This window comes from Paeniglutamicibacter sp. NPDC012692 (assembly GCF_042901625.1).
Taxonomy (GTDB): domain Bacteria; phylum Actinomycetota; class Actinomycetes; order Actinomycetales; family Micrococcaceae; genus Paeniglutamicibacter.
This window is the reverse complement of the sequence record NZ_JBIBDE010000002.1, coordinates 453,889-511,559: the sequence shown is the minus strand read 5'-3', so window position 1 is coordinate 511,559 and position 57,671 is coordinate 453,889. Positions and strand designations below refer to the sequence as shown.

Below are 57,671 nucleotides of genomic sequence, written 5' to 3'. Positions count from 1 at the left end.
GACCAGCAGACCAGTATGGTCTGCGTCACCAAAGGAGAGTGTTGGCATGCAGACGAAAACCAGTCCCGATCAACTTGGGCAGCCTCAAGGGTCTCGGTTGCGAAGAATTGTCAACGTCGCTGGTCCCGGGCTGATTGTAGCCGCGGCCGGGGTTGGCGCAGGCGACCTGATTGCATCGCTAAACTCCGGCGCCAGCTATGGCTTGGCACTTGCTTGGGCCGTGGTTGTCGGCTGTTTCATTAAGTTCATAGTCACCGAGTGCATCGGCCGCTGGTCGCTGGCGACCGGGATTAGCCCCTTGCGGGGCTTCCATAAGCTGAACAAGGCATTCACCACTTACTTTGGGATCTACTCGGTCATTCTGGGATTCTTCTACGGTGCTGCCATTGCGGGAGCGCTGGGTCTGACGATCAACGCCATGTTCCCGAGCGTCGACGTGAAGCTGGGCGCGGTTGTCGCTGTTCTCCTCGGCATGGCGATCTTGTGGATCGGCAAGTATGCATCCTTTGAGAAGATCATGGCGTTCTTCGTTGCCGTCATGTTTATCTCCATTGTCGGCGCTGCGGTACTGACACGCCCCGACATTGGCATCCTGGCGGGAGGGCTGACTCCCAGGGTTCCCGATGGAGGAACCTTCTATGTCCTGGGCATCATGGGTGGCGTAGGCATGTCCATTGGACTCCTGTCGTACGGATACTGGCTGCGGGACCGCGGCTGGACGGGCCCGGGATGGATTGGTTCCATGCGATTGGACCTGATTATCGGGTACGGCATGACCTTCATCTTCATGCTTGCGATGATGATCGTCGGAGCGGCTTTCCTGCAAAATGGCGGCACTGGGGTCAGCGGACTGTCAGATTTAAAGCAGCTTGCGGAGCCGTTTGGCGAACAGTTCGGTGAGCCGGCAAAGTGGCTGTTGCTTATCGGAATGTTCTCGGCCGTCTTCAGCTCATTGATCGGTGGATACAACGCACTGGCAAATGTCTTCAACGACATCGTCAACATTTTCCGAGGCACGACCCATGAGCGCGATGAAAACGCGGCTCGCTCGATTCCGTTCCGTGCCTACATCGTGTGGATGTGCATCCCTCCGCTGTCGATGCTGTTCCTGGACAAGCCCGTGACGCTCGTGCTCATTTATGCCGCGATGGGTGCGTTGCTTATGCCCGTGCTGATCGGTGGATTGCTTTGGTTGATGAACTCCAAGGGCTTGGACAAGAAACACCGCAACGGTATCGCCATGAACACATCATTGGTTCTCGGGCTCGTTATGTTCGTCGCCTTGGCGGCAAACGAGCTGTCTTCACTCTAGTTTTATTGAATTTGTATGTTATTTCTTCGAAAAGGTGTTACTAAGTGAACTTCACTACTCGCCCTGAACTAGCCGGTACCTTTGGCATGGTGTCGTCGACCCATTGGTTGGCGTCGCAAGTAGGCATGGGAATACTTGAGCGCGGCGGAAATGCGTTCGATGCTGCAACTGCTTCTGGATTTGCCCTTCAAGTAGTTGAACCGCATCAGAACGGCCCCGGCGGAGATCTCCCGCTGATCTTTGCCAAGGCAGGTGAGCTCAAGCCTGTCGTGCTTTGCGCTCAAGGGCCGGCTCCTGCCGGAGCCACCCTCGAGGCCTTTGCGGAGCTGGACATCGACATGGTGCCCGGGACGGGGCTTCTGGCAGCCGCGATACCGGGCGCCACACTGGGGTGGCTGACATTCCTGAAAGACCACGGAACATTCAGCCTCAAAGAGGTATTGGACGCCGCGATCGGATACGCGAAAAACGGATACCCGGCGACTTCCAAGGTCGTGGAGTACATTGGACGCATGGCGCCGCTTTTCACGACGCATTGGGGCCCATCGGCCGAGGTATACCTGCCGAACGGAGAGGTTCCTACCGTTGGGCAGCTTCTAACCAATCCCGCGCTGGCGCAGACCTACCAGCGGTTGGTAGATGTTGAATCCGAGGCGCTTGGCAGCGGTGCCACGCGAGATGCGGCTCTTGAAGCCGTGATCGATGAATGGACTTGCGGATTCGTAGCAGAGGCCATCGACGGGTTTGCAAAGACTTCGTGGAGGGACTCGACGGGAGAAGACCACCGAGGTTTCATCACCAAGGACGACATCGGGAAATGGCGACCACACTACGAGGCCCCGGTTACCGCCGAATTCGGCGGTGTCACGGTCTGCAAGGTCGGCTTCTGGAGCCAGGGTCCCGTTTTCCTGCAGCAGTTGTCATTGCTGGAGGGTCTGGATGTTGTTCCCGGCACGGCCGACGGGATTCACAAGATCCTGGAAGCAACGAAGCTTGCCTTTGCGGACAGGGACGCCTGGTACGGGGACGTTCCAGACGTTCCCGCTGCGGCGCTCCTTTCTGCGAACTATGCCGACGCGCGTCGAGCACTCATCGGCGAAAACGCATCCCACGAAATTCGCCCGGGCTCGCCCGATGGCCGGGAGCCGCGGATGCCTCGTCTCGAGACGAAAGCCGACTTCGATCCAACCGGCCTGAGCGGCGTGGGTGAACCGAACGCAGTGGCCGCCGCCTTGGATTCCGGTCCGAAGGCAAACGGCGAGGCACGTACGGATACCGTCCATGTTGACGTGGTCGACCGGTGGGGAAACATGGTTTCGGCCATGCCCAGCGGGGGATGGCTGCATTCGTCTCCGGTGATTCCGGAACTCGGGTTCCCACTGGGAACCAGGTTGCAAATGGCCTGGCTCGAAGAAGACCTCCCCAACGTATTGGCCCCAGGCAAGCGACCTCGAACGACGCTTTCCCCGACGCTGATTCTCAAGGACGGGGAACCGACCATGGCCTTCGGGTCTCCGGGCGGAGACCAACAAGACCAATGGCAACTTCACTTCTTGCTGAACTATCTCCTGGGCGGGATGAACCTCCAAGAAGCCATCGATGCTCCGGCGTTCCACAGCACTCATTTCCCCAGTTCGTTCTTCCCGCATGAACACCAGCTAGGCGTGGTGCTCATCGAAGAGCGGATTGGTGAGTCGGTCATTGAAGAGCTTGAGTCGCGTGGCCATATTGTCGGGAAAGCCGGCAGCTGGGAGATCGGACGCATGTGCGCAGTGTCGCGAGACCCCAAGACCGGCGTGCTCAAGGCAGCTGCCAATGCTCGGGGCATGCAGGGATATGCGGTCGGACGATGACTTCAATTGTTGGTGAGGAAACGAAAACAGCCCCTTCGAATCGACTCCGAAAGAGTCGCCCACGCTTATCTGAAGCAAAGCTACTCACCTGGCTGATGCTGGCCATGACGTTCTCGACCGGAATTATCGATGCCGTTGGCTACCTGGGACTAGACCGAGTGTTTACCGGCAACATGACCGGAAACGTCGTGATTCTGGGAATGGCATTGTCCGGGACCACGGACTTGCCCGTGGTTGGTCCTGCCATGGCGCTGGTTCTCTATTTCTTGGGCGCTGTTGTTGGCGGCCGGTTGCTGCGGGGGCACCGTGAAGGATGGACCTCAGCAACAACGACCATTTTCGGCTTGGTGTCGGCGATGCTGCTGGCGTGCGCCATCTTCACGATGGTGGTCCCACTGGGAGCAATCCCGCATTCGGCCGTTGCCTTGGCGGCCGTTCTCGGGTTCGTCATGGGCGCCCAAGCCGCTGCCGCCCGGCAGGTCAAAATCGCCGATGTCACAACGGTCGTGGTGACCTCAACGATCACCGGCCTGGCCGCAGACTCTTGGTTTGGCGCCAGACTAAAACAAGATTGGTTGAAGCGCCTGATGGCCGTTCTGCTGATCTTGCTGGGAGCCTTGTGCGGAGCCGTCCTGCTTCCGCATGGAATGTGGATTCCCATCTTGGCGGCTGCCTGCTTGTCGATCGTCGTGACCTTTATTGGCGAGAAGCGACGAAGAGCTGAACTGAAACTGGCCACCTGAACCTGTTTCTTGGATGCTTGACCTAGCTGATACGCGAGAAAGAACGCTGTAGGAATCAGTTCCGGGCGCCACCGGCGCTGGGGTCAGGAGCAGCAATTATTGCAGCGCCATGACGCCTTGTTCAGTGTTGAATTGCAGCCCTTCTTCGGCATCTCAATGAGATCCCGAAGAAGGGCTGCATTGTTTCCATGGCCGCGGTGGGCCAAGAACCTCGGCAGGTTGATCTTTTCCGAGTCAGCAGTGCTCGGCGTAGTCTCGGTGGCCGCCGCGCACGACCGTGAATTCACTCGCGAGATGAGCGATCAGTGGTGTTCGAGGACGGCAGTGCGCCGAAAGGGTCAGAGCAACTGCCCGCCACGCTTGCGGGCCTGGATCACCATGGTGGTTTGCATGTTGGTCATCGACTTGCTCCACGAAGCATCGGCCAGGAATTGGTAGAGCTGGGCCGGATTGGCCACGGTCACGTCCACCACCAGCTGGCAGTCCCCGGCGACGGCCGCGGCGTAACGAACCTCGGGGCGCTTGGCCAGTGCTGCGCCAAGGGCCTCGACGTTGTTCGGTGCGGTGTGAATCCACAGCAGCGCCTCGGTGCGCAGGCCAAGTGCCTCGGGCTCAACCAGGGTGCGGATGGCCAGATGCGAGTTTCTGATCAGCCAGTCGATGCGGCGGGATACCGTCGATTCGGAGAGCCTGACCTGCCGGGCGATTGCCTCTACGCTCGCCCGGCCATCGCGCTGCAGGGCCTGGGCAATCAACTCGTCGTTTTCCGTCAGGCGCAAGCTCTGTTCGCGCACGCCCTGCTGCCGGGTGTCATCCTTGGTCAGCTCGGTGCCCATCGCTAATTCCTCCGCGGCGGTGAGAACACCAACCCGCCAGCCCCGGATGGTGCGGAAGTACTTGAGCACCGGATAGGTGGCGCAGGACGTCAACCCGGGGGTGGATGGAAGCTGCAGGTTGAGGATCTCATTGAGCGCATTTCCCTCATAGACAACCTCCGCCACCACATCACCCACACCGGTGACCAGATAGCTGAAACTGGTGTCCGGGCGTTGGGCCATGGATTCGCAGGCGAGGCGTGCCGTGCCAGGGTTGCAGGTCAGGCGCATGATGACGGCCGACTCCCGGGTCCGGATGGCGGCCACCGTGATGATCCTGGCAGCCAGCAATTCGGCTCCCTGCCGCGCCACCGTGCGCTCATGCTCGTCCAGGACCTGCGCGATCTTGCGCCACGTGGCGCGGCCATCGACCTGCAGCGCGCCGATGATGCGCCGTTGCAACGTACTCAGCCCGTCTTGGGCCATGAAGCACCACCTATCCGTACCGCAGACGCTCTGGTTGATGATCAGCCGATCGCTGCGTACTTGGCGATTCTGGCTGGCACCAGCGTATCCAACCTGGAGCCGGCGAGTTCTTCCAGCGCCACTTCGAGCGCGCCGGCGATCCCTCTGATGAACTCGCGCGGTTGCCGCTCGCTGTTCGAGGGTTCGGGAACCAACACGTCAACAATGCCGCGCCTCCGCAGCGAGTAAGCGTCAACGGCCTGGGCGTGGGCCAATTCCGCGGCCCGGTCCGTGGTGCGATGCACAATGGCGCTGGCCCCTTCCGGTGGTAGGGGACTGAGCCACGCGCGTGAGGCGGCAATCGTTCGATCCGCCGGGATCAACGCCAGGGCGCCGCCGCCGGTGCCCTGGCCCAGGAGGATCGAGACGGTGGGGGTGCGCAGCCCGATCAGCCCGGCAATGGATCGGGCGATTTCCGCGGCCATGCCACCCTCCTCGGCCTGCCTGGAAAGTGCCGCGCCCTCCGTGTCGATGACGCTGACCAGCGGGATGCCCAGCGATTCGGCCAGTGCCATGCCGCGTTGGGCCTCGCGAAGAAACGCGGGCCCCAGCGGTTCGGTGTCTCCGGCGGCCCGGTCCTGACCCACAAAAACGCAGGCCGAGGTCCCGAACCGGGCCAGCGCCAGGTAGGTGCGTGCATCGCGTTGGCCGCCTCCGGTGCCCGAGAGCTGGAGGACATCCGCTGCCCCGTACTTGATGAGGTGCCGCACCGTGGGCCGGCGCGGGTGGCGGGTCGCCATGATGGAGGCCCACACCTCGTCGCGGCTCAGCACGCGGTCCTCCGGTTCGGCAGTCGGTGGCGCGGCGTCCGCGGACTCCGCCGGGGTGCGTGACTCGCTTCCGTGGCCCAGGATTTCCAGCGCGCGGGTGAGGACCCCGGCGAGCTCCTCGACGGGAACCACCGCGTCGATCAACCCCAGGCGGTGCAAGTTCTCCGCGACCTGCACTCCCGCAGGGAAAGGTTCGCCATAGATGGCCTCGTAGACTCGGGGACCCAAAAATCCCAGCAACGCCCCGGGTTCCGCCACGGTGATGTGCCCCAGCGACCCCCAGGAGGCCATGACACCTCCGGTGGTGGGGTGGCGCAGGTACACCAGGTAGGGCTGCCTGGTGGTGCGATGGGCCCGGATGGCTGCGGCGATCTTTACCATGCCCACAAAGGCAGGGGTTCCTTCCTGCATGCGGGTGCCGCCGGAGGCGGGGCTGGCGAGCACCGGGAGCCGTTCGGCCGTGGCCCGTTCAAAGGCCCGCACCAGGCGGTCGGCGGCAAAGCGCCCGATGGAACCACCCAGGAAGGAGAACTCGTTGACAATGATGGCCACCCGCCGCCCGTTGATGCTGCCCTCGCCGGTGATGACCGATTCGTCTACACCGCTGCGTTCGGCCGCGGCCAACAACTCTGCCTGGTACCCGGGTTCCTGGTCGCTGTAGTCGGCGGAGGTATCCCACGATCGGAAGGACCCGGGGTCAAGAACCGTATCCATCAATTCGCGGGCGCTGCGGCGAATCCGCTCTGTCTGGGCGAGGGCGGGCATTACTTGCCCACCAGCCAGGACCGGATGGAATCGCCATGCTGGTTCAGCAAGGGAGGTGCCTGGTGATCGGTGTTGGTGTGTTCGGTGCCGTTGGGGGCGAAGAAGCGCAGGGGCGCCCCGGGCAGGGTGATCGAACCCAGCAGCGGGTGCTTCACATCGATCAACAGACCCTGGGAGGCCACCTGGTCCCAGGCATAGACCTCGTCCAGGGTGCGCACGATGCCCGCGGGTACCCCGGCATCCTGCAGCTTGGCCAGCAGGTCCCGGGTGGAAAATTCGCCGAACTTCCCCTCGATGATCTCAACGAGTTCGGCACGGCGCCGCACGCGCTCGGAGTTCTCGCCGAAGCCCTCCAGCTTTTCCAAGCCGAAGGCCGCCGCGAACGCCTGCCACAGCTTGGCGCTTCCCACGGAGATCTGCACAAAACCGTCCTTGCTGCGGAACAGGCCGTAGGGCGCGATCGAGGGGTGGTGGTTTCCCTGCGCCGCGGGGACTTCCCCGGCGACGGTGCTGCGGGTGCCCTGGAAGGCGTGCACCCCGATGACCGCGGCCAGCAGCGAGGTGCGGACCACCTGCCCGGTGCCGGTCAGTTCGCGTTCGCGCAGGGCGGCCAGCACGCCGTAGGCGCCGTACATGCCGGAGAGCAGGTCGGCAATGGGGACGCCCACCCGCTGCGGATCCTCGGGGGAGGACCCCGTCAACGACATCAGCCCCGCCTCGCCCTGGAGGATCTGGTCGTAGCCGCTGCGCTGGGATTCGGGTCCGTCGTGGCCGAACCCGCTGATGGACAGCACCACCAGGCGCGGGTTGATGGAACTCATGGTCTCGGTGTCGAAGCCCAGCCGGTCCAGCACGCCCGGGCGGAAGTTCTCGATCAGCACGTCCGCATTGGCAATCAGCGCCCGCAGGGTTTCCGCGCCGTCCGGGCTCTTCAAATCCAGGCTGATTGATTCCTTGTTGCGGTTGCAGGAGAGGAAGTAGGTCGACTGGCTCTCGTCCTCCGGGCCCACGAAGGGCGGGCCCCAGGACCGGGTGTCGTCGCCGGCGACGGCGTTCTCCACCTTGATGACCCGTGCGCCGAGGTCCCCGAGCATCATGCCCGCGTGCGGTCCGGCCAGCGCGCGGCTGAGATCCACGACGGTGATCCCGCGCAGCGGCCCCTTGGCCGTGGCCGGTATCTCCATCGCCGGGGACGGGGCGGGGGTGGTTGCGGTGGTGCTCATCGGATCTCCTGCGGGCTCTGGGTGGCGGTGACCAGGGACGGTGCCTGTTCGGCGTACCGGGTGCGCTGCTCGAAGTCCCGGGCGAAGGCCAGCAGGGAGGCGTCCTGGTAGTGGTTGGCGGCCATTTGCAACCCGACCGGCAGGCCGCTGCCGGTGAACCCAGCTGGCATCGAGAGCACCGGCAGCGAGGTGGCCGAAAGCAGGCAGGCCGAGCGCATCCAGTCCAGGTACGTGGTGGCAGGCACCCCGGCGATCTGCTCCGGGTAGCGCCACGAGGCATCGAAGGGCAGCACCTGGGTGGCCGGGCTTAGGAACAGGTCGTAGCGGGCAAAGAAGGCCTGGGTGGCGACTTCCAGGCGGGTGCGTGCGGCGGTGGTGTCGATCAGGTCCTGGGCGCTTAGCGCCCAACCCTTCTCGACGTTCCAGATCACTTCCGGTTTGATCAGCTCGCGCTGGGTCCGGACCAGCTCGCCGAGTCCGGTGGCGAAGTCGTAGGCGCGGGTGTTGTCGAAGACCAGGTCGGCATCGCGCAGGTCGATCGAGGCCTCTTCCACATGGGCGCCGGCGTCCTCGAAGTGGGCGATCTGGGCATCCAGCACGGCGAGGATTTCCGGTTCCACGGGTACACCGAGCCCGAAGTCCCTGCTGTAGCCGATCCGGATGCCGCGCAGCGCGTTCTCCGGGAGGTTCTCGAAGTCCTGCCCGGCGAGCGTGTTGGGGGTGGCCACCCGGGGGCTGTCCCCGGCGGTGGCGCTCATGAACAGCGCGATGTCATCGACGCTGCGGGCCATCGGGCCGCCGCGGGCCAGCCAGGCCCACGAGTTGGTGGCGGCGGGCATGGGGATCACGCCGTAGGAGGGGCGGAACCCCGCCACGTTGCAGAAGGCTGCCGGGATGCGCAGCGAACCGCCCATGTCCGACCCGTCGCCGAGGGGCTGGATGTGCGAGGCGATGGCGGCAGCGACTCCCCCCGAGGAGCCGCCGGCGCTCAGCGCGGTGTCGTATGGGTTGGTGGTGGTGCCGAAGACCTCGTTGAAGGTGTGGGAGCCGGCCCCGAATTCGGGGACGTTGGTCTTGCCGGTGCGGATGACCCCGGCGGCGCTGAGCCGCCCGATCAGCAGGTCGTCGGTGTCCGGCACGTGGTTGCGCAGGGTCAGCGAGCCCTGCGTGCTGCGCAGCCCGGCGGTGTTGTAGGTGTCCTTGTGGGTCATCGGCAGCCCGTGCAGCGCCCCTGTGGCGGTGCCGCGCGCGGTGGCCTCGTCGGCCGCCGCGGCGAGGGATTCGGCACGTTCGAAGTCGGTGGTGACGACCGCATTGATGGAGTCGTTGACCCGCTGGATCTGGTCGATGTGGCTCTGCAGCGCTTCGCGGGCCGAGAGTTCGCGTCGCTGGATTGACTCGGTCATCTCCCGGGCCCCCATGTTCTGGATGCCGTCCATGATTCACGTCCTTTGGTGGTTGCTCGGTCAGGCGCCGAGGGGTGCTGGTGATCACAGTGTGTCGATTTCCACCACGCGCTGGGAAGTGTGGACGAAAGATTTGGCCCAAATGGGGGATATCGACAAATTCCTGACGAATTCCACCATTGGTTGCCAAGCGTGCGGGCGGGGTGGAGCGTAGGTGAAAAGAGACGCGGCTCACACCAGTGGGGCAGCGCCCCCGAACCCCGAGGAGTTCTCCCATGACACACATCAGCCCGTCCATGGCCAACCCCGCATCAACGGACATCTGGGCGGTGGCGAATTCACCGTTCCTCTGGATCTGCGCACTCGGCGTCTTTGCCGTGATCTTCGTGCAGACCTTCCTCTACATCAAGGCCGCCCGGCGGGCGGCCCCGCACATCGACATGCCGGTGCAGGAACTGAAGGAGTCCTTCCGGGCCGGCGCCGTGGCCTCGATCGGTCCCTCGCTGGCAGTGGTCCTGGTGGCCATCGCGTTGCTGGCGCTCTTCGGCACCCCCGCGGTGCTGGTGCGCATCGGGCTGATCGGCTCGGCCTCCACGGAAACCGCCTCTGCGTCTCTGGCCGCCACCTCCATGGGATCGATGCTCGGCGGGCCGGAATACACGCAACAGGTCTTCGCCGTCGCCTTCATGGCGATGTCGCTTTCCGGCGGCATGTGGATGCTCTCGACGCTGATCCTCACCCCGATCCTCAAGCGCGGCGGCAAGAAGCTCGCCAAGACCAATCCGGCGATCATGGCGCTCATCCCTTCGGCCGCCCTGCTCGGGGCCTTCTCGATGTTGGCCATCGCCGAGCTCCCGAAATCAAACGTCCACGCCATCACGCTGCTCATCTCCGCGGCCACCATGGCACTGTGCCTCTTTGTTGCCAAGAAGCTGGAGCTGAGGTGGCTCAAGGAATGGGCCCTGGGCTTTGCGATCATCGTTGCGATCGTCGCCGCCTACCTCACGCACACGGCCTAACTCGAAGCGCACCCCGAGAAAGAAAGCGAAAACGATGACTACTACAGTGACCTCCCACGCCGACGCCTCCATGGCCCGCTTCGAGTCCGAAACAACCCGCTACGGCTCGCTCACCATGCTCGCCGGGCTGATCTTCTCCCTCCTCGGCCCCATCTATCTGGTCTTCTTCTCGGGCCTGGAAATCACCGCATCCATGATCTGGATTTCGTTCGTGGCGGTGGCCGCGACGTTCGGAATCTTCTGGTTCGTCGAACCGCTGACCTACTTCCCGATCCTCGGTTCGGCCGCCATGTACCAGGCCTTCATGATCGGGAACATTTCCAACAAGCTGCTGCCCGCGGCCATCGTCGCCCAGTCCAGCATCAACGCCAAGCCCGGAACCCGGCGCGGTGACCTGGCGGCCGTCATGGCCATCGGTGGCGCAGCCACCGTGCACCTGACCAGCCTGCTGGTCTTTGTGGGGCTGCTGGGAACCTGGCTGGTCTCCCTCGTGCCCGCCGAGGTCATCGAGGTGGCTCGCCTCTACATCCTCCCCTCGCTGATGGGGGCCGTCCTGGTCCAGGCCATCGTGAGCATGCGCCGACTGCGCTCCACCGTCATTGCCGTGGCACTCGCGCTGCTGTTCCAGTTCATCATCATCCCCGCCGCTCCCAAGGTGGCATTGTTCTCCACGGCTCTCGTGGTGGTCCTCTCGATCGTCCTGTCCTGGGTCCTCCGGGATCGCAAGGAAGTCCACACCGCGGCCGAGGTCGACTGACCGCCACCAACACGCCTCAGCAGCGTCGCCGCAATGACGATGCAGACCAAGACCCCACACGACAGGAAGGCAGCACCCCATGACGACCCAATCACCCGCCCTCACCGGCTTGGACACCGACTGGCTGAACGAGACCTATCTGCATTTGCACCGTAATCCCGAACTCTCCATGCAGGAGCACGCCACCGCGGCATTCATCGAAGGGCAGCTAAACGCCCTGGGCATCGAGAACTTCCGGTGCGGCGGAACCGGTGTCGTGGGCATCATGCGCAACGGCGAAGGACCCACGATCGCCTTCCGGGCCGACACCGACGGGCTACCCATCAAGGAAGGCACCGGTGCCGACTACGCATCGCAGGCCACGGGGCGCCTGCCCGACGGCACCGAAGTGCCGGTGATGCACGGCTGCGGCCACGACACCCACGTGGCCGTGCTATTGGCCGCCGCACGCGTGCTGTGGGAAAACAGGCAGGGCTGGGCAGGAACGCTAGTGCTGCTCTTCCAGCCGGGGGAGGAGACCGGTGCGGGGGCCAGGGCCATGGTCGCCGACGGGCTCTGGGACCGTGCACCGCGGCCCGAGGTGGTGCTGGGCCAACACGTGTTCCCCTACGCCGCCGGAACCGTGCACATCTCCTCGGGCACCGCGATGGCTCTGGCCGACGCGCTGAAGGTGACCCTCCACGGGCGCCAGTCCCACGGCTCGCAGCCGCAGGACTCCGTGGACCCGATCGTCCTCGGCGCGCACATCATCACCCGGCTGCAGGGCATCGTGTCCCGCGAACTCGCACCGACCACGCCCGCGGTGGTCACCGCGGGAACGTTCCATGCCGGCCTGAAGGAAAACATCATTCCCGACCGCGCCGAGTTCACGCTGAACATCCGGACATTGACCCCAGAGGTGCGTGCCACGGTGCTTGACGCCGTCACCCGGATCGTCAACGCCGAAGCCCATGCCTCCCGCGCCCCGCAGCCGGATATCGAGCACATCTACGACTTCCCGCGTTGTTACAACGACCCGGAACACACGCGCTCGGTGGTTGCCGCGCTGCGAGCCGAGCTGGGTGAGGGGCAAGTCGTGCTGGCACCGCCGGTCATGGGTAGCGAGGATGTCGGCTGGCTGGGCGACTCGATCGGTGTCCCAACGGTGTACTGGTTCTTCGGCGGGTTCCCCGCAGAGGAGAAGAACCCGCCCGTGAACCATTCGCCGTACTTCCTGCCCGTCATGGAACCCACGCTCACCAGTGGCGTGAGAGCCGCGCTGGCGGCAATTTCAAAGTACCTCGCTTAGGACTTTTCGGGTGCGGGTCTCCTGTGAAGGGACCCGCACCCTTGGCCTATTGCCCCGGCGCAATCGCATGGCAGTCCAAGTCCCGTCGGGTACATCTCGTTCCCGGTTGCAGCGAGAGAACTCCGGGAGCAAGATGGCTAAAAATTGCGATTCACGTCGGAGTTGGGTACTGTTTGTGGTCGAGTTGCGCTTCTAATTCATGCCTTTGGCAAGCAGTCGAATCATGAATTCATCGCAATTTTTGGGATATGGTGTAATTGGCAACACAACGGTTTCTGGTACCGTCATTCTAGGTTCGAGTCCTGGTATCCCAGCTCTTTTTATGAGCGTATTAGTCATGATGATTTTGTTGAAGAATCTTCCTAAGAACAATTACGTCTATTCCTGCGCGGATGATACGGGCCGTGACTCACTATCAATCCAAAAGCCAGCGGCTTAGGTATTGAACCTTCCGGCAGCACCCGCTCCGAGATCCATCTTTCGAGTTGGGCGCCGAAACCGGAATTGATTTACCAGCCCCTATTGAATGGGGCAGCATGTAGTTTCGAACGGGAATCCCTGTCTGCTGGCCTGGGTACAGTGAACGGAAAATGCCAAGAACTGACCTTCTTTGCCGGAGCAAAGGAGGGTCGCTGGCTGGCGGCGAATGCCTATTGATACGGGTTCATCCTCCGGTACCCCAAAGGCTCGCAAAAAGGTCACCGGAGGCAATTTCGAGCCCTGGCACTATCGGCATGTAGGGACTTCGGTGGCCAAAACCATGAAGGACAAGAAGAATTCCAAGCTGGAGCAGTTCAGCAGGAGGACGTGGACGACGTCCTGCGCGCGGAGTGTTGTAGCCCTGCCTTCGAGTCCTTGCTGGATCCCAGAAGCGTCGAGGGACCCTGCGGAATGCCCGCCGGGTCCCTAACGCGCTGCTGTCATGCCGGCTATCGTAAGCCGACGCGAACAGCGAGTTGATCGCGTCCACTCCCCCAAGAAGGGACGCGATATCGAGTGGCCGGGGTCTCGAAAGTGACAGCATGATGGAGCGCGGCCGTACCAAGAGGAATGGTTTCGTCCTCTCCGCTCCGTATGTATAGAGAGCCATCGTCAGGTTTCGTGACGGCAAAACTCCACTCGAATTTCCTCCATCGGCAAATCCATCGAAATCATCCGAACCGGGGATGGGAGGAGCAGGCGTGGAATCTTTGGTGCTTGTCTCTAAAAGTGGAACGCAATTCTCCTCTCGAGAAGTCATTGCCTGTTGCGTCATACTTAGAGCTGTCTCTGCTCCTTGCCATGTGAGCGAGACTTTTCGCGAACGCGAAGGGCAAGCTAGGGGGATAGCATGAAAACGCTCAACGACTCGGATGAAGCGTCGGCAGGGCTTGACGATGCGAGTCTCATCGCCAAGGTTCGCATCGGGGATGCCCAGGCGCAAGAGATTCTCTATGCCCGGCACTACAGCGCGGCACTGGCGACCGCATACCGCCATTCGAACACTGTTTCCGAGGTTGAGGACTTGGTGGCCGAGGGCTTTGAGAAAGTCTTTGCGATCCTCGGTTCCGGAGGAGGCCCTGATGTCTTCTTTCGCGCCTATCTCTGCAGGGCAGTCTCAAACCTCGCTTTCGCATACAACGCCCATGAGAAACGACAGTCCCTGACTGACGAGTTCGAAGTTTTTGATCAAATGCACGAATATGCTGATCCCGTCATGAGCCAGTTTGAATCCGGCGTCGTTGCGGATGCATTCCGTTCCTTGCCCGAACGGTGGCAAGCGGTTCTCTGGTACCTCGAGGTCGATGAGATGAAGCCGGCGGACGTGGCTCCACTGCTTGGCTTGGCCCCCAACGGCGTTTCCGCGTTGGGTGTGCGTGCCCGTGAAGGTCTTCGGCAGGCCTACCTGCAGTGCCATATTCGCAATGGTTCCGAGAAGGCGTGCACGTTTGCCTCGTCGCACTTGGGTGCCTATATCCGCGGCAGGCTCTCGTCGCGTGGCGAAGCAAAAGTCGAGCATCACCTTTCAGGGTGTTCCGATTGCACGGCGGCGCTGCTTCAGCTTGATGAGGTCAACTCTTCCATGCGGGGCATCGTTGCACCGCTCTTCCTGGGTGGAATCACCGCGCTGGGGATTCCGGCAGCAGCCACGTCGGGCACGATCCCGGCGGTCGTCGCCGCATATTCCGGTGGGCTCGCGTCGGGACTGGGCGGCGCCAAGGCGGCGACAGTCCTGGGCAAGGCCAGTGGATCCGCTGCTGCAGTTCCCTCGGCCGTGTTGGCAGGGGGCACCGCGATCACACTCACTGTCGTGGCCACCATCGCAGTCGCCGCCGTCACCATCGCCGGCAATGCATCGCACGACATTGGCGTGTTGCCTGAGAATGCCGTCGAGAGCCCGTTCGGGTCCCCTGGCATTGCGGGCCAACCTGGGGCGCCGGACAGTGGCGGAACTGCCCTGACAGATGCGCGATCGGGCACGCCAGAGGTGGACGGAGGGACTGAATCAAGTCGGCCCGTGAAGTTACATGGTTCCTTGGAATCCCCGGTTTCTGGCGGGGTCAAGCCATGGACGGTGGATGTGAATCGCCTGCCGGGGGCAGTTCCGCAGATTTCTCAGGAACAAGATCCGATGCCGCCGCCGGATGAAGATCTTCGGATGCCTGAACCTAAACCCACAGCCACGGTTCCAGTGCCGACCGTGCCGTCGGGGGAGACGGAATCGCCGGAGGCAACCGCGCCGCCAGAGGAGACTGTTCCGCCCGTGGAGAGCGCACCGCCCGTGGAATCTGGTACGCCGGAGGAGTCGGAGCCGCCGCTCGAATCTGTTCCGCCGGTGGAGTCCGAGCCGCCGGTGGGGTCCGATCCGCCGGGGGAGACCACACCGCCGGAAAGCACCGGGCCATCGAGGCCACCCGGGTGGGAGTGGTGCTGGGTCATATTGGCGATTGGTGGTCCTGATGCCCAACACCTGTATGAAAAGTGTTTGGCGGAATTTGCACGTCCCTAGCCAACGAGAAGCAGCCAGCTTGCCTTGAGGCTGCAATACGCCGTGCCCGCCAGCTGCAAGCTTCCAAGCGGTGACCATGTGACGGTAGGTGGTTGAGCGGCAACGGCCGACGTGGCGCTTCACTGCAAACCTGTGGCGGGGCCAGCGAATAATCGGCGAGGCGGGGTGAGAACGTCGCTCGGGGTCTTCTCCCGACGGGATTCACAAATAAACATCAGATGATGTTTATTTGTGTTACTGTGGATTCATGATCAAGGCATTCGCAACCGTCCCGGCAGGATTCACCGTATTCTCCGACGCAACGGACATGACGTTCCCGGCGGGGGAGCGGCACCTCAAGACCCCCTCGAACAGCGCACAGTCCCCGTCGCACGTGCTGGTCTCGGGTGCGGATGCCAACGATTTCGTCTCCGCGGCGATGTGGATCGACCACGCACACCTGGGCGGCCACGAAGTCACCGCCCAGGTGCCCTACCTCCCCGGTGCGCGCCAGGACCGCGGCACCCCGTTCGGCGCGAAGGTCTACGCAAACCTGATCAACGCCATGGGCGCCGACCGCGTGGTCTGCTTCGACCCGCACTCGCCCGTGATGCCGGCGCTGGTGGAGAACCTCACCGTGATCCACTCGGAGGCCGTCATCGCGGCAAGCCTTCCGGCCCACGAGCGCGGATACGTCGGGGTAATCGCCCCCGACGCGGGCGCCGTCGAACGGGCCCGCCGTGCAGCCGACGCCCTGGGATTGCCGCTGTACCGGGCCACCAAGGTGCGGGACTTCGAGACCGGCAAGCTTTCCTCGTTCCAGTGCGAGGAGCTCCCGGAAACCGGCAGGCTTCTGGTCGTCGATGACATCTGCGACGGGGGCGGGACGTTCATGGGGCTGGCCCAGGCAACCGGCCTGCCGAAGCAGCGCCTCGACCTGTGGGTGAGCCACGGGGTGTTCTCGGGGCGCGCTGCCCAACTCACGCAGGCCTTTGGTCGGATCTTCACCACCGACTCGCACCCCGGCCACCGAAACCCGGACGTCGCAGCCACCGTCATTCCCCTGGCCGCATTCCTCGCCCCCACCAACTAACACCGCCACCGAAAGGGAACACGACCATGAACACGAACACGAACACCCTCACCCAGGCCGCGGTCACGGCACCGCTTTTCGAAACCGACGCATACAAGCTTGGCCGCCGCGGTCTGTACCCGGCCGGAACCACGCAGGTGCTGGTCAACTTCACCAACCGTGCCTCGCGCATCGACGGCGTGGACGAGGTGGTCCACTTCGGACTCCAGGCCTTCCTGCAGTCCTACTGCGTCGAGGCGTTTGTGCCGTTCTTCGCTGCGGACGAGGACACTGCCATGAACGATTACCTCGACACGCTCACCAGTGTGCTCGGTCCCGACCACGGCATCGACGCGGAACACATCCGCGCACTGCACCGCCGCGGCTACCTGCCACTGATGTTCCGTGCCCTGCCGGAAGGCACCCGCGTTCCGTTGCGCGTCCCGTCGATCACCGTGGAAAACACCGATCCGGAATTCTTCTGGCTGCCCAACTACATCGAGACGGTCCTCTCCGCTGCGATCTGGCAGCCCTCCACCTCGGCAACCATCGCCAACGAATTCCGCGGCATCCTCGATGACGCTTCGGCCAGGACCGGCGGGGACGCGGCATTCGTGAACTGGCAGCTGCACGACTTCTCCTTCCGCGGAATGGCAGGCGCAGCGGCGGCCGCCGCATCCGGTGCCGGCCACCTGCTCAGCTTCACCGGCTCCGATTCGCTGGCCACCATCGACTGGGTCCGCCGCTACTACCCCTCGGACTTCGGCACCGACAACGGCCAGGTGCTTGGCTCGATCCCGGCCACCGAACACTCGGTGATGTGCGCCGGCATCAGCGAATCCTCGGAACTGGAGACCTTCAAGCGCATCCTGGATGTGCACACCAGCGGCAACGTCTCGATCGTCGCCGACACCTTCGACTTCTGGAACGTCCTGCTGGAAATCCTCCCGGCGCTCAAGAGCCAGATCATGGCGCGCGACGGCAAGGTCGTCATCCGCCCCGATTCCGGGGACCCGGCCGACATCCTGTGCGGTACCCGGAGCAATCGGGCGATCATCCGCGAGGACAAGCCGGCCACCATCACCGAGGACCCCGCCTACTTCGGCGCCGTGCAGATCCTCTGGGAACTTGCAGGAGGCACCGTCAACAAGGCCGGCTACAAGGTCATCGACGGACACTTCGGGTTGATCTACGGCGACTCGATCACCATGGACCGCGCCCGGGACATCACCGAGCGCCTCGAGGCCCTGGGCTTCGCCGCCGAGAACGTCGTCTTCGGTGTCGGCTCGTACACGTACCAGTACGTCACCCGCGACACCTTCTCCTCGGCCATCAAGGCCACCTGGGCGCGGATCAACGGGGAAGAGCACAACCTGCTCAAGGACCCCGTCACCGACAGCGGCATGAAGAAGTCGGCGACCGGTCGCCTCGCGGTGACCAGGGACGAATCCGGCGAGCTGGTGCTCATCGAGAAGGCCGCGCCGCAGGAGGAGGCCGACTCGCTGCTCGAGCCGGTGTGGGCCGACGGTCGGTTCCTGCGCACGCAGTCCTTCAACGATGTCCGTGCGGTGCTCGGGAACCTGCGGTGATGCGCGATGAAGAATCGAACCCTCGAGGAGCGGCTGGAGGCCGCGGAGCGGGAGCTGGCCGACTTCGAGCACCAGCCGCCGCTGGGGTGGCGCGCCTACCAGCGCGGCCGCAACGAGCGGTTGGGCATCGTCCTGGCGCTGAGGCGGCAGCTTGAACATGGGTAATATCGATTCCATGCCTACCCAGCCCCTGGTCTCCATCGACGCCGTGCCCCTGATCCTGCACGAGGGGTCGTTGCACCTGGTGCTGGGCGTGCGCGAATACGATCCGTTCGCCGGTCGTGCTGCGCTTCCCGGGGTCCTGCTGAACGCCCACGAGCGGCTGGCCGAGGCGGTCCACCGGGCGTTGCTAAGCAAGACGGGTGTACCTGCCGGCGCGGTCCTGGCGGGACTTGAGGCCGGGGTGTTCGATGACTTCGAGCGCGACGAGCGCGGCCCGACCCTCTCGATCGCCCGTCTGGTCATCCTGGATGAGAAGACCCCGATGACGGATCCCCGGGTGAGGCTCGAACCCCTAGCAGACCTGCCGGAGCTTCCCTTCGACCACCGGGCGATCGTCGCCAAGGCCGCCACCGTCCTGCTCGATTCGCTGTGGATCAACCTGGAAACCACCAAGGCGCTGCTGGGCGAAAGCTTTGACACGGCGGAACTGATTGCCCGTATGAAGGAGCTTGCCTCGGCCGCGGAATTGCCGATGCCCGAGACCGCGAACATCGGGCGTGCCCTGGGCTCGAACAAATTGCTCGAGCGTGTGGCGCCGGCGGCCGCGAGTTCGGGCCGGGGTCGCCCTCCGGCACTCTGGCGTTGGATCTAGGCGATTCCTTCCGGCCCCTACCGCGGGCCGTGCACGAGTCCTAGGCTTTAACCATGTCGCAGGAAGACTCGCGTACTGCCGACGACGGTTTCTTGGAACCGCAATCCACCGGCAAGGCCACGGTGCCCGATCCCGGGCATCGGGCGTTCCTGCATGTGCTGGTCAACACCGCCGTAGCCAACGTCGTGACGAGTTTCCTCTGGTTCGCCCTGACCTTCTGGGTCTACCTTGAGACTCGCTCGGTGCTGGCCACGGGGCTCATCGGCGGCGCCTACATGCTGCTCGTCTCGGTCTTCGGCCTGTTCTTTGGCGTGATCGTGGACAGGTACCGCAAGCACGCGGTCATGCTCGGATCGACCTTGTTCGCGCTACTGTTCTTCGGGCTGGCCGGCACGATGTTCCTGCTGATCCCGGAAGCGGATTTGCTTGATATTTCCGGGGTCTGGTTCTGGGTCTTTGCCATGGTGATGCTGATCGGCGCGGTGGTGGAACAGCTGCGCAACATTGCGCTCTCGACCACCGTGACCTTGCTGGTACCGGCCGCGAAGCGGGCGAACGCCAATGGCTTGGTGGGTTCGGTGCAGGGCATCGCGTTCCTGGTCACCAGTGTCTTCAGCGGCTTGGCCATCGGCATGCTTGGCATGGGCGGAACCATCATCATCGCGCTGGTGGCGATCGTGGCGGTGCTGGCGCACTTGCTGACCATTTCGGTTCCCGAGCCCAAGATCGTTCGTGCCGAGAAACGAGAGAGCTTCGCCGAATTGAGGGCAGGCATTTCCGCGGTCAGGGCGACCCAAGGACTGTTCGCACTGATCCTGTTCACCACATTCAACAACCTGACCGGCGGGGTGTTCATGGCGCTGATGGACCCCTACGGCCTGACGCTGTTCCCGGTCGAGATTTGGGGCGTGGTGCTGGGCGTGACGGCCACCGGTTTCATCATCGGCGGCGCATTGGTGGCGAAGTTCGGCCTCGGCAAGAACCCGATCCGGACCATGCTGGTCCTGGTGGCCGTCACCGGCGTACTCGGCGCCACCTTCACGATCCGCGAGTGGTGGTGGCTCTACCTGGTGGGCATCTGGCTGTTCATGATCCTGATGCCGGCGGTCGAGGCCGCGGAGCAGACGGTGATCCAACGCGTCGTCCCGTTCGAGACACAGGGGAGGGTGTTCGGGTTCGCGATGACCTTCGAGGCTGCGGCCGCCCCGGTCACGGCGTTCATGATTGCGCCGCTGGCCGAGTTCTGGATCATCCCGTACATGGATTCGCGGGCGGGGCAGGAGGACTGGGGCTGGCTGCTGGGCGCCGGCGAAGCCCGCGGCATTGCGCTGGTGTTCCTGGTGTCCGGGATCGCCTCGCTGTTGCTGGCGCTTGGGGCGTTGTGCACGCGGTCCTATCGCCGGCTCTCGAATGCTTATACAAATGCCCCCGAGAGTGCCCCCGTCGCGGTCGACGAAGAGGATGGCCTGGAATCCACCGCTGCCGAAGACCCCGCCTGAGAGCTGGTGCGCCGCAATTTCTGACACGTCAGGCACTGCGCTTAGGGCAGCTCCCGCACTTGAAGGTCCCTGGGATGTGAACATCCAGCACGGCGTCTCAGGAAGCTCGTTCGTGCATGCACCCGAAGCCGACCCTGCCGCTCGAGTCATGGTTCAACGCGAGCAACGCAAGGACAATCTGGCGCTCGTGCAGTTTCGTGACATTGCGGAGCGTGCTGCAGCCAAGTTGGCGGCAGCCTGCGTCGTTGAGGGTCTCCTTGAGTGTCTGGGGCAGGCAAACGATGCCATGGACGAAACTTCAAAGATGCTGAATCACGGCGAGCAGAATCGCTCTTCCACCAGATCATCGCAGAGGGCTATGGATATAACCTGCTGGTGTGAGGGGTCGATATCGCTCGAATCCGAATGACTGAACCGTTGGATGCACGTGCTGCAAGCTTTGCTACGACTTCAAGCATCGCAGCCCGAAGGGCCTTGCTTGGTGCAATTGCAACAGCTGACGGAGCGCGGACGAATCATGAAATACGTGAGCAACGTGTTGATGGGTGATATCAGTGCTTTCTAGACTCTTCTTGAAGCGCGTGGTTGTTGCTTTAGGCAATCGTCCTGAATAGATGTGAGATGTTGTGGGTTTTTGCGCTCGTCCAACTCTGTCGACAGTAGTCGCCATGGCATTAAAGCTGGCCAATGAACTACCCTTGGCACATGCTACGGTGAATCCATGTTCGATGAATCCGTCATGCCTACGCTCCGAGAGTTTGTAATTGAGCGCGAATGGGGCCAATTCCATAGCGCCCCAAATTTGGCAAAGTCTATATCGATCGAATCGGGCGAACTTCTCGAGTGCTTTCAGTGGAATGACGATGCGGACATCGAACGTGTGAAATCGGAACTCGCAGATGTCCTTACTTATGCTTTGCTCCTTGCGGACCGAATCGGCGTCGACCCAAACGCGATAATCATAGAGAAGCTCCAAGAGACTCGAGCTAAATACCCGGTTGAGAAATCTCGGGGCCGGAGCACCAAATATGACCGACTTTAAGGTCGAACATCTCAGCTTTACGTCGTCTGCTGTCCGCGAGATGCGGACGCGCGGTAATCGGTTTACTAATTGGCCAGTCGTATACACGCTCAATAGTGCAGCGAAGATCTACGTCGGTGAGACTCTTAACATCTCGACCCGGATGAATCAGCACCAAGCTTCTGCCGAAAAAGTCGATCTCAAGACCTTGCGAGTCATTGTCAATGTCACATTCAACAAGTCTGCCTGCCTTGACCTTGAGTCTTACCTTATTCGGTTGTTTGCCGGCGAAGGCCGCTACCAAGTCCTGAATCGCAACGAAGGCGTCACCGACAGGGACTACTACGACCGCGAGGAATACCGGAAGACGTTCCAAGAAATCTTTGAGGAACTTCGGTCGGAGGGAATGTTTCAGCGGACCATACCTCAGATTGAAAATAGCGACCTTTTCAAATTCTCTCCGTTCAAGGCACTCAACCATGATCAAGCGGCAGCTGTGGAAGATATCCTTGAAGGTCTATTTGCCGATATCGAGAGCGGCTCCTCGGGAACCATTGTTGTTCAGGGGGATCCCGGAACCGGCAAGACCATCGTGGCGATCTACCTTATGAAGCTCTTGCGGGATATTCAGGAGTCGGTGCCTGGGGAAGACTTTGACAGTGATTCTCTGTTCTCAGATTTCTTCCTTGAAGGACATCGCGAACTTCTTCAAGAATTCCGGATTGGACTAGTCGTCCCGCAACAGTCGTTGCGCGAGTCGATTCGAAAAGTGTTCAAGAAGACGCCGTTGCTTGACCCCGGAATGGTGCTCAGTCCCTTCGACCTTGATGCGATCGAAGATAATTTTGATCTCCTCATCGTGGATGAATCCCACCGACTTAACCAGAGAGCCAATCAACCGTCTGGGCCGCAAAACAAGAAATTCCGTGAAATTAACGAGAAGCTATTCGGTTCAGATGAGCTTTCATATACGCAGCTTGACTGGATTCGCGCCAAGAGCACACACCAGATTCTGCTAGTTGATTCCGAACAAAGCGTCAGGCCAGCAGATCTGCCGGAACAAGTCTTGAGGTCCCTAATTGAGGCAGCGCGGCATGATGCACGCTACTACCGACTCTTTTCCCAAATGCGTGTGAGAGGAGGCGCAGACTACGTGGACTACGTTCGCTCGGTCCTTTCGCCGGTCCCGCAGAAACCGACTCGTTTCGGGGATTACGACCTAAGGTTTTTTGATGACGTCGGCGCTATGCATGAAGCGATTCTGGAGCGCGAATCGGAATCACAACTTGCACGTCTCGTTGCCGGCTACGCCTGGGATTGGAAGTCTCGAAATAATGCAACCGCATTCGATATTGAAATAGGTGACCGCAAATTTCGTTGGAATAAGACTCAGAAAGACTGGATCAATTCAGTAGGATCAATCGACGAAGTTGGTTCCATTCATACTGTCCAAGGATATGACCTCAACTATGCAGGCGTGATCTTTGGGCCTGACCTCCGATTCGATCCATTTGAACAGCGACTTTATGTCCATCGAGCAAGCTACTTCGACAAGAAAGGCAAGGAGAACAACGCCAAGCTTGGTATTAAATACTCGGACGATGACCTCCTGCGATACATCACAAATGTCTATTCAGTGCTTATGACCAGAGGGATCCTCGGCACGTATGTGTATGTGTGCGACGAAGCGCTTCGCGATTACCTTCGCGAGTACCTGTCAGTCGCAATCTAGTCCTTGTCGGTCCGTCAACATCGGCTATCCCTCAATTGTTGCGGGAGCCTCGAGCGGATGCCCATTTCTAGTAGCCTGGCAGGATGGATACTCCCGGAGTAAATAGCATGTTCGACTTGGATGAAGGAATCTTTGAGAGTCTGATTACCGATCATCTGGCTGGGCGGCTACAGTCGTTGTCCGGCTATGAACGGTCTGTAGAATCGATCGCGGTCGAGGATGCCCCGGGCGAGCTCGCTCGATTCCTCGGACACGCGATTGAGATGCGATTTGGTGCGCTCGATCCGGAACAGATGATCACACTTACCAACCAGCTACTTGATCTTGTTGGGCACACCGAAGATGTACTCCCGGGTCCCCAGAAGCTCATGCAGCTGCAACGCGATGACGGAATTCGCGCGCGATCGTTCAAGCGTCCGCAAACATCATTGAGTGCAGCAGCCTTGCTCACGAACAGCCGAGAAGACCCGCAGCTGGCCGCCGAGTTGAGAGCCGAACTTTCCTCAGCGGATCGTGTTGACCTGTTGTGCGCCTTCATCAAGTGGGAAGGCCTGAGGCTTCTTTCTGAATCCCTCGAAGCGCTCAAAGACCACGGCATCCCGATACGCGTCATCACCACGACTTACATGGGTGCCACCCAACGTCACGCCATCGACGAATTGGTTCGCCGTTTCGGTGCCGAAGTCCGCATCAATTACGAGACCAACGCGACGAGGCTTCATGCGAAAGCCTGGATGTTCCACCGAAATTCGGGGTTTGACACTGCATACGTTGGAAGCTCTAACCTCAGCAGGCCGGCACTGCTTGACGGGCTCGAATGGAATGTCCGGCTCTCGGGCGTGGCAACCCCAGGGCTCTTGCAGAAATTCGCGCTGACCTTCGACAGCTATTGGGAAGACGATGCCTTCGTTCCCTACGATCCTGACACGGATGCCGAGCGACTTGATGCGGCGTTGAAACGTGCTGGCGGAACAACGGCTGAGCGAATGCTTGGATCCACCGGACTTGAAGTGCTTCCGCTGCTGCACCAGAAGGAGATGCTTGAAGAACTCGAAGCGGCCCGTACGAACCGCAATGAGCATCAGAACCTGGTGGTTGCCGCAACTGGTACCGGCAAGACCGTCCTCGCTGCGCTGGACTACAAGCGCCTGTGCAAAGCTGCAGGGCGGCAACTGACGCTCTTGTTCGTGGCTCACCGTAAGGAAATCCTTGAGCAGTCCCTGAAAACGTATCGCAAGGTTCTGGGCAAGGGCTCCTTCGGCGAAATGTTCGTTGATGGGCAAAAGCCAGTGGCGTGGAAGCACGTGTTTGCCAGCGTCCAGTCAATGGCTGCACTCGGACTCGACAAGATCGACCCACGGGCTTTTGACGTCGTGGTGATCGATGAATTCCACCACGCGGAGGCATCCTCGTACCGCAGGCTCATTGAGCACCTGAAACCCATCGAACTACTGGGCCTCACCGCAACACCCGAACGTGGTGACGGCATCAATGTGGCAGACACCTACTTCGATGGCCGAATTGCGTCGGAACTGCGCCTGTGGGATGCCTTGGACGCCGACTTGTTGGTTCCCTTCCACTACTTTGGGGTGGCAGACGACGTCGACCTCAGCGCGATTGAGTGGAAGCGAGGTTCCTACGATCTGGAACAGCTGAGCAATGTCTACACAGGCAATGACATGCGTGCTCTGAAGATCATCAACGAACTGCGGGACAAGGTGCTCAGTACGTCAATGATGCGCGCGCTGGGTTTCTGTGTCTCGGTCCAACACGCGAACTACATGGCCAAGGTCTTCAATGAGGCGGGCATACCCTCGGCGGCGGTGTCGGGAAACTCGAGCACCGAGGAACGCGAGGGTGCACTTGCTAAGCTGCGTGCCCGCGAACTGAACTGCATCTTCGCCGTCGACCTCTTCAACGAGGGACTCGACGTGCCGGAGATCGACACGATTCTCCTGCTGCGTCCCACCCAGAGCTCGACCATCTTCCTCCAGCAACTCGGACGTGGCCTGCGTCGCGCCGATGACAAGGCAGTGCTCACCGTGCTGGACTTCATTGGACAACAACGTCGGGAATTCCGCTTCGACGTCAAGTACCGTGCCCTGCTGGATGTTCCGCGCAAAAAGCTTGAAGGCATCATTGACGATGGTGCACCCGGGCTGCCCTCGGGGTGCCAGCTCATGCTTGACCGGGTCGCGCGCACCATCGTGCTGGATAACATCCGATCCCAACTCAAGCTCAACAAGCCGGCGCTCGTTCGTGAAATCAGGTCCCATGGGTTGCTCGGGCTGGATGACTATCTCGAAGAATCCGGCCGGGACGTCAAGGACATCTACCGCAAAACGGGGGATTCCTGGACGGACCTGATCCGTCGAGCAGGGCTGATCTCAGCGCGTTCTCCATGGGAGGAAAGCCTGGTCGAGTTTGACGTCGCACAGCAGGATGAAGAGCGGGAATTGCTCAAACGGGTGACGCGCTTCCTCCACGTTGATGATGCCGAGCGCGCCGAGGCGTATTCCGAACTGCTTTCCATAGACGCTCCACGCTATGCGGAGCTGGGGAAACGGAATCAGATATTTGCCCGCATGCTGTTCTTCACGTTCTGGGATAACGGCGGTGGGTTTGCCACCTACGACGACGGGCTGGATCGTATCCGTGCCAACGGGCACCTGGTTCACGAGCTTCTGGCTGCATTCGCTCGTGGCGTGGCTCGAAGCCCGCATGCGCCGAAGGGCCTGCCGCTGGGACTCCAGCAGATTCCGCTCTACTCCCACGCCACGTATTGGCGATCCGAGGTGCTCGCGGCGCTTGAGTATGGTTCCTTGGAACAAGGCAAGGGGGTCAACCACCGCGAGGGTGTTGCCTGGTGCTCACAGACAAGTGCCGATGCCCTTTTCGTGACGCTGGACAAGGACGAGTCCGTCCACAATCCCAACACGCTTTACAAGGACTATGCGATCAGCCCGAAACTCTTCCATTGGGAGTCACAGAACGCCACGGCTCCAACCAGCCCGACCGGCCAGCGCTATCTCAACCGCAAGGAACACGATTCACACATCATGCTTTTCACCCGCGACGTCGCAAAAGATATCGACGGAATGGTCGTGCCGTTCACCTGCTTGGGCGCCGTCGACTACGTCAAACACCAAGGTTCCAAGCCGATCGCCATCACCTGGAAGTTGCAGCGAGAAATGCCTGTCAGTGTATTCACGTCGGCCAATGCGGTGGCGCGCTAACACCAAAGTGGATCACAATCGACAGGGTCACAATTTTCCCCATGGTCTACGAAACTTTCGACTGCCTACCGGTTAGACCGCGCTATCAGCCACGACCAAGAGTGTGGTCAGCGGGATTAGCGTGCGCCATCGTTCTGGAAGGTGCGCGTAGTGTTCCAGAACGAGCGAGACGACATCTTCACCGGTCAGCAGGCGGATGCCGGGCCGCTGGCGTTCAAGCGCAAGAGCATCACGGCTATATGAACCCAGAGTGACGAAAAGGGCTAGCTCTCCCGGTCCTTGGGTACCGCTGAGCTGTTGAACTTCCGGAGCTCCGATAGTGCCGGTCTTGTGTTTGCACTGGACTTTGATCAATGGGGGCTCGACGCCGAGCGGGTCGCGGTGTGCGATCACATCCACTCCGCCGTCTTGTGAGTATTGGGTAACCCTTGCTTGATATCCGAGCGCGCGGAGCAGGTCAGCGGTGAACTCTTCGAATTGGCGGTGGGAGATTTTTTCTTGGAGCGCTTCGAGGACGAAGTCGCGCGTGTGCCGTTCGATGCGCGAGGCGCGGGGTTCTTCAGTGGATTCTTCGTCGACATGGTTGTTCGCCGCGACCTGTTCAACGATTTCAGTCACTTCTTCGACGGACTCAGCCTGGGTGGATAGAGCTGCAAGGAATTCCTGGGCATGGTTGCGAACACGAAACGCGGTGAGTGCTGAACCGATTTCGTAGAGCGCGGGTTGCGTGAACACGGTTCGAGGCAAGCCGACCTTTTTCCAATCAACTCGGCGACGGTGCTGGTGTGTGGGCTCCGAAGCGACATGTTCGTAGTTTCCGGAAACCACGCCGATATTGATGGTGCTAGTTGGCTTGTATGGGGCGACGATGACGTCGCCTTGCTGGATCTCGTCACGAAAACGTAGAAGGATACCGGCCCATCCGGGGATTGCCTTGTAATTTTCTTCTGAGACTTTCTCGGTGAGTGCCCGCTTCAGCCCTTCCCGCCCGTCAGGAATCCGGTCGAGGTCTCCCATCATGTCCCATCCGATGCTGACAAACCCTTCCTCGACCAGCTCAGTGGTCAGCTTGTCATTGTGAATACCCCATACGCGCACAGTTCACGACCTTCAATCAATGGAATTGTTTCCTTCATCCTAGAGTGGGAAACCGCAAATCAGTTTTCGATTCAAGGTCTATGCGTGGTGAATCAGGTCGAGTGATTTCGATGGTCCGGCACGAGCCTGTTGCGGTGTCGTGGCAGTCGCTTGCGACGGCACTGTTTTGTGTTGGGCCATCGCTGAGGCAGTTCGTGGAACTCGAAATGCGGCATCAACGTACATTCCCCGGGGATCCATGTTCCTGACGGTTATCGGCGCTAAGCTTTCCTCAGGATAGTTTGAGTCGTGAACCTTGAGGAGTCGGCCATGCCATTGCGTTCGGATTGGTCCGAGAGGCCGTGCTCGATAGCGCGCGGAATCGACGCGGTCGGCGATCCATGGACGCTGCTGATCATTCGCGAACTCATCTCCGGCGTGAGGCGGTTCGACGAGATCCGCGAATCGGTCGGGGCGTCGGACAAGGTCCTGGCCAACCGGCTGCGCCAACTCGTCGAGGGCGGTTTGGCCACGCGCACTCCCTATGGAAACGCCTCGGCGCGACGGTACGAGTACGAGCCCACACAGGCCGGCATCGATGCGCTGCCGATCCTTCATGCCTTCGCATTGTGGGCCGAAAAGCACACTCCGACCGAGGGTCTCGGCCAGCGCTTGGTCATTGTTTGCCGCGACTGCGGACGGGAATCATCCCGGGGGGAAACCTGCAGCGAATGCGCTGCTCTCTTGAACGTGGACAACGTTTCGTGGATTAGGCCCATCTCGAAGGACCGGATCCCCAAGCCCCTCGGTATTCGCGCCGAAGGTTAGGCCGGTTCTGGCACTGACTTGCTGGTGTCTGTCTCTTCTTGTTTGGTTGCATCGAAGGCCTTGGGCGCACCTGGCAGGAAGAACAGGCTACCGGCGGCCAAGAAGCAAAGCACCGCGGCGGTGATCCATGCAATCAGGTAGCTGCCGGACACGTCGCGGCCAATGCCTGCGGTCAGTGCGCCGGCTCCGGCGCCCACCATGTGGAAGGCGAAGACCCAGCCGAAGACCACGGTCGCTCGCACGGGCCCGAAATACTGCCGACACAGCACGACGGTGGGCGGGACGGTTGCCACCCAATCCAGGCCGTAGAAGAGGATGAAGATCCACAACACGGGTTCGACCGTGGGGCCCATGAGCGAGTGGACGGTCAGCAGGGAGATTCCGCGCAGGCCGTAGTAGATGACCAGCAGCAGCCACGGGCGCACGCGGTCGGTGAGCCAGCCCGAGGCGATGGTGCCGATGATGTCGAATACGCCGATGAGCGCCAAGAGCCCGGAGGCGGTTGTTGCCGGCATGCCGTGGTCGTGGGAGGCGGGGATGAAGTGGGTTTGGATCAGCCCGTTGGTCGACCAGCCGCAGATCCAGAAGGTGAAGGCCAGGATCCAGAAGGCGCGGAACTTCATGGCGCGTCCGAGTGCCTTGAACGTTTCGGTGACGGCACCGCCAGCGGGCCGCTGCGATGCGGCAGGGGCGCTCTCGGACGCATCGGTTTCATCGGCGCCATAGGCGGTGGTTTTCGCCGCGGCGGGGGAATTGGCAAAGGGCCAGAACAACAACGGCACGATGGCCAGTGCAAAGCCTGCCACCAGCAAAGAGGCAGTGCGCCAGCCGTGGTGGTGGGTCAGGTTGACGATGGTTGGCAGGAAGATCAGCTGGCCGCAGGCATTGGCGGCAGAGAAGATTCCCATGACAAGCCCGCGCCTGCGCACGAACCAGCGGTTGGCGACCACCGCGCCAAATACCAGGGCCATTGCCCCGGTGCCGATGCCAACCAGCCCGCCCCACAAAATCCACAGATGCCAGACCTGGGTAATGAACACTGCCAGCCCGGCGCCCGCGGAAACCAGCGTCAACGCAATGGCTGCAACCGCCCGCATGGAGAACCGTTCAAGGAGCGTGGCCGCGAACGGCGCCGCCAACCCGTATACCACCAGGTTGATGGTCACGGCCATCGAGAGCTGGGCCCGCGTCCAGCCGAACTCGGATTCCAGCGGTTCAAAGAACGCCCCGGTGGTGGAGCGGAAGGCCGCTGCCGCCACGAGCGCCAGGACCGTCACCGCAACCACCAGCCATGCGCGGTGCAGCCGCGGCCGTGGTCGGCTCGCTACGGCAATCGCGGAGTCGGAGGGTGACGATGGCAATGACATGGTTCAGGCTTTCTCGCAAGGGCGGGTCGTTGCACCACCCTGCCACGCTTTCCTTAGGAAAGTAAAGTGTTACGAAGGGCGAACCGCCGCGGTTCGCCTCCAAAACGTGTACCGCCCAGGTATAGGATCTGGCGGTATGGCACTGCGACTTGTACAGGTGAATTTCAAGGCACGGGATGACTCTGCGCTCGGCCGTTTTTGGGCGGACGCGCTCGGCTGGGGCGTTTCCAGCGAGGGTCCCGGCGTGACCAATGTCGAACCCCCGGACTTCACCTGGCCGGACCCCGTCGCGGTCTGCATAGACGTAGTCAAGGTCCCTGACCCCGAGACGGTGACCTACCGGGCGCACCTCGACCTCGCAACCACCTCCGCCGCACACCAAGTCGAGCTGGTTGAGCGATTGAAGTCGCTCGGTGCGACACCCGCCGACATCGGCCAGGGCGACGTGCCGTGGACGGTTCTGGCCGACCCGGAGGGCAACCTGTTCTGTGTGCTGGAGCCCCGGGAGATCTATCGTGACACCGGGCCGATCGCCACGGTGGTGGTCAACTGCGCGGATCCGCGGGCCATGGCCGAGTTCTGGGGGCAGGCAACGGACTGGATAGTGCACGAGGTTGATGAGAATCATGCGCGGCTTCGTTCGGCAGCGGGCGTCGGGCCGTACCTGGAGTTCCTGCGCACCGAGGATCCCGACAGCTTTTGTGGCCGTGTCCATCTCGATGTGTTGCCGTACGCAGGTGATGACCAGGCAACGGAGGTAGACCGGTTGCGGACCTTGGGTGCCGCCGACGCGGATGTCGGGCAGGGAGACGTGCCTTGGGTGTGCCTCGCCGACCCGGAAGGCAACGAGTTCTGCGTCCTCGCACCGCGATGAGAACGCTGCGGAGGGCCTGCCCCGGCGCAGGTCTTCACTTGAGACGCCAAGGCAAATAACGTCGGAAGCGCCCTCAGAAGACCGACCCTCCCGGAGCCTGCCCATGTCTGCAAACAAGGAAACCGTCATGAAGTACATTGACGGATTCAACAAGAACGACCACGAACAGATCCTGTCATGCCTGACCGACGGCATCGAATGGACGGTTTTCGGGCACTTTCACCTGGTCGGCAAGGAAGCCTATGACAAGGCGATAGATGGCGAGGAGTTCGCGGGTCCGCCGGTCTTGAAGATCGTCCGGATGGTCGAGGAGGACGACGTCGTGATGGCCGAGCTTTCGGGCGAGGTACACAGAGACAACGGCGACGTCATGCGGATGGTGATGGGCGAGGTGTTCGTGATGCGGGACGCCCTGATTGCCGAGCGGCGTGCCTTCCTGATCGAGCTCAAGGAGAACGAGTACAAGTAGGCGTCGCACGTGTGTCAATGCGGCGGCGCCTCTGGCCGCGTGCCCGACCGGTGGCGTTCATCAGTAATGCGAGGATTGGAGCTGCTGTGTTCGAGGCTGAGCGCAAATACCAGGACCAGCACCTGCGGAGCCTTCGCATTCGGGGAGCGAAGTAAAGCGAGGCAAGCAATCCAATTCAATGGTTGAAGATACAAGTAATCGGTGTATTCTGGAACGAAAGAACTGCCGGTAACCGTGTCTGTGATCGGTGGCGTCGGCTCGTTCAATACTTCCCGCCGATCCGCAGGACAACACCACGGCTTCCGGATCCCGCAACCCAAGGAGTCGATCCCCGAATGAACACCACTCTGCGCGACGTGCGCTCGACCGGATGGACCACCAGCGACGTTCCCGACGCGGTCGTGCTCTTCCTGCACGGCTTTGGTTCGAACGAGCAGGACCTCAGCGGTCTGGCTCCCGCGCTTGGCCTCGACCTTCCATGGGCATCCCTTCGGGCACCGCTTGAACTGGGCAATGGCGGGGCCGCCTGGTTCGAAATCACCACGCCCGGCAACCCGGCCGCTGCGCCGGTCGAGGAGGCAACCGAGGCCATCTGGGCATGGATCGAGGAAAACGTCGACCCTGCCACCCGGATCGTGCCCGTGGGCTTTTCCCAGGGCGGCCTGATGGCGAGCCAGCTGCTGCGCACGCGGCCCGAACGCGTCGTAGCCCCGGTCGTCCTCGGCGGATTCGTCCTGGGCGCAACCCAGCCGGGAGACGAGACGCTGCGCGAAAACCTTCCGCCGGTGTTCTGGGGCCGCGGTGCCGAGGACCGGGTGATTGCCCCGGTGGCGATCACCCGCACCACCGAGTTCCTCTCGGTCCATTCCTCGCTCATCGAGAAGGTCTACCCGGGGCTGGCGCACGGCATCAACGCCGCCGAGCTCGACGACGTGCGCGACTTCATCACCGCCGAGATCGGTGCCGAGGTGGTGGCGGGCGCATGAGTGCCGCCAACCCGTTCGAGATTGGCATCTTCACCTTCGGCGAGCTCACCCGCGATGCCGACGGCAAGCCGATGGACGCCGCAACGCGCATGCGCGACATCCTTGAATGGGCCCGCGTGGCGGACGAGGCCGGGCTGGATGTCTTCGGCGTGGGCGAGCACCACAGCGAGGACTTCGCGGTGTCGTCCCCACCGGTCGTTCTTGCGGCCGCTGCAGCACAGACCAGGAACATCCGCCTGACCAGCACCGTCACGGTGCTCTCCAGCGCAGATCCGGTCCGCGTCTTCGAGGACTTCGCGACGCTGGACCTGATCAGCCAGGGACGGGCGGAAATCACCGCCGGACGCGGCGCCTACCTGGAGTCCTTCCCGCTCTTCGGACAGGACCTCCAACGCTACGACGAGTACTTCGAGGACAAGCTCGAGCTGCTGTTGAAGATCCGCGACGAAAACCCCGTTTCCTGGGCCGGCACGACCCGTGTGCCGCTCCACGAGGCCGGGATCTGGCCACGCCCGGTTCAGGATGCGCTCCCGATCTGGGCTGCGGTCGGCGGGACGCCTGCCTCCGCGGTGCGTGCGGGAAAACTGGGACTGCCGCTGTACCTGGCGATCCTCGGGGACCCGCCGCGCTTCGCGCCGCTGGCCGAACTGTATCGCCGATCCGTGGCCGGCGCCGGCCGGGAACCCGGGCGGATCGGTGTGACCTCGCACTTCTACGTCGAAGAGACCTCCCAGGGAGCACGCGACACGTTCTTCCCGCACTACAGCTCCTACATCGGCCAGAACATGCCGCGCACGGGCCGCCTGGACCGGGCAGGCTTCGAGGCCTGGGCATCTCCGGGCGGCGCATTGTTTGCCGGCAGCCCGGCGGAGATCGTGGAGAAGATCCTCTGGGAACACGAAATCCTGGGTCACACCCGCTTCCTCGCCCAGGTCGGTCTGGGAGGCTTGTCGCAGGCACAGACCCTGCGCTCCATCGAGCTGCTCGCCACCGAGGTGCTGCCGGCCGTCCGGGCGGCGTTGAAGCAGTATAAGACCGGCTGACCGGAAACCGACTACGACAGAGTGCCGGGATCGGGCCGAAGCCCGATCCCGGCACTTGTGGTTGGATGCTACTTTTCGACCTTCACGACCGGGTCCGGGTCGCCGATGTGTCCCTCGGCGCTGGAATCGAGCACGCGCTGGACGAACGCTCCATACTCGCGCATGTAGTGGGTCAGGAAATCGGCGGTCGACTCGTCGTTGACGGTGCCGTCTTCCTGGAAGGCTGACGGCTTGAAGTTGATGTAGGCCTCGGGGGAGTTCAGCTGCGGGGCGTCCAGGAAGCTGAGCACGCCGCGCATGGAGGACTGCATGACGGCGGTGCCGATGGCGCCGACGGAGGCTCCGATGAGACCGGTGGGTTTGCGGGCGAAGGAGTTCGTTCCCCACGGCCGGGAACCCCAGTCGATGGCGTTCTTCAGCGCGCCAGGAATCGAGCGGTTGTATTCGGGGGAGATGAACAGCAGGCCGTCGGACTCCGCAATCGCCTGCTTGAGGGCCAGGCCCTCGGGCGGGTAGTCGGCGTCGTAGTCGTAGCTGTACAGCGGGAGGTCCTTGATGGGGATCTCGGTGAAGGACAGGCACTCGGGAGCCAGCTTGATCAGCGCCTTGGACAGGATGCGGTTGATGGAGTGGGTGGCCAGCGACCCGACAAAGTAACCGATGTTGTAGGTAGACATGGGCCCAGTTCAGCACTCCGGAACACCGCCGTCCAGAGCTTTTGGCTGGAAATTTAGTGAACGTCCCGGGATGCCGCAACGGGGCAGCCGCCCGCCGCCACGTGAGGGGCGGCGGCGACGGTAATGAACCAATTAGGTTGCGAGCGCAGGGCCGGCCGCGCGTTCGTGGACCTTGCAGCCGGCGCGCCCGTGTTGGGTTGTATTGACAGCTATGAAGAGCAGCCTCGGAAAGGTCTGCAATTCGACGACGGACTTCAACCGACCGCTATTCAGGTTCTGGTTCTTGGCGGCCAGCAATCTTGCGCATTGCGCAACCTTGTTGCGCCTCGAGGAACGGTCAGTCAACTTGCAACGGACCACAACCGAAACCTTTACGAGACAGTGACGAGTTCAAGTTGAATCGGCGACTCCATGTACCGAGCGGGCACACCCGCAAGCTCAATGCTCCACTTGCGGACACTCAATCGAAGTGCAGATGATTTCCGTTTTTCAACGCCGTCGACTTCTGGCGGGCCTTTCCACAGGGGCACCAAAGCGGCACTTCGGATTTAGGCTCAAATAGCCGCACAGTACTGGGCAGAACCCTGGATTGGCAGTATTGAATCAGGGGTCCCACAAGCCGATGATGGGAAGTACCAGCGAAGAGAACGGAGGTAAGCGACATGCGTGGAAGCAACCTTGTATGGACGATCGTGGGCATTCTTTTGGCCATTGCCTTGGTTATCTGGATTGCCTCAGCAATCTAGACCGTCTTCTCTGCCTGAACTTGCCATTATTTCTGAGGCAGCGCAGGTGATTGTTGGAATTGGCTTGTCTGAAGGCGTCTGCGCCAAACATTCATGCGCATCGGGCATCAAGATATTCTCGGCTTCTCAAACGGCGAGTATTTCTCACCGAATATCCGCCAAACTCTAGTACCGGACTTCCCGCGATGCCCGGGTGGAACGCCTTGGAATGCCGGCATATTGAGTGGGCGCTTGCGAGTGATTTAGTCCCTCATCCTTGTCTTGAGCGGTACCCGAACATAGCATTGCGGCAGGGAACAACCCCTCGCAATCGGCTTCTGGCCGGTGGAGCTACAAGGCCACAGAAGGACGCAACAATGGCAACAGGAACGGTCAAATGGTTCAATTCCGAGAAGGGCTTCGGCTTCATCGCCCCTGACGATGGATCGCCGGACGTTTTCGCCCATTACTCGGCAATCGCGACCAGCGGGTACCGCGCATTGGAAGAGAACCAGAAGGTTGAATTCGATACGGTCTCGGGTCCCAAGGGGCCACAGGCAGAGAATATCCGCCCGCTGTAACCACACGGGCCGGCACCCTTGGAGACGCGCTGCATTCCGATCAATGAGGTATGGCAGCCCGGTCCATGACTCCGAAGTGAACCAGTCGGGCCATGCTTCTTGATCGGGCTACCCAAATTGGGGCCGAGACAGCGAAAGGCTTCGGTGGTGAGAAACCACCGAAGCCTTCGCTGCGTTCCGGCGGTCGTGCAGCAACGACGCTACGCGTGCACTGGACGGTTATCGCCTTAGCGCCGGTAGTCCGGGAAATCCGGGTACCGGTAGCCGGGCGCCCAGTAAGGCACATACCCGTAGTACTCCAGGATGCTGCCGTACGTGTCGCGGTTCCGGACCAAGTCGGGGTCGTAAAGCGGTGCGCCGGCGATGTGCTTGTGGGTCTGGTCGATGAACACTTCTCCACTGGTGATGGAGGTGATGGCGTCGACCGGGATGTAGGTCTTGTCCCGGCCGATGCCGAGGAATCCTCCGGACGCGACTTCGAGGAACCGGACCTTGTGCTCGGTGGCATCGACAAGCAAGTCGCTGACCCTTCCGATATCGGCGCCGGCCTTGTCCTTGACCTTCCGATCGCGGATATCCTCGTCTGCGCCGGAAACCGTTTCGTCGCTATCGCTGAGCCGGATCAGCATGCCGGTGTCAGGCGTTGCCATGGCTGTTCTCCTTCTGCCTGGGCGGATGTGAATGATTAGGCGCCCGGCTCCGAGATGTGCTCGACCAGGTCGCCGATGCTGCTCTCGGGAAGGCTTCGTGCCGCGTCGGCCTGGGTGAGCATGCCGACGAGGTCGTGGCCGTCGAGCACCGGGAGCCTGCGGATCTTGTGCTCCTTCATGGTCGCCAGCGCTTCGCTGACGTCGTCGTCGGCGCCGACGGTGACGGGCTTGCCCCGGGCCAGGTCGCCCGCCGTCATCGTCGTGGGGTCGCCGCCCTCCGCGATGCAGGCGACCACGATGTCCCGATCGGTCAGCATCCCCTTGAGGCGGTTGTCTTCCCCGCAGATGGGCATGGATCCGATGTCGAAATCGCGCAGCTTGCGGGCGGCGGCGGCCAGTGTTTCCTTCTCTCCGATGCACTGGACATTGCCGGTCATGATTTCACGTGCAGTGGTCACACTGATCTACCTCCTGGCTAGGGTTTTCATCCGTGCCGGCCGGTCCGCACCCTGAAGCAGGAACCGCAACCGGACAGTTGAACTGCAGGGGCGGGACATGAACCGTGCTACTCCCTACGCTAGGCACATGTCGAGGAGATGTCGAGGACTCGCAGCCGTTCGCTGCATGTTATTCCCGAAAGTTTTCTGCACCGTTGCATGCGTCGGGATGGCCCGCGGGCAAGGGATTGCTGACATTGTTTGTCCAGGCGGACACCGATCCAAACGCTTCGTCGCCGGAGGCCGTCACCTGCAGACGAGGCCGCTTCGCATCACCCGGTTGGGCCCTGCCCTGCCTCGTCCCCGCCGCCGAGACTGGCGTCGGGGTCTTCGATGGCCTTGATCCCGACCAACCACCGGATGATGACCACGCGCATGGCCGCGTCCTTGAACTCGAACCAGGCCTCGCGTTCCTCGGGAAAATGGCCGAGTGCGTCCTTGAAGTGCCGGAAGGGGTGGCTGCGGATCAGCGTCTGCTCGAGTTCGGTGCGGGCCCGGCCGTCGGGCAGCGAGACCGCGAAGTCCTCCATGTGCCGGTACGACTCGTAGGCTTCAATGCGGTCGATGTAGGCGTAGTTGCCCGCCTCGATGTCCTCCGCGGACAGGTCTTCCTCGAAGCCGGGAATCACGACCTCGCCGGTGTCCAGGTTCAGGTAGAACTCGGCACCCATGGAGTGGTCGTCCTGCATGGCCCAGCCGATCCGCTCCAGATCGAGGTCTTCAAGTTTCAGCATGGTGATTCCTCGCCGCGGGTCGGTGCAGTGTCACTACCAGCCTTGCGTGTGGGTATCGATCGCGCAAGGCCGGTAGTGACGCGGGTCCTCGTCCTAGTGTGCGGCGGCGGGAACCCGAAGCGGCGTTTCCGGTTCCGCGCCCCGCAGGACGGCAACGACGTTGCGGGCCGGCAGAGCGATGTACTCGCGCAGCGACGCGTCGCTGCGGTAGGCGGTGTGCGGGGTGACGATGGCCGAGGGGTGGGTCACCAACGGGTGGTCTGCCGGTGCAGGTTCCCGGGCCAGCACGTCCAGCATGGCGCCGGCCAGCTTCCCGGAATCCAGTGCCGCAAGCAGCGCGGCTTCGTCGACAAGCCCGCCGCGGGACACGTTCACCAGGTAGGAGCCGGCCGGCATGGCCTCCAGCGCCTTGGTGTTGATCAGGTTTTCGGTGTCCGGGGTCAACGGGGTGTGCAGGCTCAACACATTGGCGGACGCAAGCACCTCGTCCAGCCCGGCCTGGCGCACGCTTGCGGGCCAGAACTCCGCCGGGGTGAACGGGTCGTACGCAATGATCTCCTTGAACGCCGGGGCTGCAAGCTCGGCCAGGTACTGGGCGATCCGCCCGAAGCCGACCAGTCCCAAGACCAGGTTGCCGGGGCGCGGCGGCACCGGGAGCCCGGTGCCGCTCCAGTCCGCGGCCTTGGTGAGTGCCTGGGAACGGGGAATCTGCCGGATCAGGGCGAGCATCCCGGCGAACGCGTGGGTTGCCACGTCCTGGGTGGCCGCCGAGGGAACCGTGCACACGGTGATGCCGGCGTCGGCCGCGGCGCGGACGTCGACCATGTCGAAGCCCGCGGACATGGTGGCGATGACCCTGAGCTCCGGCAGTTCGGCGATCATTCCGGCATCCAGGGAGGCGTAGCCCAGGATGATGCCGGAGCAGCCGCGGGCCGCGGCGAGGATCTCTTCGCGGTCGCGGGAGTCCAGGTACGTGGCTTCGAACCCGGCCGCGGAGAGCAGGTCCAGGGCAATGGTGTGGTCAAGGTCGGCGGCGTCGGTGATCAGTACGCGGGGTGTGGCTGACACGGAAAACTCCTGTTCGGGGGAAGAAGATGGCGGCGCATATGCCGGTGGGGCTGCGGGAAGGCGGAACTGCCTCGCCACAACCCCATCGGTTGTTGCCGTTTGGATGAGCGCTCTTAGTTGAGCGGTGCTTGGTTGAACAGCGCCATCGGCACGTGGATGAGCTGCACGCCGCCGGCGGCCAGCGCGGCGCGGATGGCCGGGGCGAGCTCGTCGGCGTCGGTCAGCTTGGTGCCGTTGCCGCCGAACGCGGTGGCGAGCGCCGCCCAGTCGGGCTGCACCAGGTCCACGCCCACCGGGGTGATGGCGCGGTCCAGCTCGTTCTGCTTGATCTCGCCGTAGCCGCCGTTGTCCGCGCAGACCACCACGAGGTCGAGGCGCTGCTCCACGGCCGTGGCGAGTTCCTGGATGGCGAACATCAGGGCGCCGTCGCCGATCACGCAGACCACCGGGCGCTCCGGCGCGCCGATGCGGGCGCCGATGGAGGCCGGGAGGCCGTAGCCGAGCGTCGCGTAGGCGGGGGTGTAGAGCAGCGAGTGCGGGGTGTCCTGCGGGACGAAGCTTGCCGTGCCCAGGTAGGTGGCCTGCGAGGAGTCCCCGCCGATGATGGCGTTGGCCGGAACGGCGATGGCGACCTGCTCGGCCAGCGCGGCAAAGGCCGGGGAGAGCGCCCGTGCGTCGTCGCGCATCCGGTCGCGCAACGCCGTCAGCTCCGGCGCGGCGGGTGCAGGGTGGTCGGCGAGGGCTGCGATCAGCTGCGGGATCACGGCGGCGCTGTCGCCGACCAGGCCGATTCCGGCGGCCAGGTTCTTGTTCAGCTGGGTCTCGAGGATGTCCACGCGGACCACGGTGCCGGTGGGCTTGAGCCCGTTGAACCAGAGCTCGGCCTCGCCGACCTTGGAGCCGATCACCAGCAGGACGTCGGCCTGCTCGCAGAACTTCTGGGCGACGTCCAGGCGGATGTCCGAGCCCAGCGAGAGCGGGTGCGATTCGGGGATCGCGCCCTTGCCGTTCAGCGTGGTCACCACCGGTGCCTGCAGCGCCTCGGCCAGGGCCAGGACGTCGGATCCGGCGCGCAGCGAACCGCCGCCGGCCAGGATGACCGGGTGGTTGGCGGCGCGCAACGCGGCCGCGGCCCGGGCGATGGCCTCCGGGTTGGCCGCCTGCGGGGTGCGCGGGGCGACGGCTTCCAGCAGCTGGGCAGGTGCGTCCGAGGGTCCCTCGAGGATGTTCAGCGGGATCTCGATGTGGATGGGGCGCGGACGGGAGTAGCGGAACAGCTCGAACGCGTCGTGGACGGCCTGGACCGCCTCGGCGCCAGAATTCACGCGGCGGGACCATTCGACGATCGCGCCCACGGCGCCGGTGGCGTCCTTGGTCTCGTGCAGCGAGCCGATGTCGGCGAACTCCTCGCCCACCGGCACGCCGGGGGAGAGGATGATCAGCGGTCGGGATTCGCAGTAGGCGGTGCCGGCGGCGGAGAGCGCGTTGAGCAGGCCGGGGCCGGAGGTGGTGATGACCACGCCGGGCAGGCCGGTCTGCTGGGCCCAGCCGTCGGCGCCGTAGCCGGCACCCTGTTCGTGGCGGGAGGTGACCGGGCGGATGCCCAGCGGGGCCAGGTGGCGGTAGAACTCCAGGTTGTGGGTTCCGGGGATGCCGAAGATGGTGTCGATGCCGTAGTTGCGCAGCACCGTCATCACGTCGAGGCCCGCGTTGTTGGCCACGACGCCCTCGGGCAGCTCGATGGTGGCGGCGGTTTCCTGGTTAGACATGGGCCGGCTCCTGGGGTGCGTTGGTGGTGCGGTCGGTGTTTCGATCGGTGTTTCGGTCGGCGGTGAAGTGGCAGATGCCGTCCACCCAGGTTTCCAGGACGCGGATCCCGGCGATCTCGCCGGCCTCCACGGACAGCGGGTCGACGGCCAGCACGGCGAAGTCGGCGCGCTTGCCGGCCACCAGCGAGCCGAGGTCGTCCTCGCGGCCCAGTGCGTGGGCGGCGTTGATGGTGTGGGCGGCCAGGGCCTGCGCCGGGGTGATGAGCAGGTCGTCGCTGCCCAGCTTGTGGCCCTGGCGGGTCACGCGAGTCGCGGCGGCCTGGATGGCCTCCAGCGGCAGCGGCTCGGCCACGGGTGCGTCGGAGCTGATGGTCACCCTCACGCCCGCGGCGATGAACTCGCCCAGCGGATTGAAGCGCTCGCCGGGGGTGCCGATCGCCTCGGTGACGCCCTCGCCCCAGTTGTAGTAGTGCTGCGGCTGGTTGACCGGGTGGATGCCGGCCGTGGCCATGCGGTCGATCTGTTCCAAGGTCGGCAGGCCGCAGTGCTCGATCCGGTGGCGTGCGTCGGCATCCGGGCGCTCGGCCTGCGCGGCCTCGATGGCGGAGATGACCATTTCCAGCGCGGTGGGGGACTGCGCGTGGGTGGCGGTCTGCAGGCCCAGGCGGTGTGCCTTGGCGATCAGCTCGGTGTACGCGGCGGGCTCGTGGTAGAGCTGGCCGGTGCGGCACGGGTCGCCCACGTAGCCGTCGGGGAAGTAGGCGGTCCAGCCGCCGAGGGTGCCGTCGGCGTAGAACTTGAAGCCGGCGAAGCTCAGCTGCGCGTTGCCGAAGGCGCCGTGCATGCCCATGTCGGCGGCCTCGTCCAGCAGGTGGGAGAGCAGGTACATGTTGACGCGGATCTTGAGCTGGTTGGCCTCGGCCATGCGCAGGTACATGTCGAACTCGCGGCGGGAGACCTGGGCGTCGCCCACGGTGGTGACGCCGCCGGCCAGGAAGCCCTCCTGGGCGATCTGCAGCTGGCGCAGGTGTTCCTCGGGGGCGTCGGCGAGGTGGAAGTTGGGGCCGTGGTGCCCGATCTTCACGCCCTCCAGGCCGGTGAGGATGTTGCAGGCCGCATCGGAAAGTTCGCCGGTGAGCTCGCCGTCGGCGGCGCGGAAGAACTCGCCGCCCGCCGGGTTGGGGGTGTCCTTCGTGACGCCGTGCAGCTCGAAGGTGTAGTTGTTCACCACGCCGCCGTGGCCCGACGCGTTCATCAGGTAGACCTCGCGGTCGGAAGCGACCTCGTCGAGTTCCTGGGCGGTGGGGTGGCGCTGTTCGATCAGGTTGGTCTGCTCGTAGCCGTAGCCGCGCACCGGCAGGCCGTTGGGGGTCTGCTCGGCACGTTCCTTCAGCAGTGCCACGATCTCCGGGATGCTCTTGGCCTTGTCCGGTCCGCAGTCGACCCAGGTTTTCAGCTGCCCGTACATCAACGGGTGGGCGTGGGCGTCGATGAAGCCCGGGACCAGGGTCGCGTCACCGAAGTCCTGCACGCGCGGGTCCGGCAGGCCCAGGGCGGTGCCGGCGGCGCGGCACTCGGCCTCGGAGCCGACGGCCAGCAGGTAGCCGTCGTGCAGCAGCATGGCGGTGGCGGAGGGGTTCTTCGCATCCATGGTGTGGATGTTGGACGCCGTGACCAGCTGCGGCACGAAGGTGCGTGCCGGGGCGGCGAAGGTCTGCAGTTTTCTCATTTGGAGGCCTCGATCGGGTCGTTCAGGGTGTTCGTTGCTGCTTCGTAGGCAGGTTCCTCATCGCGGTGCTGCGGGGCGATGGACAGGCAGAAGATGCTCAGGGCGCCCATGGCCAGGAAGAGGAAGAGGACCGGCCAGATGTTTCCGGTTGCCGCGTAGAGCAGGGTGGCCGCCAGCGGGGAGATGCCGCCCCAGAAGGCTGCGGCAACGCCGTTGGACAGCGAGATGCTGGTGTAGCGGGCCTGCGGCGGGAAGAGCTGGGACATGATTGCGGCCATCGGGGCGTAGGTTGCCGTCATCAACAGGCGCATGGCGCAGAAGGCCACGAAGATCAGCCATTCCGGTCCGGTCGACATGACCAAGAACTGCGGGATGACCAGGATCATGGAGCCGAGTAGGCCGATGAACATGACGCGTTTGCGGCCCCACTTGTCGCCCAGCCAGGCAACGCCCAGGGTTGCCACGAGTTCAATGAACGCGGCAGTTGCCAGTGCGTTCAGGATTACGGTTTCGTCCAGGCCCACCGACGGATCGGTGCCGTAGGCGGTGGCGAAGGTGGTGGTCAGCTGGTAGCCGCCGGTGGAAAGCGGCAGCAGGCCGACGCCGATCAGCAGCGCCTTCCAGTTGCCGACGATTGCGGTCTTCAGCGGAAGGGACTGCACGGTGCCCTCGACCTTTGCTTCGAAGACCGGGGATTCCTCGACTCGGTTCCGGACCCAGAAGCCCACCAGGATCAGCACGAAGGAGACAAGGAACGGGATGCGCCAGCCGCCGTTGAGCAGGAAGTTGTCCCCTTGGGAGCTCAGGGCGCTGAACATCAGCGTCGCAAGCAGGGCGCCTGCGGGGTTGCCCAACTGGGCGAAGCCGCCATAGAAGGACTTGTGCTTTTCCGGGGCGTGTTCCACGGCCATCAGGACCGCGCCGCCCCATTCGCCACCGACGGCCAGACCCTGCAGTGCGCGCAGGACGATGAGCAGTGTCGGTGCCCAGATGCCGATGCTGGCATAGGTGGGCAGGAGACCCACCAGGGCGGTGGAAATTCCCATGACCAGCAGGGTGATGACCAGCGACGGGCGGCGGCCGAACTTGTCGCCGATGTGCCCGAAGATGATGCCACCGAGCGGGCGGACCACGAAGCCCACCGCGTAGGTTGCAAAGGCTGCGGCAATGCCGACCGCCCGGTCTGCCTCGGGGAAGAACAACGGGCCGAAGACCAACGCCGCCGCCGTTGCGTAGATGTAGAAGTCGTACCACTCGATGGCAGTGCCGACGAAGGCTGCCATGCCGGCACGCCTTGCACGGGCGTGACTGAATTCTTTCACTGCGGCCCTATTTTGTTCCATGGGAGATTCCACCTTTTCCAGCTCTAGCCAGAACTTGTCTGTGATTCGCACAACTGTAGCCACGGAAAAGCGTGACGGCAAACACAATAAATGCGTCATTTGTGCGGTAATCTTCACTATTGTCTGCATCTTCCGATGTTTGATCGCAAGAGAAAAATGATTCACCCAATCAGACGAAGTTTTTGTTCCAGAGTTGAAACAAACCTGAGGTACGAAGGTTCCATGAAAGATCCACAGAACATTGACACCGCGATCATCCGCGCCCTGCAGGTCGATGGGCGCGCCAGCTTCCTGGACATTGCGCGGGACCTGAATGCGCCCCGGGCGACGATTGCCACCCGCGTGCAGCAGCTGCTGGATTCGGGCACGGTGCGGGTGATCGCGGCGGTGGATCCGTCGTTCCTGGGCCAGCGGGTGATTGCCCATGTGTCGGTCGTCGCGGAGGGACCTGTCCGCGCCATTGCCGAGGGCCTGGTCCGGGACTCCGACACGGTGCTGGTCTCGGCGGTGGGCGGCGACCATGACCTGATCGCCGAGGTCAGGGTGACCAGCCACGAGGAGCTGCACCGCACGCTGGCAAACGTGCGCGGGCTGCCTGGTGTGGCCAAGATCGACACCCTTGTCTACACCTCGGTGCTCAAGGGCTTCTTCATCTCCAAGTACACCGGCGACGCGTCGATCGATGCCATGGACACCCGGCTGATCGCGCTGCTGCAGGCGGACGGCCGGGCCAGCTACCGGCAGATGGCCGCGGAGGTTGGCCTCTCGGCCACCGCGGTGCGGGTGCGGGTGCAAAGGCTGCTGGATCTGCGCATCATCAAGATCAGCGCGGTCGAGGCGCGCGGTGCACACGGGCGGCAGCTCTCCATGGGGGTCGGGCTGAACCTCAACGGCGGCCACGGCGAGGTGCTCGAGCAGTTGCGGAACTCGAAGGACGTCGAGTTTGCCGCCGAGACGGTGGGCAGGTTCGACGCCGTGGCGACCCTGGTGGGCCGGTCGCCGGCCGCGCTGCTGGATTCGCTCGAGGATCTGCGCGCACTGCCGGGCATCAAGCGCACGGCGTCGTGGTCGCACCTCGAAGTGCTCAAGGAAGACTACGCCCGACGGGTCTGACCTGTCGGGCAGGGAAGTGCATGAGGGCGGGGCGGAGAGCGGCGAATGATTCGCCGGCGGGTGCCGTCGAAGGTCCGGTTTGGCGAACCCCGCTCGATGATCCTGGCTCACGCGCCCGTGGCCCGCTGATTTCCCGCGTGGGATAGGTTTGGAGGGACAAATCCGGAGTCCCGCGGCGGGCGGTGCAAACGTTTTAACTGAGGATGGCCTTCTTGATGATTCACCGTGACTATGTGGGAACGGCGCTGGAAATCGTCTCACTGGCACTGGACTCCTTGGAGGCCGAAAAGCGCGCGGCGCGAACCGCGGCCGCCGGCTGGACGGGGCTGCTGGGCCAGCTCGACCAGGCGCTGGGGAGTCAAGCGCAGCCCGCGGCCATCGTTGACCTTTCCACACAATTGCGTGATCACTTGTCGTTTTCCGCTGATCCCGGGCCATCGACGGAGCAGGAAGCACGGACCCGTCGGCTGCAGGAAATCCACCGAATCTGGGAGAACGGCACGGCATTCGCCGAAGCGGACGTGCAGCGGGCGTTGGCAACCTGCGAAGATTTCCTGGCCGAACTGGACCTGGATTATTCGGCGGGCCAAGTGGCAGAGCTGGTTCAATCTTTCGCCGCGGGTGACCAGCCTCCGGCTTCCGGCCGCGTGCTGAGCGGACGATCCATTCTGGTCGACATCGCCCATAGTGGAAAAATCACCTATGCCTCCGCGCACACGCATGCCCGCATCATCGAACGGGTGGTGCTCGACAACCACGGCGAGGAGGCGCTCCAGGTCTTGGTGACGGCCGTGGTGATGAGCGGCAACCTGGCGGTCTCCGCGGTGGCCGAGCGCCGCATGGAATTGCCGACGGGCAAGACGACCCTCCACGACCTGGACGTGGCGCTGGACCCGGCGGCCTTCGCCCTGATCGACTCCCGCCGCCCGGGAAAACTCATCGTCCGGGTGGCCGAGAATGCGAAGCTCCTGGCCGAGAAGTCCGCCGACGTCGACCTGCTGCCCGCAAGCCATTGGCCGGGCGCGGGCAGCCAAGCCACCGCCGAGCTGCTGGCCGCGTTTGTGCAGCCGCAGCATCCCCGGCTCGCCGAACTGCTCTCCGAAGCCGGCGACCTGTTCAGCATGCGCGCCGGCGGGGAGAACGCCGACGTCCGACTGGGCGGCGCCGAGCGGGTGGACCAGTCCGTCGAGGCCCTCTTCGAGGTGCTGTGCACGCGCGGCATCCGCCTGGGCAACCCGCCGGCGAACTGGGATCTGGCCGAGACCGGCGGGCAGTACATCCGCGGCGCGGAGGAGGTGCTGACCGAACGCTTCGGCACCGCCTTGGACACCACGCTGCTCATGGCGGCGCTGCTCGAGCGAGTGGGCATCAACTCGGTGATTTGGCTTGCCGGCGGGCACGCATTCCTTGCGTACTGGCGTATCCCCGACGGGGGACTGCCCAGCAGCAGCCTCGATGCCGAGGGCGCCCGCGCGTTGGTGAACCTTGTGGGTGCCGACCACCTGCGCATCGTGGAAACCACAGCCATCACCATCGACCGACGAATGTCCATCGTCGAGGCCTCCGCCGCGACGAAGCGCGAGTTCGCCCAAAGCCCCGTTGACGAGGGACCCGATGCAACCGGGAAGCTGGCCTACGCCATCGACATCCGGCAGGCGCGCCGCAGCGGAATCAACCCGTTGCCGGCCCGGGGATTCACGGAGACGGGCAAGCCCACAGTGGTTGAGTACCGTGCGGCGCAGTCGGACACCCTTGAGCGCTTTTTCAGGGAGAAATCCGAGCGCCGGCAACAGGCCCCGGCCGCCACGGGCCAGACGGCACCGCCGCGCATCACTGCCTGGAAGAACGGGCTGCTGGATCTTTCCCTGCGCAACCGCCTGCTGAATTTCACGGACCGCTCCCGCCTCACGCTGGCGGTCCCCGACAGCGTGGTCGACGGCCTCGAGGACCTGGTCAACAACGGCAGGACCATCGAGTTGCTGCCCGCCGACGAAATCGGCGCATTGGACAAAGAGCGGTACAAAACCGGGCCGTTGTTGCCCGTCGAGCGCCGGATCGAACTGCTGCTTTCCCGGGGAAAGGCGTACACCCGACTGGACTCGGCCACCTATCTCTCCAAGCTGCGCAGGATGGCCGGCGCGGCGAAGCGGATCATTGACGAGAACGGCGCCAACAACCTCTATCTGGCCCTGGGTTCGCTGAACTGGTCCATGGACGGTCGGGCCCTGCGTTCCCCGCTGTTCCTGGTCCCCGTCCATTTGCGACCCGCGGGGCGCGGAAAGCACTTCCGCATCGAGATGGATGAGACGGGGACCTCCACCCCGAACTATTGCCTGAGCGAAAAGCTGCACGAGCAATTCGGGCTGCGCATTCCGGGGTTCGAGGACCCGGTCCGCGACGAATCGGGCATCGACATCGAGGTGGCGCTGGGCGCATTGCGCGATGCACTCTTGGCGGCGGACCTCCCGTTCCACGTGGAGGGAAGCGCCGACCTGGCGATCCTGCAATTCGCGAAGTTCCGCATGTGGAAGGACCTGGACGACAACTGGGAAACCTTCATGTCTTCGCCGCTGGTCAGGCACCTGGTTGAATCCCCGACCAACGAATTCACCGACCCCGCCGGCCCCAATTCCGCGGAGGAAGCCGTCGACCTGGATCGGCTGGCAGCCGACTGCCCGGTGCCCGCCGACGCGTCCCAGCTTGAGGCCGTCGCCGCCGCGCGGGCAGGGCGCACGTTTGTGCTCGAGGGCCCGCCGGGCACGGGCAAGTCGCAGACGATCACCAACCTGCTGGCGCACGCCATGGCCACGGGGCAGCGGGTGCTTTTCGTGGCGGAAAAACGTGCAGCGCTGGAAGTGGTGAGCAGGCGCCTCAACGAGGTGGGCCTGGGCGAATTCGCGCTCGACCTCCATGACAAGGGCTCGTCCCCGAATGCCGTGCGCGCGCAGATCAAGGCGTCCCTCAACCACCTGGTCTTCGCCGACGAGGCCGGGATGTCGCTGGCCGAAAACGACCTGGCCGCCTCCACCCGCAGGCTGGCCGGCTATGCGCGGGACCTCCATGACGAGGGCCCGTCGGGCTACTCGGCCTACGGCGCCCGGAACGTCGCACTGTCGATGGATCCGGGCATTCCTGCGCTGCCTGTCACCGAGGCATTCGCCGCGCGGGCAAGCGACGCGGAAGCGGGTGCGGTGCGCGAGGCGCTCGGCAGGCTGCCCGAAACCGCGGAACCCGCGCGCCCGCGGAAGGACCATCCGTGGGGATTCCTCGGCGGTCCGCTCGACGCTCAGGCACAGGCGGCACTGCGTGCAGCGGCGGATGGCCTGGCGTTGGCATGGTCCGGAGCCACGCACATCCATGCCGAGGCCGGGGTGGCCGCCTGGTTGGAGAGCGCTGCGGAACCGGAAGACCTGCGCCATCTCGCGGAGCTGCTGGAGGGACGGGTGCCCGCCGCGGTGCTCGACGCTGCTTCGACGCCGGAATGGCAGGCAACCAGCGGCGAACTGCTGTCCGAGGCCACGGCCCTGGTGCAGCGCATGGACTGGCTGCCCGCCGTTGTCGACCCGTCGGTGCTGGAGAACGATCTCGCCCCGGCGCACCAGGCCGCCACGGTCGCCGACGAATTCGGGTTCCTGGGCTTCGGCCGCAAGAAGCGGCGGCTGCGGGTCATCGCCGAGCACTTCGGCGGGGGCTGGAGGGGCGCCGAGGCCGACGCGAGGAACCTCGTGACCATCATCGGAGAACTGATCGAAGCGCGGGCGCAACGTACTCGCATCGCCACGGGGCTGGGCTCGCTTTCGGGAATCAACCTGCCCGGGCAGTGGAATCCGTTCACGGACGGCGACATCCAAGGCGTTGCGGAACAGTGCGACACGTTGCTGGACCTTGCGCGGATGCTGCCCAAGGTCGGGGATCCGGGCCGGGATGATTCCTACACCCGTTCGCTGCGCAAGATCCTCAAGGGGGCCCTCGAACAGGACCCGACGGCCGCAAAGGCGCTTGCCGGCGAGCTTCGCGGGATTGCCGGACGTTGGGAAGGACTCCTGGCAGTGATGCCCGAAGAACTCCGCACACACTCGGCATGGCCGGGCGACGAGGGCTTCCTGGGTGCGTTCCAACGCACCGTCGACGAGCGCGGCACCGGGCGGACGGCCCAGCGCGGACTGGAACGCTGGGCCGGGTTCGTCGATACCCTGGAAATCCTGAAGGCAAGCGGGCTGGAGGATGCCTGGTCGCTGCTGGCCACCGGGGAATTCGCTGCGGAGGACGCGCCGCGTGGATTCATGCGCGGCATGGCGGAGGCGGCCCTTGCCGAACGGCTCGCGGCCCACGGTCTGGACGAATTCAACGCCGATACCCATACGCGCGCCGTCGAACGGTTCACCGATTCGGCCACGTCCCTGCGGGGGCACCTGGCAAAATCACTGCCCGAACTCATCACCCGGCAGCGTGCCGAGAAGCTGAAGGCGGCCGAGAAACGCATGGGCGAGCTGGCCCGGCAGCTTGAACGCCGCCGGGGCGGGTTGAGCGTGCGCCGGCTCATGGATTCCTACGGGGACCTGGTCACCACGATCCTGCCATGCGTGCTGGTCAGCCCGGACTCCGCGGCACGGTTCTTCCCGCCGCGGGCCGGTGAATTCGACATCGTGGTCTTTGACGAGGCCTCCCAGATCCGGGTGGCCGACGCGATCGGCGCCCTGGGCCGCGCCAGGTCGGCGGTGGTCGTGGGCGACAGCAAGCAGATGCCGCCGGGCTCGTTCGCGGAGGTCTCGCTGGAGCCGGACGAGGACCCGGAGTCGGAGATGCTTGTCGCCGACGAGGAGTCGATCCTGACCGAGTGCGTCATGGCCCGGGTGCAGCGGCGCTGGCTGTCGTGGCACTACCGCAGCCAGGACGAGTCGCTGATCGCCTTCAGCAACCGGCACTACTACGGCGGAAAGCTCTCGTCCTTCCCGTCCCCGCGCAACGGTGCTGTTTCCAACGGTGCTGAGTCCAACGATGCGGCAGATGCGGGATCGGACGGGTACGGCATCTCGCTGGTACGGGTCGACGGCGCCTTCCACCGTTCCGGGCCCGCGGGCCTGCTGCGCACCAACCCGATCGAGGGGCAGCGCATCGTCGATGAGATCAAGCGGCGATTTGATGCCTCGCCGTCGGCCATTCCCTCGATCGGCGTGGTCACCTTCAACGCCCCGCAACGCGACCTGATCGAGGGGCTGCTGCGCGACCACGAGGACGAACGCCTGGGTGCGGCACTCGAGACGGACGCCGAGGGAATGTTCGTGAAGAACCTCGAAAACGTGCAGGGCGACGAACGCGATGTCATCCTGTTCTCCACCGCCTTCAGCGCCAACGCGCAGGGGAAGCTGCCGCTGAACTTCGGTCCCCTGAACAACGTGGGTGGCGAACGCCGCCTGAACGTCGCCGTCACCCGTGCCCGCCGCCAGGTCGTGGTCTTCTCCAGCTTCGACCCCGCAGACCTGCGCGCCGAGGACTCCTCGGCGCTGGGCATCAAGCACCTGCGCGCCTACCTGGACCTGGCCGCCGAGGGCAGCCGCGCGCTGGGCAGCGGGTCGCTGGCGGCCATCGCGCGCGACAGGCACCGCGAAGAGGTGGCGGCACGCCTGCGGGAACGTGGCCACGTGGTGGCCACGAATGTCGGGCTGTCCGACTTCAGGATCGATGCGACGGTGGCCGTCGCCGACCGTCCGGGTGAACCGGCGATGGCCATCCTGCTGGACAACGAACCGTGGGCGGCGCGCCAGACCGTGGGGGACCGCGACGGCCTGCCGCAGGATGTCCTGCGCAACCTGCTCGGCTGGGAATCGGTGATGCGGATCTGGCTGCCGTCGTGGCTGGAGGATTCTGATGCGGTCCTGGACTCGATCGATGCAGAGCTGGAACGGGTGCGGCAGACGCGGATCGCCGGGGAAGCATCGCCAAGCAATGAAACGCTGCACGGTGGCACCTCGGTTCCTTCCGAGCCGGCGGCCGACGAGCCCACACCCGAACCACGCACCCGTCCCGGTCAATCCGCGGCGTTCAAGCCCTGGGAATTCCGCATGGCGGGCCAGGCGGGAGAGCTTGACCAGCTCAAGAGCGCCACCGGCAAGAAGAAGGCCGCGGCGCTGCTCGCGGAAATCGTGGATGCGGAATGGCCGATTCTGGACCGCAGGTTGGCGAAGCTGGCCATCAACGCCTACGAGTTCGGACGGGTCTCGGCCGCACGGGAAAAGACCATGCTGGCAGCCCTGGACAAGAAGGCCTACGTCACCGATGCCGACGGATTCGTGTGGCCATCGAAACGGGATCGGGCCGGCTGGATCGATCACCGAACCGCCTTCGCGGCGCACGACGTGAAGGCCCAGGAGATCAGCCCGCGGGAGATCGCGAACCTGATGTGTGCGCTTGCGTTCTCCGCCGAGGAATCGGGCGTCGACGAGCTCAAGCGGGCGGCCCTCGGTGTCCTGGGGTACGGGCGCATGACCGAAGGAGTGTCCCGCTGCCTGCAACAGGGCCTTGAGCTGGCGGTTCGCGAGGGTCGCCTGGAGTCCGTGGCCGGCAAGATCCGCCCGGCGGGGTAGCCGGAGGCAACAGTCGGAAATAATGATCAAGTAACTTGATCAAGTTGGTTGTATGATTTAACGATGACCTCTGAACGTACACCAGACCCCGAATCCGCCCGGGAATTCCTCGAGGCGCTGCAACCCCTCGCGAGGAGAATGCGGGCCGAACGCAGCCTCTCCCCGGGCAAGATGGGTATCCTGCAGCACCTCTCGCAGCACGGCCGGGCGACCAGCAAGGAGCTGGCGGCGGCGATACGGGTCAGCCCCCAGGCGATCTCGTTGGCAACTCCCGAGCTCGAGGAGCTGGGGTACATCGAACGCGTTCCCGACGCCGATGACCGCCGCAGGACCTGGATCGAGCTCGCCGAAGCGGGACGGGTCAAGCTGTCGGAAGAGGTGCATGCCGGGGAGCGTTGGGTCGCCCAGGCCATCGTCGAGCGGCTGACCGGCGAAGAGCGCGAGATCCTCCTGGCAGCCATCCCGGTCCTGAAGAAGATCGGTGCGGAGGCGCCGCGTGGCTGAAACCCGTTCGCCCATGGTGCCGGCGCTGATCTACGCGGCACTGTCCACGGCAATCGTCAGCTCGCTGGGCATGCTGCTGGTGCCCTCGATCTCCCAGGAAATGGGCGTGCCCGTCAGCACCGCGCAGTGGATGCTGACGCTGAACCTCCTGGCCGGCGCCATTGCAACCCCGGTCATGGGCAGGCTCAGCGACGGCCCGCACAAGAAGAAGCTCCTGCTGGTTTCGCTGGCGATCATCCTCGCCGGATCCGTCATCGCCGCGCTCGCGCCGAACTTCACCGTGTTCCTGATCGGGCGCACGCTCCAGGGCCTGACCTACGGAGTCGTCGCTGTGACGATCTCCCTGGCGCGCCGCTACGTGGCAGCCGACAAGGTCCGGGGAGCCATCTCCAGCCTCTCGGTCACGGTGGCCACCGGAATCGGCATCGGCTACCCGCTGACCGGAATCATCGCCGGGCTCACCGGATTCAGGTGGGCCTTCTGGTTCGCCGCGCTGTTTGTGCTCAGCGCCATCATCGTCGTCATGCGGGTCATCCCCAACGGCCCCGACGAGCACGCGGCCGCGCTTCCCTTCGACACCCTCGGTGCGACGCTGCTGGCCTTCGGGCTCGGCACCCTGCTGCTGGGGATCAGCGAGGGCCCCCGCTGGGGCTGGACCTCGCCCGCGACCCTCGGCATCCTGGTCATCGCCGTGGTGCTGCTGTCCTTGTGGATCCGGACGGAGCTGCGCAGCGACCACCCGCTGATCAACCTGCATGTCTTCAGGAACGGGGAAGTGCTGCTGGCCAATCTCACGGCCATCGGGCTTGGCGCCGCGCTGTACATCGGCCTGTCGATGGCAAGCCTCGTGGCGCAGGCACCCGAATCCACCGAGTACGGACTGGCCCTGCCGGTGTTCTGGGCAGGCTTCGTGATGTTCCCGCTGTCGGTGGGCAGCTTTGCGGCCAACCGCCTGGTGCATCGCCTGGTCCGCAGGTTCTCCCTGGCGACGCTGCTGCCCATCGGGGCCGCGCTGATGGCTGTCGCCGGGTCGCTGCTGTGGCTGGCCCACTCCCAGCTGTGGGAAATCCTGCTGGGCATGCTGGTCTTCGGGCTGGGCCTGGGCTCCGCCTATGCTGCCATGCCGGCGCTGATTGCCCGCAGCGTGGCAACCGAGGAGCTGGGTAGCTCGGTGAGTTTCAACCAGGTCCTGCGCACCATCGGCAGCTCCTTCGGCACGGCCGTCTCCGGCGCGGTCATCGCGGCACACACCTCGGCCGACCACCACGCCACCGCCACCGGAATCAACCTCACGTTCGAGATCGGCGCGGTGCTCTGCCTGGTGGTGTTCCTTGCCCTGATCGTCAACGGGTTCGCGACGCGGTTCCGCTCGGCGACCTAGGCGCCGGCCCTCTTGGGGCTTCCGACCCCGTGCAGCTGCGTATGACGGCTCGGGATCAGTTGGAGGAGCGTTCGAACGGGGTCTTTTCGCCGGCCTCGATGGCCACCGCCAGCCGGTTTTCCGCGGGCGGCAGCGGGCAAGTGGCCAGGTCCGTGAAAGCGCACGGCAGGTTCACCGCCCTGTTGAAATCCAAGACGACGTTTCCGGCCACGTCGGGAGCGGCCACGACCAACGAGCGGTTTGCCGCATAGGTGGTCTTTCCCGACGTTTCATCGGTGAACAGGACGTTCAGGGTTCCCTCGGTGTGGCCGTTGAAGGCGGTGAGAACGTGGGTTTCCCCGTCGAGCTCGAACACCACTTCTCCGGGTGCCTCGTAGACGTGCTCGATGCCCTCCACCGCCGCACCGACCCGGGTTGGCCGCGGCTGGTCGAAACGGCGGTAGGCGCCGGCGATGCGCCAGCGCGGGTCCGGCGTGTAGGCAGGGACGCCGTTGAAGTCCTGCAGCAGCGGGTTCTGCGGATGGCGCGGGCGCAGGATGTATTTGCCGCCGCGCTTGGCTACCTCGATGATGGTTTCCCCGTGGCCGAGGTTGAATCCGTCGCGCTCGGCGATGCTGCCCAGCTTCTGGACCCCCGAAACCGGCTTGCCGTTCAGGAGCAGGCGCTCGTCGGTGCCGAGGTCCACAAAGAGCCAATCGTGGGTGACCCACCACTGGCCGGGGATACCGTCGTAGCGTGTGGGGTCGCTCGTCAGCCAGTGCAGGTCTGTCACCGCAAGGAATCCATGTGGTGCGGAGAGCTCCTGCAACCGGTGTTGGTGCCAGCTTCGCCACTCGGCAGCGAAGTCCGCTGCGTTGGTTTCTTCTGGTGCCGTGGTTTCGGGCGCCGGTGCCGACATGGGTTCCTCGTTTCCGTCACGAACGGGTCCGGTAGCGCTGTGGCCCTCTTCGTTGACTAGGCGTGCAGGTTGTGTGGCCGCGCATTGTTGCGGCCACCGACCCCAATATAGGCATGGTGCCCGCACTATTTCGAGTAGTCCGAAACGAAGTGTCAATGTCCTTTACATTGAGGTCATCCGGGCGCCAGACGACTCGTTTGAGTCGTCTTCAGGTTGCATCAAGACGTTTTGTGGCGTTCGGATGGACCCGGGTTAAACCGCCTTCGGCTTGAAACTCGTGATCGAGTTGCCGGGGTTGAAGATGATGCTATTGGTCATCGTGAACTTTTTGGTGGGTGAAGACGGTGCCGAACGGGCGGATGCCCGAACCAATGATCACGGGGTATTGCTTGATGATGATTTCATCGATTTCCGACAGCAAGGCGCCGGCCAATTGACCGCCCCCGGCCAGGTAGATGTCGTGCGGGGAGTCCTCGCTCTTCAGCGCGCGGATCACGGACACCGGATCCGCATCGGTGATCAACACTTCGGGATCCGTTGAGGAGAGACTGCGCGAAAAGACAATCTGGCGCAGGTGCGGGTATGGACTCGTGATGCCCATCTGCAGTGCCGGATCGTAGGTGCGCCGTCCCATAACGATCGTGTCGAACCGGGTCAGCGGCGCATGCCCGATGCCGAGTTTTTCGCGTCCACGCTGGGGCAATATATCGGAGTAGTTCCCGATCATGTGCTGCACGTATTCATCGGAACCGCCAAAGAAATCGACTTCTTCCTGCGGGCCGGCAACGAACCCATCGAGAGTCAGTGAAATGTAGTAAACCAATTGGCGCATGTCGGGCAGTCCTCCCATTTCGACTTGGTCGACCCAACGCTATGTGGAGTTTTGCCCCTTGGCTAGCGACTTTTAGACAGATTTCGATGGTGCCGCGGTGGAACCGGCTGATGCTCCCAGGAACCTCGACAAGCGGTCCAGGACAACTTCCTGGTCCCGGAGCTCGCATTCCCACAAGACCAAGGACTGCCAACCGAGATCCTCAAGGACGACGATGCTACGTAGGTCCCGGTCGCGCGTTGCTGTGCGTTTGGCCTCCCAGAATTCCGCGTTCGTCTGCGGCGCGTGTTGGCCGGCGGGGCAGTCGTGGAGATGCCAGAAGCATCCATTGACAAACACGACCTTGTGTCGCGCGGAAAAGACGAGATCGGGACGGCCCGGGAGTTTGCCTCCGGGCAAGTGCGCATCCGGGTGGTCCTTGAGAATTTTCTCGAACGTTGAGCGCGGAATATTCCCTTGCAATCGGTAGCGGTATCCCGCAGCGTGCAGCAGTTTGCGGACGAGAAGCTCGGGTTTGGTGTTCTTGCCCTTGATCTTCGACATGAGTTGGGATCGCTGCTGGGCGGACATGCTGTCCATGTCTCGATTGTGCACCCGGGCGAGTGGTGGGCACAGCGTCAATTCAGGATTGCCGGCCAGAACAGGATTTCCCTCCGGGAAAGGGGCGTTAAAGGTTTGAGCACCGGCCGGTTCCACGATGCGGGGGAATGCATCTTGGATCCGACCGGTGCTCTCATCACTCGCACCTTCATGAGGTAGTTATGACTCTATGGGGCAAGCCTATGGATTCCATGTGCGAGGGCATGACGTTGCATGTTAAGGCAGGGCGCGGCACTGCGAAAACAATGCGAGCGACCATCCACCGAGGGGCATTGAAGCCGTTGGCTTGATCCCGTGGAGTTCCCACCGGGCCGTCGACTAACTGGATGCGGCCGTTAATTCATTTGGGATTTCCGGTAAGACGATACTTTGAATCACGGAGCCCTTCTTGAGGTCGACGGTGTGTAGTTCCTTGGTGGCCGGATTGGTGACAAAGGCGGTTTCACCCTTCACCAGCAGGGTCGGTCGGGGCTCTTGCCAATCCAATGGCTCTTCCCACTCGTCGACAACCTGGATGACGGATTTTTCTTTCCCTGTGGACGGATCATAGATATGGAGCTGTCCGTCCGTGCCGAGTATGAGGGCGTCACCCGATTTGTTGCGTCCCAGTGAGCGGAAGGAATACGAAAAGTCCGTGTCGACCAGCCGAAGCTTGTTGGTGGCGGTATCCGTGAGCGAGAACGTCGTGGGGCGTTCCAACTCCGCTTCCTTATTCTTCTTGTAGTCGCCAAGAACGACGGATGATTTTTCATTTCCGGATTGGTTACCGATCCGCCCGTAGGCGTCGGGTGATGAAACCTTGGCGATTTTTCCGTTCTTCACCACGAGCAAACCGTCTTCACACCCGACGACTATTGCTTGGTCCAGGGCTGCGGCTTCGCCATGAACGCCGGGGCAGTCCGAGCTTGCCGCAATCGTGCTTCTGCTGCCGCCCGTTTTTGCCTCATTCAGCAGTTTGACGCCAGAGCGGGATTCGTCGTTTCCTTCCGTGACGAGCAGTTGCCCGTTCTTCAACGGCACGGCGACCCCATGATGCGCTTGTGGTGTTTTGTAGTCCTGGGTCTTTGGCGGCGTTTCCTTCGACAAGGCCCTTGGATCGAAAATGTTGACGTTTCCTGTTGCGTCATCAAAGAGAGCCGTTTGCCCTGCGTGGTGGACGGCATGCCCGGGTTTCTGCGCCGGGAACTTCTGATCCCTGAGTGTCGGATCAGATACAAAATGGTGGAAATGATCGCCGTGGAGTTCTGACCAGGACCCCGTGTCCAAGACCTGGAACCCTCCAACCGTGGATACGAGGACATGTCGCCCGTCGCCGGCTGGGTTCACTCGGTTGAATCCGTCAATCCGAAAATCGGAGACGATCTTTCCATCAGCGGCATCCAGAACAAGGACGCCACCGTCGTAGGTGACAGCCAGACGCGGCTGGGCCGTTCGGACTTCCGCCACCTGCGGGGATCCGTTCTTCGCGGTGTCTGGATCGGTCTTCGGATCCAGGTTTGAAGTCGTTGTCGATTCCGGGTTGGTGGCAGGTGTTGGGGCGGTGGCGCAGGATGCGAGCGCCAGTATCGAGGCAAAAGCGGTAGTCATCACAAGGGCGCGATGCGCTCGACGATCAGTGGCCCGGATTTCGATCGAGGCGTTTTCGGTTTGGAGCTGTTTCATGTTGAGCACATTATTGCAAATAAGAATCATTCGCAATAATGTGAATCGTCGCGGCTCCGGAACGATCAGATCAATGCCTGACGGACGCTGGTGCGTTGCGCGGGTGGGGGATCTGGCGCGGCGCGTGTCCACTGGATCCCCTGGGACTTCGCGTTGAGCCCATGGGTCAGCCTGCGGTGCTCCCTGCGAAGCGGCCCTGGGGCGCATCTGAGACGGGTGGGAGGCATTAGCCGACGTTGCCGGATTGCTCCTCGGAACGGAGGTCGATGCGCATGACGACCCGCCGCGGGGTGGGGTGGCTGACCTCGATGAACCCGGCATCGACGAAGACGTTGCGGCTGCCCACAAACATTTCGCCCCAGACCGCCTTCTTTCCCGGAGGCAGGACCATGGGGTAGCCCTCCAGCGCGCGGGCGCCGCGCTCCCTGGCGAAATCCACGGCGGCCGCGGCCAGGGCACGCGAGACGCCTTGGCGACGATACCCGGTGCGCGTGACAAAGCAGACCAGTGCCCAGATGTCCGGATCCTCGCGGTCCTCGTCGCGGCCGCTCCACGGGATCCTTGAATCCAGCAGGCGCGGGTAGGCGGTGCGCGGTTCGACGGCGCACCAACCCACCGCCTCGTCGCCCAGGTAGGCAATGAGTCCGCTGGTTTTCGCAGCGCTCGGGTTTCCGCATGCCGTCTGCGACTGCAAGCGGATCTCGCGCACCTCGTCCGTTAGCTCGCGGAAGCTGTGGCCGGGATTCTGGAACCACTGGCATTGGCAGGTCGACGGGTCGCCCCGCGTCCCGAAGACCTTGTGGATGTCCTCCCAGCTGGCTTCGTTGGCCGGGACAACCCGGGGGACTGCCGCCGGGCTGGCCTCGGACGCAACGTCGCTGCCGGTTTCCTCGACCTGCTTCATGGAGCCCCTCCGATCGCCGGGCAGTCCCGTTCCGTGCCGCCCCGTGTGGAAACGAGACTGCCAGCGCCGGCCGCGATGGTCAAGGACGCCGTCCCGCATGCTGGGTCTTGTCCCCGCGGCTTGCGGATTGCCGCGGGGACAAGCCGTTTTGCGCGGGCCAAGGCAGCGGGCGACTCAGGCGGTGCGGACCGGAGCGAGTTCCTCGGCCAGTCGGGCGAGCCGGTCAACAGGTACGGGCATGACCCTCGAGAGCTGGTAAAGGCTGAGATCGGCGGGGATGTTGACCAATTCGGTGGAAACGAGGTGTGGCAAGTGCCTTTCCAGGCTGGTGCGGCAGCGCGGGTCTTGGATGAGTTCCAGGATGGGGAT

46 protein-coding genes and 1 tRNA gene (1 of these 47 running past the window's edge) are annotated in these 57,671 nt (G+C 63.4%); 27 read left to right on the top strand and 20 right to left on the bottom strand.

Translation table 11 applies throughout. The annotated features are described in order from the left end of the window. The first annotated feature begins 46 nt into the window (after window positions 1-46). The 3 genes from ACFY5D_RS10445 to ACFY5D_RS10435 all read left to right on the top strand — a co-directional run bounded on the left by ACFY5D_RS10445 (window position 47) and on the right by ACFY5D_RS10435 (window position 3,908). The gene (locus tag ACFY5D_RS10445; protein ID WP_387528840.1) at window positions 47-1,312 is read left to right on the top strand and encodes an Nramp family divalent metal transporter; all 1,266 of its coding nucleotides are present in this window, start codon (window positions 47-49) and stop codon (window positions 1,310-1,312) included. An 86-nt stretch (window positions 1,313-1,398) separates the two neighbouring features. Continuing rightward, window positions 1,399-3,165, top strand: coding sequence for a gamma-glutamyltransferase family protein (locus ACFY5D_RS10440; RefSeq protein WP_387529780.1), 1,767 nt, complete (start codon window positions 1,399-1,401; stop codon window positions 3,163-3,165). Next, window positions 3,162-3,908: a YoaK family protein gene (locus ACFY5D_RS10435; RefSeq protein ID WP_387528837.1), complete on the top strand. Its 747-nt coding sequence runs from the start codon at window positions 3,162-3,164 to the stop codon at window positions 3,906-3,908. Before ACFY5D_RS10440 ends, ACFY5D_RS10435 begins: the two co-directional genes overlap by 4 nt. A 338-nt stretch (window positions 3,909-4,246) precedes the next feature. On the opposite strand, the gene ACFY5D_RS10430 is transcribed toward ACFY5D_RS10435, so the two are convergent. From ACFY5D_RS10430 to ACFY5D_RS10415, 4 genes are read right to left on the bottom strand one after another with little or no spacing between them, the layout of a single operon-like run. Next, complete coding sequence (locus ACFY5D_RS10430) at window positions 4,247-5,209, bottom strand: Lrp/AsnC family transcriptional regulator (protein ID WP_387528835.1); 963 nt, start codon at window positions 5,207-5,209, stop codon at window positions 4,247-4,249. 41 nt (window positions 5,210-5,250) lie between these two features. Continuing rightward, window positions 5,251-6,783, bottom strand: coding sequence for a carboxyl transferase domain-containing protein (locus tag ACFY5D_RS10425; RefSeq protein ID WP_387528832.1), 1,533 nt, complete (start codon window positions 6,781-6,783; stop codon window positions 5,251-5,253). Next, entirely contained in the window at window positions 6,783-8,006 is a 1,224-nt protein-coding gene (locus tag ACFY5D_RS10420) for a CaiB/BaiF CoA transferase family protein (RefSeq protein WP_387528829.1), read from the bottom strand. The genes ACFY5D_RS10425 and ACFY5D_RS10420 overlap by 1 nt, the downstream gene beginning before the upstream one ends. After that, window positions 8,003-9,448 carry an amidase gene (locus ACFY5D_RS10415; protein WP_387529777.1) on the bottom strand — a complete coding sequence of 482 codons (1,446 nt, stop codon included), beginning with the start codon at window positions 9,446-9,448 and terminating at the stop codon, window positions 8,003-8,005. Before ACFY5D_RS10415 ends, ACFY5D_RS10420 begins: the two co-directional genes overlap by 4 nt. Before the next feature lie 239 nt (window positions 9,449-9,687). Here ACFY5D_RS10415 and ACFY5D_RS10410 point away from each other — a divergent pair, with 239 nt between their 5' ends. The 14 genes from ACFY5D_RS10410 to ACFY5D_RS10345 all read left to right on the top strand — a co-directional run bounded on the left by ACFY5D_RS10410 (window position 9,688) and on the right by ACFY5D_RS10345 (window position 26,407). Further along, window positions 9,688-10,431 (top strand): DUF5058 family protein, encoded by a 744-nt coding sequence (locus tag ACFY5D_RS10410; RefSeq protein WP_387528826.1) that lies wholly within the window; start codon window positions 9,688-9,690, stop codon window positions 10,429-10,431. 34 nt (window positions 10,432-10,465) lie between these two features. Continuing rightward, window positions 10,466-11,188 (top strand): hypothetical protein, encoded by a 723-nt coding sequence (locus ACFY5D_RS10405; RefSeq protein WP_387528823.1) that lies wholly within the window; start codon window positions 10,466-10,468, stop codon window positions 11,186-11,188. Window positions 11,189-11,267: 79 nt separating this feature from the next. Beyond that, window positions 11,268-12,476: an amidohydrolase gene (locus tag ACFY5D_RS10400; protein WP_387528821.1), complete on the top strand. Its 1,209-nt coding sequence runs from the start codon at window positions 11,268-11,270 to the stop codon at window positions 12,474-12,476. Window positions 12,477-12,718: 242 nt separating this feature from the next. Next, window positions 12,719-12,790 (top strand) — tRNA-Gln (locus ACFY5D_RS10395). A 1,016-nt stretch (window positions 12,791-13,806) separates the two neighbouring features. After that, a complete protein-coding gene (locus tag ACFY5D_RS10390; RefSeq protein WP_387528818.1) occupies window positions 13,807-15,465 on the top strand; it encodes a sigma-70 family RNA polymerase sigma factor in 1,659 nt (552 codons plus the stop codon). A gap of 247 nt (window positions 15,466-15,712) precedes the next feature. Further along, window positions 15,713-16,537: a phosphoribosyltransferase family protein gene (locus tag ACFY5D_RS10385; protein ID WP_387528815.1), complete on the top strand. Its 825-nt coding sequence runs from the start codon at window positions 15,713-15,715 to the stop codon at window positions 16,535-16,537. 26 nt (window positions 16,538-16,563) lie between these two features. Next, window positions 16,564-18,105: a nicotinate phosphoribosyltransferase gene (locus ACFY5D_RS10380; RefSeq protein WP_387528812.1), complete on the top strand. Its 1,542-nt coding sequence runs from the start codon at window positions 16,564-16,566 to the stop codon at window positions 18,103-18,105. Between the two features lie 6 nt (window positions 18,106-18,111). Next, on the top strand, window positions 18,112-18,270 hold the full coding sequence (locus tag ACFY5D_RS10375; protein ID WP_387528809.1) for a hypothetical protein: 159 nt from the start codon (window positions 18,112-18,114) through the stop codon (window positions 18,268-18,270). A gap of 10 nt (window positions 18,271-18,280) precedes the next feature. Beyond that, window positions 18,281-18,919, top strand: coding sequence for a hypothetical protein (locus ACFY5D_RS10370; protein WP_387528807.1), 639 nt, complete (start codon window positions 18,281-18,283; stop codon window positions 18,917-18,919). Between the two features lie 53 nt (window positions 18,920-18,972). Next, entirely contained in the window at window positions 18,973-20,418 is a 1,446-nt protein-coding gene (locus ACFY5D_RS10365) for an MFS transporter (protein WP_387528804.1), read from the top strand. A gap of 76 nt (window positions 20,419-20,494) precedes the next feature. After that, on the top strand, window positions 20,495-20,827 hold the full coding sequence (locus tag ACFY5D_RS10360) for a hypothetical protein (RefSeq protein ID WP_387528801.1): 333 nt from the start codon (window positions 20,495-20,497) through the stop codon (window positions 20,825-20,827). 312 nt (window positions 20,828-21,139) lie between these two features. Beyond that, entirely contained in the window at window positions 21,140-21,460 is a 321-nt protein-coding gene (locus tag ACFY5D_RS10355) for a nucleotide pyrophosphohydrolase (RefSeq protein WP_387528798.1), read from the top strand. Further along, window positions 21,447-23,171 (top strand): DNA/RNA helicase domain-containing protein, encoded by a 1,725-nt coding sequence (locus ACFY5D_RS10350; RefSeq protein ID WP_387528795.1) that lies wholly within the window; start codon window positions 21,447-21,449, stop codon window positions 23,169-23,171. Before ACFY5D_RS10355 ends, ACFY5D_RS10350 begins: the two co-directional genes overlap by 14 nt. Window positions 23,172-23,287: 116 nt before the next feature. Further along, complete coding sequence (locus ACFY5D_RS10345; RefSeq protein WP_387528792.1) at window positions 23,288-26,407, top strand: DUF3427 domain-containing protein; 3,120 nt, start codon at window positions 23,288-23,290, stop codon at window positions 26,405-26,407. 72 nt (window positions 26,408-26,479) lie between these two features. On the opposite strand, the gene ACFY5D_RS10340 is transcribed toward ACFY5D_RS10345, so the two are convergent. After that, window positions 26,480-27,505, bottom strand: a complete 1,026-nt coding sequence (locus ACFY5D_RS10340; protein WP_387528789.1) for a restriction endonuclease — start codon at window positions 27,503-27,505, stop codon at window positions 26,480-26,482. 309 nt (window positions 27,506-27,814) lie between these two features. On the opposite strand from ACFY5D_RS10340, the gene ACFY5D_RS10335 reads away from it, so the two are divergent. Then, window positions 27,815-28,312, top strand: a complete 498-nt coding sequence (locus ACFY5D_RS10335; protein ID WP_387528786.1) for a winged helix-turn-helix transcriptional regulator — start codon at window positions 27,815-27,817, stop codon at window positions 28,310-28,312. Here the strand turns inward: ACFY5D_RS10335 and ACFY5D_RS10330 are convergent. Beyond that, window positions 28,309-29,679, bottom strand: coding sequence for an MFS transporter (locus ACFY5D_RS10330; protein ID WP_387528783.1), 1,371 nt, complete (start codon window positions 29,677-29,679; stop codon window positions 28,309-28,311). The genes ACFY5D_RS10335 and ACFY5D_RS10330 overlap by 4 nt on opposite strands. Before the next feature lie 136 nt (window positions 29,680-29,815). Between ACFY5D_RS10330 and ACFY5D_RS10325 the strand changes: the two genes are divergently transcribed. The 4 genes from ACFY5D_RS10325 to ACFY5D_RS10310 all read left to right on the top strand — a co-directional run bounded on the left by ACFY5D_RS10325 (window position 29,816) and on the right by ACFY5D_RS10310 (window position 33,051). Further along, a complete protein-coding gene (locus tag ACFY5D_RS10325; protein WP_387528780.1) occupies window positions 29,816-30,553 on the top strand; it encodes a VOC family protein in 738 nt (245 codons plus the stop codon). A 127-nt stretch (window positions 30,554-30,680) separates the two neighbouring features. Continuing rightward, window positions 30,681-31,022 carry a nuclear transport factor 2 family protein gene (locus ACFY5D_RS10320; RefSeq protein WP_387528777.1) on the top strand — a complete coding sequence of 114 codons (342 nt, stop codon included), beginning with the start codon at window positions 30,681-30,683 and terminating at the stop codon, window positions 31,020-31,022. 335 nt (window positions 31,023-31,357) lie between these two features. Continuing rightward, complete coding sequence (locus ACFY5D_RS10315; RefSeq protein WP_387528774.1) at window positions 31,358-32,008, top strand: alpha/beta hydrolase; 651 nt, start codon at window positions 31,358-31,360, stop codon at window positions 32,006-32,008. Further along, window positions 32,005-33,051, top strand: a complete 1,047-nt coding sequence (locus ACFY5D_RS10310) for an LLM class flavin-dependent oxidoreductase (protein ID WP_387528771.1) — start codon at window positions 32,005-32,007, stop codon at window positions 33,049-33,051. Before ACFY5D_RS10315 ends, ACFY5D_RS10310 begins: the two co-directional genes overlap by 4 nt. 68 nt (window positions 33,052-33,119) lie before the next feature. Here ACFY5D_RS10310 and ACFY5D_RS10305 read toward each other — a convergent pair whose 3' ends face one another. Continuing rightward, window positions 33,120-33,728, bottom strand: coding sequence for an NADPH-dependent FMN reductase (locus ACFY5D_RS10305; RefSeq protein ID WP_387528768.1), 609 nt, complete (start codon window positions 33,726-33,728; stop codon window positions 33,120-33,122). A 1,102-nt stretch (window positions 33,729-34,830) separates the two neighbouring features. Here ACFY5D_RS10305 and ACFY5D_RS10300 point away from each other — a divergent pair. Next, window positions 34,831-35,034, top strand: a complete 204-nt coding sequence (locus ACFY5D_RS10300) for a cold-shock protein (RefSeq protein WP_387528765.1) — start codon at window positions 34,831-34,833, stop codon at window positions 35,032-35,034. A gap of 227 nt (window positions 35,035-35,261) precedes the next feature. On the opposite strand, the gene ACFY5D_RS10295 is transcribed toward ACFY5D_RS10300, so the two are convergent. The 7 genes from ACFY5D_RS10295 to ACFY5D_RS10265 all read right to left on the bottom strand — a co-directional run bounded on the left by ACFY5D_RS10295 (window position 35,262) and on the right by ACFY5D_RS10265 (window position 42,764). Next, window positions 35,262-35,684 (bottom strand): PRC-barrel domain-containing protein, encoded by a 423-nt coding sequence (locus ACFY5D_RS10295; protein ID WP_387528763.1) that lies wholly within the window; start codon window positions 35,682-35,684, stop codon window positions 35,262-35,264. Between the two features lie 35 nt (window positions 35,685-35,719). Further along, window positions 35,720-36,142 (bottom strand): CBS domain-containing protein, encoded by a 423-nt coding sequence (locus tag ACFY5D_RS10290; protein ID WP_387528761.1) that lies wholly within the window; start codon window positions 36,140-36,142, stop codon window positions 35,720-35,722. A gap of 311 nt (window positions 36,143-36,453) precedes the next feature. Beyond that, the gene (locus ACFY5D_RS10285; protein WP_387528758.1) at window positions 36,454-36,915 is read right to left on the bottom strand and encodes a UPF0158 family protein; all 462 of its coding nucleotides are present in this window, start codon (window positions 36,913-36,915) and stop codon (window positions 36,454-36,456) included. Between the two features lie 93 nt (window positions 36,916-37,008). Then, window positions 37,009-37,983, bottom strand: coding sequence for a C-terminal binding protein (locus ACFY5D_RS10280; RefSeq protein ID WP_387528755.1), 975 nt, complete (start codon window positions 37,981-37,983; stop codon window positions 37,009-37,011). Window positions 37,984-38,096: 113 nt separating this feature from the next. Beyond that, window positions 38,097-39,752, bottom strand: a complete 1,656-nt coding sequence (locus ACFY5D_RS10275) for a thiamine pyrophosphate-binding protein (RefSeq protein ID WP_387528752.1) — start codon at window positions 39,750-39,752, stop codon at window positions 38,097-38,099. Beyond that, window positions 39,745-41,481, bottom strand: a complete 1,737-nt coding sequence (locus ACFY5D_RS10270; protein WP_387528749.1) for an amidohydrolase — start codon at window positions 41,479-41,481, stop codon at window positions 39,745-39,747. Before ACFY5D_RS10270 ends, ACFY5D_RS10275 begins: the two co-directional genes overlap by 8 nt. Further along, window positions 41,478-42,764 (bottom strand): MFS transporter, encoded by a 1,287-nt coding sequence (locus tag ACFY5D_RS10265; protein WP_387528747.1) that lies wholly within the window; start codon window positions 42,762-42,764, stop codon window positions 41,478-41,480. The genes ACFY5D_RS10270 and ACFY5D_RS10265 overlap by 4 nt, the downstream gene beginning before the upstream one ends. A gap of 282 nt (window positions 42,765-43,046) precedes the next feature. Here ACFY5D_RS10265 and ACFY5D_RS10260 point away from each other — a divergent pair, with 282 nt between their 5' ends. The 4 genes from ACFY5D_RS10260 (at window position 43,047) to ACFY5D_RS10245 (ending at window position 52,406) form a co-directional block, all read left to right on the top strand. Then, a complete protein-coding gene (locus ACFY5D_RS10260) occupies window positions 43,047-43,937 on the top strand; it encodes an Lrp/AsnC family transcriptional regulator (RefSeq protein ID WP_387528744.1) in 891 nt (296 codons plus the stop codon). Between the two features lie 215 nt (window positions 43,938-44,152). Next, the gene (locus ACFY5D_RS10255) at window positions 44,153-50,521 is read left to right on the top strand and encodes a DUF4011 domain-containing protein (protein ID WP_387529774.1); all 6,369 of its coding nucleotides are present in this window, start codon (window positions 44,153-44,155) and stop codon (window positions 50,519-50,521) included. A gap of 63 nt (window positions 50,522-50,584) precedes the next feature. Further along, window positions 50,585-51,025, top strand: coding sequence for a MarR family winged helix-turn-helix transcriptional regulator (locus tag ACFY5D_RS10250; RefSeq protein ID WP_387528742.1), 441 nt, complete (start codon window positions 50,585-50,587; stop codon window positions 51,023-51,025). Further along, entirely contained in the window at window positions 51,018-52,406 is a 1,389-nt protein-coding gene (locus tag ACFY5D_RS10245; protein WP_387528739.1) for an MFS transporter, read from the top strand. The genes ACFY5D_RS10250 and ACFY5D_RS10245 overlap by 8 nt, the downstream gene beginning before the upstream one ends. Before the next feature lie 55 nt (window positions 52,407-52,461). On the opposite strand, the gene ACFY5D_RS10240 is transcribed toward ACFY5D_RS10245, so the two are convergent. From ACFY5D_RS10240 to ACFY5D_RS10215, 6 genes are all read right to left on the bottom strand, one after another. Continuing rightward, the gene (locus ACFY5D_RS10240; protein WP_387528736.1) at window positions 52,462-53,304 is read right to left on the bottom strand and encodes a DUF1684 domain-containing protein; all 843 of its coding nucleotides are present in this window, start codon (window positions 53,302-53,304) and stop codon (window positions 52,462-52,464) included. A 307-nt stretch (window positions 53,305-53,611) separates the two neighbouring features. Next, window positions 53,612-54,136, bottom strand: a complete 525-nt coding sequence (locus ACFY5D_RS10235; protein ID WP_387528733.1) for a dihydrofolate reductase family protein — start codon at window positions 54,134-54,136, stop codon at window positions 53,612-53,614. A gap of 72 nt (window positions 54,137-54,208) precedes the next feature. Then, window positions 54,209-54,832, bottom strand: a complete 624-nt coding sequence (locus tag ACFY5D_RS10230; RefSeq protein ID WP_387528730.1) for a very short patch repair endonuclease — start codon at window positions 54,830-54,832, stop codon at window positions 54,209-54,211. 222 nt (window positions 54,833-55,054) lie between these two features. Then, the gene (gene aztD / locus ACFY5D_RS10225) at window positions 55,055-56,398 is read right to left on the bottom strand and encodes a zinc metallochaperone AztD (RefSeq protein WP_387528727.1); all 1,344 of its coding nucleotides are present in this window, start codon (window positions 56,396-56,398) and stop codon (window positions 55,055-55,057) included. A gap of 226 nt (window positions 56,399-56,624) precedes the next feature. Further along, window positions 56,625-57,302 carry a GNAT family N-acetyltransferase gene (locus ACFY5D_RS10220; protein WP_387528724.1) on the bottom strand — a complete coding sequence of 226 codons (678 nt, stop codon included), beginning with the start codon at window positions 57,300-57,302 and terminating at the stop codon, window positions 56,625-56,627. A 174-nt stretch (window positions 57,303-57,476) separates the two neighbouring features. Further along, a protein-coding gene (locus ACFY5D_RS10215) for a sulfatase (RefSeq protein WP_387528721.1) crosses the window boundary here: on the bottom strand, window positions 57,477-57,671 show its 3' end. Its footprint extends 1,572 nt past the window's final position; only the last 195 of its 1,767 coding nucleotides appear in the window; its start codon lies off the right edge, out of view; it ends in the stop codon at window positions 57,477-57,479.

Excerpts from the sequence above, each read along its gene's own strand:
- ACFY5D_RS10445 (WP_387528840.1), top strand. The coding sequence starts at position 47 with ATGCAGACGAAAACCAGTCCCGATCAACTTGGGCAGCCTCAAGGGTCT.
- ACFY5D_RS10440 (WP_387529780.1), top strand. The coding sequence starts at position 1,399 with ATGGTGTCGTCGACCCATTGGTTGGCGTCGCAAGTAGGCATGGGAATA.
- ACFY5D_RS10435 (WP_387528837.1), top strand. The coding sequence starts at position 3,162 with ATGACTTCAATTGTTGGTGAGGAAACGAAAACAGCCCCTTCGAATCGA.
- ACFY5D_RS10430 (WP_387528835.1), bottom strand. The coding sequence starts at position 5,209 with ATGGCCCAAGACGGGCTGAGTACGTTGCAACGGCGCATCATCGGCGCG.
- ACFY5D_RS10425 (WP_387528832.1), bottom strand. The coding sequence starts at position 6,783 with ATGCCCGCCCTCGCCCAGACAGAGCGGATTCGCCGCAGCGCCCGCGAA.
- ACFY5D_RS10420 (WP_387528829.1), bottom strand. The coding sequence starts at position 8,006 with ATGAGCACCACCGCAACCACCCCCGCCCCGTCCCCGGCGATGGAGATA.
- ACFY5D_RS10410 (WP_387528826.1), top strand. The coding sequence starts at position 9,688 with ATGACACACATCAGCCCGTCCATGGCCAACCCCGCATCAACGGACATC.
- ACFY5D_RS10405 (WP_387528823.1), top strand. The coding sequence starts at position 10,466 with ATGACTACTACAGTGACCTCCCACGCCGACGCCTCCATGGCCCGCTTC.
- ACFY5D_RS10400 (WP_387528821.1), top strand. The coding sequence starts at position 11,268 with ATGACGACCCAATCACCCGCCCTCACCGGCTTGGACACCGACTGGCTG.
- ACFY5D_RS10390 (WP_387528818.1), top strand. The coding sequence starts at position 13,807 with ATGAAAACGCTCAACGACTCGGATGAAGCGTCGGCAGGGCTTGACGAT.
- ACFY5D_RS10385 (WP_387528815.1), top strand. The coding sequence starts at position 15,713 with ATGATCAAGGCATTCGCAACCGTCCCGGCAGGATTCACCGTATTCTCC.
- ACFY5D_RS10380 (WP_387528812.1), top strand. The coding sequence starts at position 16,564 with ATGAACACGAACACGAACACCCTCACCCAGGCCGCGGTCACGGCACCG.
- ACFY5D_RS10375 (WP_387528809.1), top strand. The coding sequence starts at position 18,112 with ATGAAGAATCGAACCCTCGAGGAGCGGCTGGAGGCCGCGGAGCGGGAG.
- ACFY5D_RS10370 (WP_387528807.1), top strand. The coding sequence starts at position 18,281 with ATGCCTACCCAGCCCCTGGTCTCCATCGACGCCGTGCCCCTGATCCTG.
- ACFY5D_RS10365 (WP_387528804.1), top strand. The coding sequence starts at position 18,973 with ATGTCGCAGGAAGACTCGCGTACTGCCGACGACGGTTTCTTGGAACCG.
- ACFY5D_RS10355 (WP_387528798.1), top strand. The coding sequence starts at position 21,140 with ATGTTCGATGAATCCGTCATGCCTACGCTCCGAGAGTTTGTAATTGAG.
- ACFY5D_RS10350 (WP_387528795.1), top strand. The coding sequence starts at position 21,447 with ATGACCGACTTTAAGGTCGAACATCTCAGCTTTACGTCGTCTGCTGTC.
- ACFY5D_RS10335 (WP_387528786.1), top strand. The coding sequence starts at position 27,815 with ATGCCATTGCGTTCGGATTGGTCCGAGAGGCCGTGCTCGATAGCGCGC.
- ACFY5D_RS10330 (WP_387528783.1), bottom strand. The coding sequence starts at position 29,679 with ATGTCATTGCCATCGTCACCCTCCGACTCCGCGATTGCCGTAGCGAGC.
- ACFY5D_RS10325 (WP_387528780.1), top strand. The coding sequence starts at position 29,816 with ATGGCACTGCGACTTGTACAGGTGAATTTCAAGGCACGGGATGACTCT.
- ACFY5D_RS10320 (WP_387528777.1), top strand. The coding sequence starts at position 30,681 with ATGAAGTACATTGACGGATTCAACAAGAACGACCACGAACAGATCCTG.
- ACFY5D_RS10315 (WP_387528774.1), top strand. The coding sequence starts at position 31,358 with ATGAACACCACTCTGCGCGACGTGCGCTCGACCGGATGGACCACCAGC.
- ACFY5D_RS10310 (WP_387528771.1), top strand. The coding sequence starts at position 32,005 with ATGAGTGCCGCCAACCCGTTCGAGATTGGCATCTTCACCTTCGGCGAG.
- ACFY5D_RS10305 (WP_387528768.1), bottom strand. The coding sequence starts at position 33,728 with ATGTCTACCTACAACATCGGTTACTTTGTCGGGTCGCTGGCCACCCAC.
- ACFY5D_RS10300 (WP_387528765.1), top strand. The coding sequence starts at position 34,831 with ATGGCAACAGGAACGGTCAAATGGTTCAATTCCGAGAAGGGCTTCGGC.
- ACFY5D_RS10295 (WP_387528763.1), bottom strand. The coding sequence starts at position 35,684 with ATGGCAACGCCTGACACCGGCATGCTGATCCGGCTCAGCGATAGCGAC.
- ACFY5D_RS10285 (WP_387528758.1), bottom strand. The coding sequence starts at position 36,915 with ATGCTGAAACTTGAAGACCTCGATCTGGAGCGGATCGGCTGGGCCATG.
- ACFY5D_RS10275 (WP_387528752.1), bottom strand. The coding sequence starts at position 39,752 with ATGTCTAACCAGGAAACCGCCGCCACCATCGAGCTGCCCGAGGGCGTC.
- ACFY5D_RS10270 (WP_387528749.1), bottom strand. The coding sequence starts at position 41,481 with ATGAGAAAACTGCAGACCTTCGCCGCCCCGGCACGCACCTTCGTGCCG.
- ACFY5D_RS10265 (WP_387528747.1), bottom strand. The coding sequence starts at position 42,764 with ATGGCAGCCTTCGTCGGCACTGCCATCGAGTGGTACGACTTCTACATC.
- ACFY5D_RS10260 (WP_387528744.1), top strand. The coding sequence starts at position 43,047 with ATGAAAGATCCACAGAACATTGACACCGCGATCATCCGCGCCCTGCAG.
- ACFY5D_RS10255 (WP_387529774.1), top strand. The coding sequence starts at position 44,153 with ATGATTCACCGTGACTATGTGGGAACGGCGCTGGAAATCGTCTCACTG.
- ACFY5D_RS10250 (WP_387528742.1), top strand. The coding sequence starts at position 50,585 with ATGACCTCTGAACGTACACCAGACCCCGAATCCGCCCGGGAATTCCTC.
- ACFY5D_RS10240 (WP_387528736.1), bottom strand. The coding sequence starts at position 53,304 with ATGTCGGCACCGGCGCCCGAAACCACGGCACCAGAAGAAACCAACGCA.
- ACFY5D_RS10235 (WP_387528733.1), bottom strand. The coding sequence starts at position 54,136 with ATGCGCCAATTGGTTTACTACATTTCACTGACTCTCGATGGGTTCGTT.
- aztD (WP_387528727.1), bottom strand. The coding sequence starts at position 56,398 with ATGAAACAGCTCCAAACCGAAAACGCCTCGATCGAAATCCGGGCCACT.
- ACFY5D_RS10220 (WP_387528724.1), bottom strand. The coding sequence starts at position 57,302 with ATGAAGCAGGTCGAGGAAACCGGCAGCGACGTTGCGTCCGAGGCCAGC.